Below are 55925 nucleotides of genomic sequence, written 5' to 3'. Positions count from 1 at the left end.
CGCGCAGCTCGCCCCGGACATGCGTGACTTCATCTACCAAGTCCAAAGCGCGTGTGACTACACCAAGGCCGGAGCGGCCTGGCTCTCTGGCCAGAAGCCTCCGCGGCACGAGGACACCGAGCAGACGCTGGAGGATGTTCGCAGCCGAATTCGAAAGACCGTGGCGTTCGCGGAAAGCGTGCAGCCCGCTCAATACGCAGACGCCACCTGGCAACAAGTGAGCCTCTCCTGGGCGCCGGGCAAGGTACTGGTCGGGCCGGACTACCTGCTGCAAATCGTCCTTCCGAACGTGTACTTCCACGTCTCCATGGCGTACGCAATCCTGCGCCACAAGGGAGTTAACGTCGGCAAGATGGACTTCCTCGGTCCCGTCAACTTCGTGGACAAAGCATGACCGAGCAGGCGACATCTCTTCGAGCGGCGCTGTGGCTTGGCCTCGCTGTGGCAATTGGGCACGGAGTTACGCGCTTCGGCTACGCGCTGGTGATGCCGGCCATGCAAGCAGACCTGCACTGGGGATACGAACAAGCATCATGGATAAACACCGCCAACGCACTGGGCTACATCCTTGGAACCACATCCGGCTTCGTGCTCCTGCGGTGGGCGAGTAGCGGTAGGCTCTTTCGTGTTGGGCTGCTGTTGACAGTCGCGACTCTCCCCCTGATGGCCGTCAGTAGCGACTTTGCCTGGCTGGTCATCCTGCGCCTTCTCTCAGGCATGGGAACCGCATGGTCCTTCTCGACCGGTGGCGTGCTGGTGTCGCAGATTTACGCGAACGATGCACGGCGCAAAGGCGCTGCGACCGGCCTCTTTTTCGGGGGCGCTGGCCTAGGAATGGTCATGACAGGCGCGGTCGTTCCGGCACTGCTGCAGTGGCGTGGCGCCTCTGGATGGGCACTGGCCTGGCTGGTCTTAGGGGTTCTCTGCACGGTGCTCGTCGTCCTGCCTTTGAGCATCGGGCACAGCCCGGTCAGCAGGGCTCAGAGCGCCTCCGAGGGGAGCGGCTCGCTAGGCCTGGATTCTTCTTGGCGCGTCCTTCTCGGCTACGCGGGATTCGCAGCGGCCCACACCGGGTATGTGTTCTTTGTTTTCGCGTGGACACGGGCGCAGCATCTGCCGTGGTACCACGGCGCTGGGATGTGGATGCTCATGGGAGCTGGGGTCTTCGCCTCGGCCTGGATTTGGGAGCGCCCTTTAGGGCGATGGCAGGCATCCAACTCCCTTGCGCTCTGCATCATCATTTGCGCAGCCGCGGTGGCACTACCAGTCGTCGCCGGCGCGGAGCTGCCCGTGGTCTATCTCTCGGCCGCGGCAATGGGAGCCTCGATGTTCATCGCTCCCGCGTCGATGGCGGTGTTGGCGCGGCAAACCCTTCCTGCCCCCGTCTGGGGTAAGGCCTTGATGGTCTATTCGCTGGTGTTCTCTCTCGGTCAGGCGCTCGGGTCCTGGGCCTTCGGGCGTACCGCTGATATTTGGTCTCTCCAGTGGGTGCTTGGAGCCTCCAGCGCGGGCCTTTTGGCGTCGGCAGTCATCGCCGCGACCGGACTGAGTCACCAGAACACTCGGTTCATGCGGATGGGGTGAGATGTCATTGAGCCCTTGCAGCTCTCATCGAGGCGCGCCAGTGCTCCGATGCCCAAGAGGTTCCCTTTCGGTCTCTCTGGTGGTGTCAAGTGCCTGCAGCGGGCGCCTCTGCGCCCTTGCCGGGCCGGAAGGTACGCAAGGTTACGGAATAGCGCGGCTCGTCCATGGCGGCGATGCTGTGCTGCCATTCGTCGCGCACTTCTCTGCTCAGGAGATACGCGGATCGGGGCTCAATCGGCGCGGCTCGCCTGACCCAACTGCCGTCACTCTGTCGCTGGCGCAGACGCAGGTGGCATGGAGCCAAAAACGAGATGCCCACGATGTCCTCGTACACGGGCCTGTCGCGGTGCCAGCCGATGCCCGCCCCGGGCGGGTACTGCGTCACCATGACTTGCTCGAAGGCCTCCGTAGGCTTGCCGGTGATATGAGCCGCAATCTCGGTGAGCGGCCGCAGGTAGTCCGGAATGCTCGAGTCTGCGCGCGGTTTTTGCCCAGCAAAGACGTACTTGTGGCCGAAGGTATAGATGCGACGGTTCGCCGAGTAGCCGCGGAACTCGAAGGCCTGCAATGCGAGGTCTTCGAACCGACGCACCAGAAGGCGCTCATCTGCAGTGGACAGAACGTCAGGCGCGTACCGGAACCCTTCAGGAAACTGCGGTTCACCAAACAAGTCTGGGGTAAGCATTCAGACCAATCATGTGAGGCAGCCCGCCTTCCGGCGGGCTGCACTTTGTCAGTAGGCGCTTTCCAGGAGCGCCACCGCGCCTTCGCCACCGTCAGCACAGACGCTGACGATTGCGCGGGAGCCTTTAGGCATCGCAGCGAGCTCCTTCACCGCCTGGCTCAGGTCCCTCGCCCCTGTGGCTCCAAAGGGGTGACCGATGGCCAAGGAACCCCCATTGGGGTTCACTCGGTCCCAGGGGAAGGGGCCGAAGTCGCTTGCAATCCCCGTACGGTCCTCAATCCAGTCCGGCTCTTCCAGAGCCGCCACGTTGGACAGCACCTGGGCTGCGAACGCTTCATGAATCTCCCACAGGTTGATGTTCTCGTATCGCAGCCCGTGCCTGTTCAGAAGGCGCGGAATCGCGAACGAGGGAGCCATGAGCAGCCCCTCGCGCGGGTCGAGTGCCGAGATTTCGAAGTCGACCAGCTTCACTGCAGGAATGTTGCGCTTCAGGCGTTCCAGCCCTCGCTCGGACAACACCCACACCCCGGCGGCGCCGTCGGTGATGGGCGACGAATTGCCTGCAGTGACGGTGCCTTTGCCGCTCGTGCGGTCGAAGGCCGGCGCAAGAGAAGCGAGCTTCTGGAGCGTCGTGTCTGGCCGCAGGTTTGCGTCCTTGGCGAGCTCAGGCAGTGGAAGCACCAGGTCAGAGAAGAAACCTCGCTCCCATCCAGCCGCGGCGCGCATGTGGCTTTGGTAGGCCCACTCGTCCTGCGCCTGACGCGAGATGTTCCATCCCTTGGCCGTCTCCTCCATGTGGTCACCCATGGTGCGGCCCGTGATGCGATTTGCCCAGCCCTTAGTGGGCAAGATGAAGTCCCTTGGCGTGAGCTGGGACAGTGCAGCCGCCGCTGCCTGCGGGTCCTTGGCCAGAAGCTCGCGCAGCCGCGCTGTCGTGTGCGGCTGCAGTCCGATGGAAGGCTGGCTCATTACCTCGACGCCTCCCACCATGATGGCGTCAGTCCCTCCCCCAATCATGCCGGCGGCAGCGAAGGTCGCGGCAATGCTGGTGGCGCACGCCAGCACCACCGAGAAGGAAGGCACCGTGGGGTCGAGGCCGGCGTCAAGCCAGATTTCGCGAGCGATGTTGCTCCAGCCCAGATTGGGCATCACGGTCCCCCAGAGAACCATGTCGGGCCTGCCACCGCGCAACTGCTCGGCCATCGCCTGGGCAATCGGAACCGACAAGCTGATGGAGTCGTAATTTGATAGCGCGCCGCCTCCACGACCGAACGGCGTGCGCAGCCCGGAGGCGAGATAGACGTCTTGACCGAAGCGTTTCATGGACATACCCCTAAGAGTGACTAGACGCCCTGTCATGTGCGGCAGGTTGCGCCATGCAACTATACCTGCTACAGTTGCTTCATGCAACCGATGCAGTCGGCCGCCCTGCTCCGCCGAGCTAGGGGTAGCCGGAGTCGGTGGCCAGGATTACTACCGACGGTCAACGAACATGGAACGCAAGCGTCTTAGTGGCATGAACTGCAACATCGCGCGCTCGCTCGACGAGGTGGGCGAGTGGTGGAGTTTGCTCATCGTGCGGCAGTGCATGATTGGCACCACTCGGTTCGACGAGTTTCAGCGCAACCTGGGCATCTCGCGCAATGTCTTGACAACGCGCCTGGACCGGCTGGTCAGCCTGGGCATATTGGAGCGATTCCAGCTGCAGGACCGGGCGAACACGAGTGGCTATCGGCTTACTGCAAAGGGCCGTGGGCTGGACCCCGTCCTGAATGCACTTCTCGAATGGGGCTACAGATGGGTGGCTCCTGATGGCACGCCCAAGCTAGAGAACCTGGACGAAGCCTCGCTCGAAGCGATGAATGAGGCAGCAAACCAGTTCTGGGCTGACCTCGGCCTGTCCGATGTGCTGGCAGGTCCGGTAGACAACGCCAGTCGTGCCGCCGTCATGGGCGTCGAGCAAATCCTCAAATCGGGCTGACAGGCCTTCAGCTCCTTCCGCACGTCACTCCACTCCATCTACCTGTCACTGATGGCACACATGCTGAACGAACTAGAACTCACCGGGCGCGCCCGCACGCACGTCGTCCAGTTCCACGAGCCAACAAGGTTCGCCGCCCAGCGAGAGGTCGGCGAGGCTTTCCTCGAGATGCAAGCTGCAGCCGCCAAGGACGGCATCGACATCGTTCCGGTCAGCTCTTTTCGCGACTTCCAGACCCAGCTGCGAATCTGGAACAACAAGTTCTCGGGCAAGCGCCCGCTCTATGACATCCATGGGGTGTCTCGCGACTTCAACTCATTGACACCGACGCAAGTCGTGGACTGCATCCTCAACTGGTCGGCGCTGCCTGGTGGCAGTCGACATCAGTGGGGCACAGAGATTGACGTCATCGACGGCGCGGCTCCCCCGGGCTATGTGCCCAAGCTCCTCCCCGAGGAAGTCGCCCCCGGCGGGATATTCGAGCGGCTACACCGGTGGCTGGACGCAAACATTGCCACATTCGGGTTCTTCAGGCCTTACGAGCGCTACCAAGGCGGCATGTACCCGGAGCCTTGGCATCTGAGCTACGCCCCGCTTTCGACCAAAGTCATCGAACAAGTCTCGATTGAGCTGCTGACGCAGGTGATTGAGACTTCACAGGTCCTTGGCAAGGAACTGGTCCTGCCGCGCATCCCCGAGATTTATCGCAACCACATCCTGAACATCAACCCTGCGCCCAGCGCATAAGAGCACCATGTTCTCAGTCATCTTCGAAGTGCATCCAGCGGCCGACCAGTGGGATTCGTACATCGGGGTGGCTAAGATGCTGCGGCCCGAGCTCCAGGCCGTGGAGGGGTTCGTTGACAACATCCGCTACCGCAGTTTGACGCGAGACAGGTGGATTCTCTCGCTCTCCGGATGGCGCGACGAGAAGGCACTCGTTCGATGGCGTACCAAGGCGCAGCATCACGGCGCGCAGGAGCTAGGCCGAAATGAAATCCTCCTGGACTACCACCTTCGGGTCGGTCAGGTAACCTCGGACACCCATGTGCCAGCAGGCCAGACGCTTCGTGAGCAGCGCCTGGACGAGACCGCCGCCGGCGAGGGAACCACAATCGTGCTCTTGGACGGCAAGAGAACGCCTGAATGGGTGGCGGCCAACGGCGCCGCGGGTATCGCGCAGTGGCTCGACCTCGACGTGGAAGCACCGGGACTTGTCGCCTGGGACAGCTTCGATGCCGTCTTGAGCCCTGGAGATGTCATCGCACTGTCGACGTGGAAGGACCAGCAGAGCGCGCAAGCCTTCGTCGACGACGTCATACTTGAGGATGGCGTGCGTTGCCGTACCGTGCGCGTTGTCCGCGATTACGGAATGTTCGACCGTCGCGAAGCGCCCCAGTACTATCCTGAGGCCGTTAAACGCTGAACCCCGGTTCCGGGCGTGATGCGCGGCTGCTTCGGCTGCGCACTTTAACGAGCTCGTCAAGTCCGGCTTCCGGGTACCCCACCGGGCACTGTCACCGCTTGCCACTGCGCGCAGCACATCCCGAATCGCGTTGGAATCGACGTCGATTGACGCACTGCCGGAGTGTGTAGGTCTGGCCGGCACAATGAGTCCGGCCCCACACTGAGCCCAAGGTCTCGACCACTTCATGCAAGCATAGTGTTGATTGCCGAGCAAGTTTGACCCCTTTGAGCTGAGAGGGGGTGCGGACGAAACCTTGGACTACCAGGAGGTAGTTCATGTATTCATACGAAGACAGAATTCAAGCGGTCGAGCTCTACATCAAGCTCGGCAAACGCGTCAGGCCGACTATCCGTCAGCTGGGTTACCCAACCAAGAATGCCTTGAAGGGCTGGTATCGGGAGTATGAGCAACGGCGCGATTTGCCATTGGGCTATGCGGGCCGGAGTCCTAAGTACTCGCAGACGCAAAAGGAGGTGGCACTTGAGCACTACCTCAATCACGATCGATGCATTGCTGCCACCCTGAGAGCATTGGGTTACCCCGGTCGTGGGACCTTGACCGCATGGATTCGCGAGGCACTTCCTGAGAGCAGGAAAGCCGCCGTTGGCAGTGTTGCCCGGCGAAGATACCCCGAGACATTGAAACAGGCGGGAGTCATGGAGCTTTGCACGCGGCAGGAAGGTGCGCAAGCCGTGGCAGAAAGGCTGGGAGTATGCAGGCCGACGCTGTACAACTGGAAGAATCAGCTACTCGGCCGCGAGGCGCCCGCATCCATGAAACGCCACAACCACTCACCCCCAACACCTGAGCGAGCGGAGTTGCAGCGACAGCTCGAATCCCTGCAACGCGACATCCGGCAACTGCAGCTGGAACGTGATCTCTTGAAGAAGGCCAATGAACTGCTAAAAAAAGGCCTGGGCGTCGATCTGCATCTCCTGACCAACCGGGAGAAGACATTGCTGATTGACGCCCTCAAGGAGCTCTATGCCCTTCCAGAGCTCTTGGCTAAGTTGGATCTTGCGCGAAGCTCGTACTTCTACCATCGAGCCCGCGTGATGGTGGCAGATAAGTACCTCGACGCGCGTCGTGCCATGGCCGACATCTTCGAAAACAACCACCGCTGCTACGGCTACCGCAGGCTGCAGGCTTCACTGACCAGGCAGCACGTCACCATCTCGGAGAAGGTGGTGCAACGGCTGATGAAGCAGGAAAGCCTGGTTGTTGCCAAGCCCAAGCGGCGCAGGTACGCGTCCTACCTTGGCGAGATCAGTCCAGCGCCTGAGAACATCATCAACCGCGACTTCCAAGCCGCTGCGCCCAACGAGAAGTGGCTTACGGACATCACACAGTTCCAGATCCCGGCTGGCAAGGTCTACCTGTCACCCATCATCGATTGCTTCGATGGGATGGTGGTGAGCTGGGCCATTGGAACCAGCCCAGATGCCGAGCTCGTCAACACGATGCTGGATGCTGCCATTGAGACGGTGGCAGAAACTACCGATCGGGCCTGTGGTCCACTCCGATCGTGGTGGCCACTACCGCTGGCCAGGCTGGCTATCAAGAATGAGCGACGCGAACCTCACTCGCTCGATGTCTCGCAAAGCCTGCTCACCTGACAACGCGGCCTGCGAAGGCTTCTTCGGTCGGCTGAAGACCGAACTGTTCTATCCTAGGAACTGGCAGAGCACCACCGTTGAACAATTCATTGAGGTGGTGAATTCCTACATCCGCTGGTACAACGAGAAGCGGATCAAGATCTCTCTGGGCTCTCTCAGCCCCATCGAATATCGCGAGAGCCTTGGACTTACGGCATAAAACCAGTCCAAGTTTTTATCCGCACCCCCCCGGGGTCAGGATCCAGTGGAAATCAACATGCAATGATCATGTCGAAGCGCTGGGACGCTCGATTTACTGAAGTGGCTCGCTATGGACTACGTCCTGCGCTTTGCTGGCTGCAAATTCCGGCTCGCTTTCTACTAAGCTGCGCATCGCGTGCCAAACGGAACCAAACGTACGCCCCATCCGATGAGGATTTGCTATGTGTTTGACCTGGCCAACCGCTTCGCCTGGCCTGAACCCAGAAAGGAGCAGAATTCGAGCCGCCTCTTCCTGCCAAGAGTTATCGGAGTCAGCAGCGATTGGTGTTCTGTGTGATCTCATGCGATCTGGTCGTCGTGGAACACCGGGATGTTGAGACGGTCGCGCAGCTTTCGTTCGATGTAGAAGCACTCGGGCGCCTTGATGTCTTCCAGGTTGACGCCGCCGAGCGTGGGCTCCAGCGCCGCGATAATGTCGACCAGCTTGTTGGGGTCGGTTTCCGCCAGTTCGATGTCGAACACGTCGATGCCGGCGAACTTCTTGAACAGGCACCCCTTGCCTTCCATCACCGGCTTGCCGGCGAGCGGGCCGATGTTGCCCAGGCCCAGCACGGCCGTGCCGTTGGTGACCACGCCGACCAGGTTGCCGCGCGAGGTGTAGTCCCAGGCTTTGCCGGGATCGGCCTGGATGTCGAGGCAGGGATAGGCCACGCCCGGCGAATACGTAAGCGACAGGTCGCGCTGGTTCGACAAGGGCTTTGTCGGGGAAATCGAAATCTTGCCGCGTGTCGGCGTGCGGTGGTACTCACGCCCTGCGTCTCGCAAGAGCAATTCGGCTGCAGAGAGTTGGGTTTCAACGACCATTGAGGGCAAACTCCTGAGATTATTGGATGACTGGCCGATTGAGCGCGGGCGTACTCTGCACCGTGCCAAATCGTAGGTCATTGCGGCCAAGCATGCTCAAGCCAAAGCAGTGGACCGGCAGTCAAACCGTCTGCACAACGACGAGGCCCCGCTATTCGGGGGCCCCGTTCCTAGTGACCACCCAAGTAGGCTGCCTGCAGCCGGTCGTCGGACTTCAACGTCTCGACATCGCCTTGGAAAGTGATGCTTCCCAGCTCTAGGATTGCCGCGTAGTCAGCAATCTGGAGCGCCTTCTTCGCGTTCTGCTCGACCAACAGAACGGTGAGGCCCTTCTTCGCGCTGATCTTGGCAACCATCTTGAAAATGTCCGACACGGCAATGGGCATTAAGCCAACAGAAGGCTCATCGAGAAGGAGCAGCTTTGGATTCGACAGGAGTGCACGTCCCAATGCAAGCATCTGACCTTCACCTCCCGACAAGGTGCGAGCAGCTTGTGTGAATCGCTGTCCGAGGATCGGAAAGGTGTTGCACATCTCCTTTACGTCAGCTTCAACTTGTTCGCGATCATTCCGATTGACGGCGCCGATGCGAAGGTTCTCACCGACTGTGAAGTCAGCGAACAAGCGACGATTCTCAGGAACGATGGCGATGCCGCGACGAATTCGTTCATGCGTCGGCAGGGCGCTGATGTCTTCGCCGCCGAAGCGAACCGTGCCCGTGGAGCGCACGAGACCGAGGATGCTTCGCATGAGCGTCGTTTTCCCCGCACCGTTGGCGCCGAGAACGCTGTAGATCCTCCCGGACTCCAGTTTCATTGACACAGAGCGGAGGGATTGAACGCGCCCGTAATAGGCGCTCAGGTTTTCGAGCTGGATCATCAGTCGTCGCTCCCAAGATAGGCGGAGATGACACGCTCATTGCTGCGGACGTCATGCGGTAGCCCTTCCGCGATCTTCTCTCCCCGATCAAGCACTACCAAGCGATCGCAGAGGTTCATCGTGATCTGCATGTTGTGTTCGATGAGAAGGACTGTCATTCCATCTTCGCGCAGAGTTTTTACCAGCTCGACCAGGGACAGGCACTCTGAATGGCTCAAGCCGGAAAACGATTCGTCGAGGAGGATGAGCTTTGGCTGTAGCGCCAAGGCGCGTGCGATCTCCAGCCGGCGCAACAGACCGAGCGGCAGGTTTCGCGCTGGTTCATTCTCGTACTTGAGCAGATGCGTGCGGGCGAGCAGTTCGCGCGCTTCCCCGAGATGCGCGCGACCGCGACAGATTCTCAGCGAACGCCACAGGCTGGTGCAAAAGCGCGCGCCAAGTCCAGCCAAGACATTTTCGAGGACGCTCAGTTCACCGAATGGCCGCACAATCTGGAAAGTTCGTCCAATACCAAGGTGGGCGACCTGGTGAGGACGCATGCCGCCAGTGCACTTCCCTTCGAAGGTGATCTGCCCGCTCGATAGAGGAATGGCGCCGCTCACCAGATTGAAGAACGTCGTCTTGCCGGCGCCGTTCGGACCAATCACACCCAGGATTTCCCGCGGCGCAACGTCGAACGAAACTTGCTTGACCGCGACCAGACCACCGAAGTGGCGCGAGGCCTCACGGATTTTTAACATGCATCTCTCCGTTCGCGTCGATTACCTTCGAAAAAAGGGAACGCACCTTGGCGACGCCCCGCTGGATCTGTCCCCAGGCGAAGCTGCCGTCGCCTAGCAGACCCTTCGGCTCGTAGAGCATGAGTAGGACGAGGACGATGCCGTACACCATGCTGCGGTAGTCCTGGACAAAGCGGATTAGCTCCGGCAACGCAGTCAACAGGCAAGCACCAAACACCGCACCCCGAATCGTCCCGAGACCGCCGAAGACCAGCATCACGAGGACAAAGATGGATGGCATGAAACCGAAGTCATAGGGCGTGATGAACCGCATGAAGTGCGCGTAAAACACGCCAGCCAGGCCTGCAAGTGCTCCCCCGATAGTGAACGCGTACAACTTGAACCGAACTGGATAGATCCCGATGACGGCCGTCGCGTGTTCGTCCTCGCGCACGCTCTCGAGCGCCAATCCCATCCACGTTCTCTTCACATACCAGCAAACGGCGATAGCGAGAGCCAATGCCAGAAGCAAGATGAACAAGTAGGCTCCATTTCCGAGCGCCTCGCCGCCCAGCATTGCCTTCGGGATCCTGTTGATCCCGACCGGGCCGCCAAAGTAGGGGAGGTACACCAGTAGCGACTCGAAGACAAAAACGAGTCCGATCGTCAGGACCGCCAGTGAGTCCTCGCGCACTCTGAGTGCAGGTAGTCCAGTGAGTAAGCCCATGGCGCCCGCGGCGAGCACTGCAGGGACAATCGCCTCCCAGAACGTGAAGCCGGCCATCGTCGTGAGCATGGCGGACATGTATGCGCCCGTGCCCATGTAAACGCCCATCCCGAGGTTAAGTTGTCCGGCCCAGCCGGTCATGACGTTGAGGCCGAGCGCGACGATGCTCCAGATGGCCATCATTGACATGATGGTGATGACGTAGTTATCGAGCATAGCTAGGTCCCTTTCCCAACAGGCCCTGGGGGCGAATGAGGATCACCAGGACAAGCATCAGCATAGCGATGGCTTCTCGTGAGAGCGGAACCTCGGAGTAGGTCATGAAGAACGTTTCGGCGAAGCCGAGAAGGAGGGCAGCGAGGATGGCACCCGGAATGCTCCCGAATCCGCCTATCACGATCAGCGCAAGTGCCTTGTAGCCGATCATGTCGCCCATGGTCGTATAGACGGAGTTGTAGAGAATTGCGACCATGATGGCCCCAAAGGCGGCGATCATGGAGCTCAGGAAGAACACCATCTGCACGCTGCGGTTCACATTGATGCCCATCATCTTTGCGGTCTCGGCGTCCTGCGCTACGGCGCGGATGCCAAAACCGACGCGTGTCTTTTGCATGATGAACCACAGAAGCGCGAAGATGCCCAGCGTGCCTCCGATGATCGCGAGATTCACCTTCGGAATGGTGACACCCGCGAACGCGAGCTGACCGCTCAGCGGAGGGTAGTCGAACGGAAGTTGAAACGGTCCCGCGATGATGCGGAACAGGTCAGAAAGGCAAATGAATAGGCCGATACTCGCGATGAGCGCGACGATTCGCGGTTTAGCGAGCATCGGTCGATAGACGAACTGCTCAATCAGTGCGCCAAGGATCCCAGTGATTAGCATCGAGCCGACCAGCGCAACCGCGAAACTTCCAGATACCTTGAACAGATACAGGCCGAGATATGCCCCGGCGACAAACACGCCCGCGTGGGCGATGTGCAAGATCCGCATGACGCCGTAGATCATCGCTAGTCCCACGGCGATCATTGCGTACACGGACCCCAACGCCAAGGCGTTTAGCAGCTGTTGGCCTATGACTGCGCCATTCATTGGTACATCCTTAGATTAAGTGGGTATTGGTACCGAACGAGCCGTAACGCGAACGGCACATCGTGCCGTTCGCGTTGAGAGCTCACTTGTAATGCGCGTACCAAGGGCGGGGGTCGATCAGCGCAGGATCGGTGATGAACTTGATGAGAGTGATTTCCTTCTTCGCCTTGTCCCACTTTCCAAGTGCGATTGGAAGCATCGGCTCACGAAGCTCAGTGAAAGACACGTTCACCCCAGACAGGTTGGTGAAGCTCTTCGTTTCGGCCAGGGCCTTGCGAATGCCTTCGCGAGTCGTACCGCCACGCTTGATCGCATCGATGATGAGGCGAGTAGCATCGTAGGCCAGCCCGGCCTCGTGCGTGATGATTTTCTCCTTGTATTCCTTTTCCCAGTCGATCACCAGCTTCTTCGTAATGGCATGGTCCGTAGGGACAATGAATTCGAGCGTGCCGATCGTGCCGTCACCATGCTCGCCAATCCCTCGATACCAGTCAATTTCATTGAGGTCGCATCCGACGTAGAACTGGATCTTTGGGAATAGACCCAGCTCGCTCCCCTGCCGGCCTACAGCCGTCAGTGGCGAGCCGAAGCCACTCATGAGCACAGCGTCGGGGTTAAGGTTCTTGATCTCCGTGAGCATTGATCTGAACTCTCGCTCCGACGGGGCGAACGCTTTCTTGTAGACCACCTGGCCACCCAGTTTCTTGATCGCCTGCTCCGCCCCGTTGATGATGCCGCGGCCATACTCTTCGTCTTGCATCAAGAGAGCAAAGCGTTTCTGCCCTCGTTGGTGCGCTTCGTGAACCATGACCCAGCCTTGCACGTCCGCAACACTGGCCCAGCGGAACACGTAGTCATTGCCCTTAACCACGTTGACCGCGTTCGAATAGGCGACAACCATCGGAACCTTGCCGTCGTTGATTACCGGCGCTGCCGCGATGCTGGTAAGGCTTAAAGATCCGTTCATGATGGCGACGACGTTGTCCTGTTCCATCAACTTGCGTGCGACGGCAACGGCCTCTGTCCGGTTGCCGCGGTCGTCGTATGCCACGAGCTGAATCTTGCGGCCGTTTACGCCGCCAGCTTCGTTAGCCTGCTTCACCGCAAGACCCGCCCCCTTCTTGGCATCGATGCCAAGACCAGCGAATCCCTCGGTGAGCGGCCCGAAGAAACCGACCTTGATGGTTTCTTGGGCATTCGCTTGCGAAGTTGCAAACATCGCAACGGCCATTGCCGCTGCTGCGAGAACACGGCACGGGTGCCAGGCAATATTTCGCATGGGGTTCCTTAGTGAGAGAGGGAAAGCAGCTCTTCAAAGCCAACCTTGATCGTCGGCTGTGCGAGAGCAACGCTGGAAACCAAGGCCAGAAAGAGCCCGAGCGAGAGATGAACTCCGCCAAATATGCCAGCGGCGTAGCGTCGATATTGCGACATAGCGTCTCCATTCATTTTAGAATTGGCAGCAGCACATCTGTGCCGCTGCGCTGCAACAACAGTAGCTCCGTCCTCAGCTACCCGCGCTCGCGGATTGCGACGGCTCCACGCATCCCCCCTGTTCCGGTCAACTTCGTGACAGGTCAGTGGGTTGAATAGTGAGACGATCCCTCTACGGTGTCAAGGCGGGTTTTGCATAGTGGTTATGCGTAGTGTGCATGTCCAAGCCGCGGGCGGCGCACCTGGCTGTTGATCCCCACCAATCCCTGCGTGTAGACCGATCCAAAGTTGGCGCCCATTGTCAAAGAGCTGAACTCGGAGCTGCATGGATGCCGCCGGAGCGCCCGAGTTGAGCTAGGGCGCCGTGAACCGACAAGGGCGTCCCCACGGCCGGCCTCGTCGCGCACACGCTCGTGGCGCACTTCGTGGATCACCTGCCGTACTACCGACTCGAGCAGATCAACGCGCGCTCGATGGTGCACCCGCCGCGCTCGACGCTGGCGTCGTGGTTCGGCGCAGGTGACGCGAGCATCGTGCCGCTGTACGAAGCGCTTCGCGACGGATGCCATCCTGCGCATCGCACGGATGTATCGGCTCGAGAGCCAAGCTGGGGAGATGACGGTCGAGGGAGACTTGCGCACGGTCAGCACTACGCGCGCCCGTTGTGAGACGAGCTGCAGGCCTGGATGCAGCAGGAGCGCGCCCGCGTGCCTGACGGAGGCGGCATTGCCGCTGCGCTCGACTTCAGCCTGAAGCGCTGGGTGGCACTCGGTCGTTTCCTTGACGACGGTGCCGTGTGCATCGACAACAACCACATCGAGAACCTGATCCGGCCCTGGAGTCTTGGTCGCAAGGCCTGGCTATTTACGGGCAGTGAACTCGCCTGCAAGCGCGGCAGTGGTGATGAGCCTGGTGCAATCGTCCAAGCTGCATGGACACGATCCGTGGGTCTACCTCAAGGACGTGCTGGAGCGGCTGCCGACGCATCGCAACGACCGCGTCGACGAGCTGCTGCCCCATCGCTGGACGGCGCCGCACTGACCGCGGCGAAGCCCGTTATCACGGTCATGATCGACGACAACAACGCTTCGAACATGACGGAGGCGCTGCAAGGCGCTTCGAGCATCCAGCTCTACCAGATGCGCGCCCTGATCGACGGGATGCTCGCGGAGACGAAGCGCACGATCGCCGGGCGCGCCGCACTGCACCTCGGACAGGCCGTCCGATTCATCGACCATCGCACGGGCCAAATCCCGCTGGCAAGCTCATCGCCCGCCATGACACGCGAGCGACCGTGCTCGAAGAGAGCGTGCGCAGGATCTGGAAGATCCCGTACGCGGCGATCGAGGGTGCGCTCAACGCGGCCTACGACCCGCCGCCGGAGCCTGCCAAGCCGCAGGGACTCATCGAATTCAAGGTCGGCAAGGTGACCTTCGACAATTGCAAGGGGAGCGTGCTGGTCGGGATGATCATGCGGATCAACCGGCGGACGGCGACGCTGCAAACCATGGGCGGGAAGACTTGGCGGGTGGACTTCCAACTGCTGCGACACGTCGTCGAGGTGTTGACAACATCGCGACCCCCTTGAATGCCGGCGGGAGTCAAGACGGGGTGCCCAGCCGCTTACGAATGTCGCGTCGGAGAGAAACCGTTTGCGACAGACACTTCGCAGCCTCGTCGTACAGGCTGCGCCCGTCGCGCTTTATTCGACGACCAGTCGGCGCTTGAAGTCTTCCAGGTCGTCTGCCATCACTTTGCCACGTCCACCTAGCTGGGAACATGGGCTGTCAGTTCGTCGCCGAGAGCTCAAGTGCCTCGTTCACTGACCGTCTACGTTTGTTCGTACTCGCTGACCTCAAGTCTTGCAAGCCGAGGACTTCACCTCGAAAGAGTACAGCCAACCGCATCGGACCGGTGGCACTAGTATGCATCATTGTCATATCTAGCATGCATGCGAGCGGCTGTACACCGATAGCCACACGACATATCGTCCAGGCATGCATCGAAGCATCAATACCGCGCCGAACGGACTCCGACTTGCGTGCCACGATATGAGTACCGTGCCATGGTGACACGAGTATTGCGCGTTAAGTCGGTGACTTGGGAGGCACCAAACATCCTCTCTTTCGAATTGACTCCGCTCGACGATACGGAGTTGCCGTCGTTCACCGCTGGGGCTCACATTGACCTCGTCCTCCCAGTGGGCATCACCCGGAGCTATTCGCTCGTTAACTCTCAGATTGAGCGCCACCGATATGTAATCGCGGTCCAGAAGGACCGTGCTACGCGAGGTGGGTCGCAATGGATACATGAAAACTTGAGACCTGGCGACACGGTGTCGGTAGAGGGCCCGCGCAATCACTTCGCTCTGAACGAAGCTGCACAGAAGACAATATTCATCGCAGCCGGCATAGGCATCACGCCCATTATGAGCATGATAGAGCGTATGAAGGTTCTGAAACGCGATTGGGAGCTTATCTATTGTGCGCGTACGCGCGGAGGTGCGGCGTTTCGGGGATCGCTTGAAAACGATCCTCGGGTCCGGTTCAATTTCGATGGTGAGCCGGGCGGCAAGATACTAGACATTGCCGCCTTGATAAGGGAATCTCCCGTCGACGCCCACTTTTACTGTTGCGGTCCCCTGCCGGTGCTTGAAGCTTTCGAGTCGGCAACCGAAGGGTTGCCGAGCGAGAGAGTGCACCTCGAGTACTTCGCGGCAAAGGAGCTACCTCCGATTGAAGGTGGCTTCACAGTGGTGTTGGCAAAGAGCGGCAGGAAAGTGACCGTTTCGCCTGGAAAATCCATTCTCGAGACCCTTCGCGAATCCGGGCTCGATGTTCCATATTCCTGCGGCCAGGGCGTGTGCGGTACTTGCGACACCGCCGTGCTGGAAGGAATTCCCGACCACCGCGATCTCATCCTCACAAAGAACGAACGCCTCTCCAACAAGAGAATGATGATCTGCTGCTCCGGGGCAAAGAGCGAGAGCCTGGTGCTGGACTTGTAGCCGCGTTGCTTCCTAGGGACATCTTCACGTTATGCACGCAGCCGATGTGCACATTTCGATCGGCGACATTTAGTTAAGGTCAATCAATGGCTAGATATTTAAAGAAGGGCAAGGACGCCTCAGAGAGTCCTGCAACGGACGCTCGGATGCGTGCGACGGTTGAGCAGATTTTGTCGGACATTGAGAAGCGTGGCGACGTTGCGGTACGCGAATATTCGGAAAGATTCGATAAATGGTCGCCGGAAAGTTTCCGTATGTCGGACGAGGAGATCGACAAAGCCATCTCCTTAGTACCTAAACGCGACCTCGAAGACATCCGCTTTGCGCAAGCGCAGATTCGGCGCTTCGCTGAGAAGCAGAGGGAATGCCTCACCGATCTGGAGGTCGAGACACTAGATGGAGTTGTCCTGGGACATCGGCAGGTGCCAGTAAAGGCGGTGGGTTGCTATGTTCCAGGCGGTGCGTATCCCCTTGTAGCCTCAGCCCATATGGGTGCCATCACGGCCAGGGTTGCGGGTGTAGCGCGCGTTGTGGCGGCAGCGCCGCCAACACAAGGCAAGCCGCATCCAGCGACCATTGCCGCCATGCATCTCGGTGGCGTAGACGAAATCCTAGTGCTCGGAGGCGCACAAGCAATCGGTGCGATGGCTATCGGCACCGAGTCGATCGCGCCGGTGGACATGGTGGTCGGTCCGGGAAACATATTTGTAGCAGAAGCCAAGCGGCAACTGTATGGAAGGGTGGGTATCGATCTCTTTGCCGGCCCGACTGAAACGATGTTGATCGCGGACGATAGCGTAGATGGAGAGCTATGCGCGATTGATCTTCTCGGCCAAGCGGAACATGGGCCGACCACACTAGCAGTCCTTATCACAACCTCTGAACGTCTGGCGCGCGACACTATGTCAGAGATCGAGCGACAACTCGGAATCCTACCGACAGCCCAGATTGCGCGTCAGTCTTGGGAAGATTGGGGTGAAATCATCGTTTGCGAAAGCGACGAAGAGATGCTCCAAGTTGCCGACCAGCTGGCCTACGAGCATGTCCAGGTGATGACGCGCGATCCGGAATACTTTCTTAACAACATGAAGAACTACGGCGCGCTTTTCCTAGGGCCGCGCACCAACGTGGCTTATGGGGACAAAGTTATCGGCACCAACCACACTCTGCCCACCAATCGCGCCGCTCGATACACCGGCGGCTTGTGGGTTGGTAGCTTCCTGAAGACCTTAACCTATCAGCGCGTCCTCAGCGACGAGGCTTCCGCCTCGATCGGAGCGTACTGTTCGCGGCTGTGCGCTATTGAAAACTTTGCGGGCCATGCGGAGCAAGCCAACATCCGGGTGCGTCGCTACGGAAAGTCGCATGTAGCCCCCTATGGCGTGGCTGGATGATCGGCAAGAACCTGCACAGCAGGTCGCATCCTCTATGTCCTCACCACATATTTCCAATGCGCATCGCTCATTGCTACAAACAAGCGCGATGGTTATCTTAGTTACGGCAGATGCACCTGTGGGTGATAAGTCGTCCTGACAGTCACATTCAATAACTTCGGAGAATCCTATGCTTAGCGCGGAAGAAAATGCACGACTGACCCAAGTGGGTCCCGGTACTCCAATTGGCGAGCTGCTACGGCGTTACTGGCATCCTATCGCAGCAGTGGGTCAGTTGGACGAAAAGCCAGTCATGCCCGTCAAGCTGTTGGGCGAGGAGTTGGTGCTCTATCGCGATCGTTCAGGAACGTTGGGCCTGATCGATCGATACTGTCCCCACCGCAGGGCAAACATGGTTCTTGGCATTCCCGAGGAAGAGGGGTTGCGTTGCCCGTATCACGGCTGGCGCTTTAATGAAACGGGGAAATGCGTGGAGCAGCCTGCCGAGCCCCGCCCTTTCGGTGACCGAGTAAAAATGACGTCTTATCCGGTGCGCGAGGCATGTGGCGCAGTCTGGGCTTATCTTGGGCCGGCGCCTGTCCCTGAATTGCCGATGTGGGATTTGATGACGTGGGAGAACGCCGACCACGAAATCGGCTTCATCCATATTCCCTGCAACTGGCTTCAGAGCATGGAGAACTGCGCTGACACGATGCACTTTCCCATACTCCATGGGAATTTTCACGATTACGTGCTCGAACGACTAGGGCGCCCAGACTTGAAAAAGCGCCTGTGGCGTCCCGGAGATCCCGAGGAGGATCGAATGATTGGCATCAACGAGCACGACTATGAAGTTAATGACCGCGGCATTTTGATTCGCTACACCCAGGCCAACAAGACCAAGGACGACCCCGACTGGAGGATCGGTAGGCAAGTTGCCTTTCCCACGGTCGAACGGGCGGTCAACGATCTTGAAATTCGCGTCCCCATTGACGACACTCATATGATGTATTTTTGTGTCAGGGCACACTGGTTGCCGCCTGGCGAAAAGTCCAAACAAGACAAGACCAAGATTCCTTACTTTGAAGTGCCTTACGCACTCGACAGTAACAATAATATTGACTGGAGTGTGTTGGATGGGAACGGTATGCAAGACAACGTGATCTGGGGCAGTATGGGGCCTATTGTTGACCGCTCTAAGGAGATGCTCGGCGATTCTGATAGATCAATTCTTCTCTATCGCCGTCTGTTGAAGGAGCAGGCCGAGCTCGTGGCCGAAGGCAAGGATCCCATGAATGTGTTCCGCGATCCTGAGCAGGCGAATTGCATTTATCTTGCCGCCCCAGAAGAAGAGGACTACTGGGAATTCCAGCAAACACAACAAATCTCCCGCAATCGGAGTTTTAATAAGTACAGTCCGATCGCTCGAAAAAGAGTCGTTGAACTTTTTGGCGAGGACGCTCTTAAAGGTCCTATCTATTAATTGAAAAGCCAGGGCGCGGGGTGCCGATCAGGACGATCAAACCCCGCTGCCCCGGTTTAGCTTTTTCAGGCCGTGCTTTGAGCAAGCAGACTACCAGGCGCGGTAGGTAGATCAAAGAATCGCGGTTCTTTCTCCCGAACATTTGAAGGCATTGCGTCGAGTGCGATCGCCCTCGAGCGGCGTCGCCCGAGTCAGCTGCTTCGCCGGTCGCATTCACCTCGTGCGAGTCATGCGATTGCTTCCTGCACTCTATGCCATCGGCTGCGATCCGGCATTTGCGTCCCGTGGTTTCTGTTCCGGCGTATGCACGCGTTTCATAATACTCATGCAACCTGTCCCATGTACAACGAGCAAGGGGTCGCATATCTTTACTGACACGTTATTCATCCCAACATCTGACAAAGCTTAGACCTCTCACGTGCGAATTGCATTTATTGGCTTAGGGCGCATGGGTGCTCCCATGGCGCGCAACTTGCTCGCCGCGGGGCACCAAGTGCACGTACACGATGCGCACGCCGCTTCATCTATCCGTCTCATTGAAGGCGGTGCCAGATGGGCGGAGACTCCTGGAGCTGCCGCCGTCGGAGCGGAAGTCGCTATCACATGCCTGCCCGGGCCCACCCAGGTTGACGTTGTTGCTCGTGGAGAAAATGGAATTCTTGAGGCGCTCGCTCCCGGCTCGGTCTGGATTGACTGTACGACCAGTACTCCGAGCCTGATTCGTGAATTGAGCCACGAGTTCGTCAAACGGGGAGTCGATGTCCTGGACGCGCCGGTCAGCGGAGGCCCCGCCGGTGCGGAGCAGCGAGCACTGCTCTTTTGGGTTGGCGGAAGCGCCTCGGCCTACGCTCGGTGCCTGCCCGTACTTGGCGACATGTCCGACGAGGTCATGCACGTTGGCCCACTAGGAAGCGGCCTACTAACGAAGCTTGCACACAATTCTGCAAACTTCACCGTGCAGGCGGTGATTGCTGAAGCATTTATATGGGCGGTTAAGGCGGGCATGGATCCCTTGATCTTGTTCAATGCGCTGCGACGCGGCCTAGGAACGAAGCGTGTCGTGGATCGCCTGGCGGAACAGTTCTTACCGGGCACGTACGATCCCCCAGCATTCGCTCTGGATCTCGCGAACAAGGACCTCGGAATTGCCATCCAGCTCGCGCAGGAGAATGATCTGCAGATGCCGTTCACGGAGCTGATGAAAGCGAACATGGAGGAGGCGATCGGTCGAGGATGGGGCGCGCGTGACGCTCGAATTGCGCTGTCACTCCAGGCGGAGCGCGCCGGTGTCGATGTCCACGTCGACAGGAGCCGCATCCGAGACGAATGGCGGGATTCGTCGTAGGGCCCTCGTGATCCACCACAAGCGTCAGATTCCAATACTTGGCACTCCCCATATGAAAAGCATCTTGCTCGGTTACGCTCCCATCGACGTCGTCCACGCGGAATTCGAAGAGCTCTTGCGATCGGCGAAAGAGTCTGAAGAAAGCCAACTGCTGGGCACGCTGCGGAAAGTGCATAAACACTTGGTGGAGCACTTCGCGCAAGAAGACAAGTGGATGCAGGAGACGGATTTCCCTGCCGCGGGCTGCCACATGGACGAACACTCGAGGGTACTAGCTTCCGCGGTCCAAGTCGTGGAGCAGGTGCAATTGGGGCGATTCGATATTGGCTTTGGGTTTGTCGATGCCCTAGTGAATTGGTTTCCGGGCCACGCCGATTACCTAGATTCAGCACTGGCCGTCTGGATGTGCAAGCGGCGATTCGGCGCTCGCCCAGTCGTCGTACATCCGCGCACGCCAAGCGAAACCAGACAGGACAGTAGCCTTCCGGCCCCGGTCTGCACTGGCCAAATTGCCTAGCGGCCAAAAGTTCCGGGCGCGCCGTAGGTGAGCAGCACCTGGAGATCGCCGAGGCGGTGGCAGAGAAATGCATCGTGCTTGCGGCAGGTGATGTCGTCTGGGAAGGTTCGATGGCTGCAGCAATGGACGCTGGCGTAGTGCGTGAGGCCCTTTTTGGAAAGTGTGGTGAATACGGTGCGACCGTAGCGTGTGAAGGCGCCCAGATTTGACGTTCGACGGACTCGTCTTCTGGAATTGTCAGTGGGCGTTCGTCCTTGGAGAAAGCGCGGGGATTTATGGAAATTGACTACTATGCACTTCTGAAGGTAAGGCGCGACGCCACCGCAATTGAGATATCGCGGGCATACGATGCTGCGATTTTGCGCCTACCGAAAACCCACCTTGGGCGCCTGGTTCGTTTCCTTTTCTCAAATGAAACCGAGGAAATGCTTGAACTTGCTCATACAACATTGGTGGATTCTGTGGCTCGCAGCACCTATGACAAGACATTGGCGGCCTTCCAGTCATACGGGATTCCGCCTACGTAGGCTGCCCCCTGGTATCTTTGAATGCCCAAGCACACCTGGCGCTGCTTGGGTAGCAGCGTGGCAAGGACGGCAGGCTGCACGGATTTGCCGATCGCGCTGGGTCACCACTCGGCTGTATCAACGCTCGGCTCAAACGCGGCCGCTGGCGCGTGCGGCGCTGCGCCGGGCGGTTGCGTATTCCGGCGATTCTGGACATTGAGTCCGGTGCTGTAATGAAGCAGATCGGGCCTTATGATCAATCTACCTGTGGATAACTACGCGCGGCTCCGCGATTTCATACCGCGAAACGCGTCAAAATCGGTGCAGCGGCCTCGACACCCACAGCGACCGGCACCCGTCCCAGCCGGGCAACTGACTTGATTCCACAGCGAACTGGCCCTCTCGGGAGCGGGCTGATCGATGGAAGGGAGTGACTAGTAACGGCAAACAAACGATCTCATAGCCAAGGTAGCAAGCCAACCAGGACACGTCCATCCGCCGGCAAGCCTATGAGCATCCTGGCACAAGCTCTACACACGTTTCCCTTCTTGGAGCTTTCCAAGCAGGCGGCCTGAAGTCAAGCGCCTTGCGTGCCACCCGGCGGTGGCAGGACGGGGGCACCCACGCCTCCCTCCCTCACTGGCGAAAGAGGAGGCACATTTGAGGGACCTATGGAAGGCTTTTGGGCCTCGTCATCACCATTGCCTGGCCCCTTGCCTTCGGCGAAAATGAAGTCCAGGGCTGCGACAGCTGTGTCCATGGGCTCTATTGTGCAACGATCAGAGGCTCACGTCCACAACCCGGCGTCGTGCCGGTGAGGAACGGATCCCATGTCGGAGTCTGCACTAGCGGCATCCCTTCTGTCGTCCCCCAAATGACACAGTCGGGGTAGCCCACGGCCGATGTAGACGACCGCACGGACTAGTTGGCGAGCTTGCGGTATGCGGAGTAGGAGGCAGCAGTATTGGGCGCCTAAGTACTTGCCGCGCAAAAAATTCTTGAAGTCGCCAGGCAGCAAGTACCCCCGCAGCGTACCGCTTAACTAGGCGGTGCGACAAGTTGAGAGCACCTGGCGCTGCTTGGGTAGCAGCGTGGCAAGGACGGCAGGCTGCACGGATTTGCCGATCGCGCCGGGTCACCACTCGGCTCTATCAACGCTCGACTCAAACGCGGCTGCTGGCGCGTGCGGCGCTGCGCCGGGCGGTGACCAACTTGCGATACTGGTGTTTCGCAAGAAGTGGTTTGGGCTCATTGGGAACTAGCCTTTGCGATCGTCGGCCTGTGCTTTGGCCGGCTCTATCGTCTCCGCGCGATGGCGCTGCCCTCGCATAGTCAGCTTCAGTGCAACGTACTTCGCGAACGGCGTGGCGCGAGCTAGCCACTGCTCCGAGCAGACATTGTGGAGCGCTGTCCCCTGTGTCTGGGCCCATTCATCCGGCCGCATGTCACGCCGTGCACCGCTGGAGAGAGCAAGGGCTTCGAAACCAGAGTTCTCCAGAGGCAGCGGAGCGCTGAGAAGAGCGATCCGCCGAGCCCGCGAAAGGCTTCGCCAGTCCTGCAGTGATAAACGCAGACGGCACACGTCAAGCTTGAACCTGACTGCGTAAGGAAGCCACTCGAGCTCAGCCGCCGGCCCGTCCTCAACATCCAGACAGCATGTCGGGGACAAATCTGGCCGCAGAGCTTCTCCAGGAGGGATTCCGGTTTTAGCCGGTGCAGTTCCTCGTCGCGCCGAGTCCGTCATCTTTGGCCGCACAGCGCCACTGTGGCCCACCTCGAGTGTATGCGGACGGTGCTCATGCGGGCGGCACTACACATTCCCGCGGATCGTGCAGTACGGCGCTCACGCCACGGCGACGATTGATGTACGCACGAAACTTGGCCAGGGCGACACAGGCAAAGCGCGGCATATTACCTTCCTCTCTCATTTTGCAAGCACGGCTCGAGGTCATCGTGACGTAGTCGACTTCCACTCTGGCACATCGATGATGTCACCGGGTCGGGGGCGTCCATCCCATTGCCTACGGAGCATTCCCCGTCTCGTCATCTTGGACGTACCCATGACACTATCCGCAATGAATGTGCTTGCAAAGGCGCCGCATTCATCCGGATAATGCATGGCATGCATGACAACTAGGCGCCTATCAGTATTGCTTACCGGAACGCTATGGAACTGACCGAAATCCAATTGAACCAGCTTCTTCTCGTCGATGCTTTGCTGGCCCACGCAAGCATTAGTGAGGCTGCCGAGAAGATTGGCATGAGCCAGTCAGCCGCGAGCCACGCACTTGCGAGGCTGCGTACCGAGTTGAATGATCCGCTTTTCATCCGCACTGCGAATGGCATGCAGCCGACGCCCTATGGCGCCCGACTTGCGGGATCGGTGAAAGAAGCTCTTGCACTGCTGCGTAGCGGGCTTGAGCAACAGCCGAATTTCGTGCCGGAATCCTCCACTCACACTTTTACGGTCATCATGAGCGAGGTAAGCCAGACGCTGTACCTATCCAAGCTTCTAACGAGGCTTGCAAAAGAGGCGCCTGGTACGTCGGTACGCATCGCGCCGGTACCCCAAAAGGCGCCGCATTTGGAACTGGAGTCCGGGGAAGTGGATTTGGCAGTAGGAACGTTTACGCAATTTATCGCCGGCTGCCGGCAAAAACGCGTCTATCGTGAACAGTACGCTTGCATCGCCCGCGCGGGGCACCCCATTTTCGCCGAGGGCATGACTCCCAAGGCATTCAGTGAATCCTCTCATGTGATTGTTGACCCCACTGGCTACGTGCACGAGCAGCTTGGTCCCATTCTTAAACACCAGGGGCTCGCGCGCAGCGCAAAAGTCAATGTCCCGACCTTCCATTCGGTTCCGGAAGTTGTCGCGAATACCGATCTAATAGCTGTTATGCCCGAGACCTTAGCGGATTTCTATGCCACTCTGCTGCCGCTATTGGTTATGCCCCTTCCGATCGCAATACCCTCTTATGGCGTTACGATGTTTTGGCATGAGAGGTTTCATCGAGACCCGAAGAATCGCTGGCTGCGGAACGTCTTCATCGATCTGTACGCCGCCAGTCGGATTCGCAACTCCCCTTCGCAGGATCTCTGACAACCTTAAGACCAAAAGTCATTGGAAGCTTTGCGGTAGCGCTTCAGCCGAGCAGTAACCCGTACCGTTTGAAACCGACAAGCTGCTCAACGAGGGATGGGCTTTGGCGATCAGAGCAAAGATCTCTGAAATTCGTTCCTTCATCATCTGTTTTCCTCCGCTTGTTGTTCGATGTGCAAAGCGGGCTAGGTGGCCCAGTGCATACACGCCATGATCACCATGCATGAGCGACGCTGATATCCTCGCGGGAGGAGATACCATGATCGACCTCTACACTTGGTCCACGCCGAATGGCCGCAAGGTCTCAATTGCACTGGAGGAGCTTGGCCTGCCCTATACCGTCCATGCCATCGACATCACGAAGGACCAGCAGTTCGCGCCGGACTTCCTGAAGGTCAGCCCCAACAACAAGATTCCAGCGATCGTGGATCGCGACAACGGATTGAGCTTGATGGAGTCGGGCGCAATTCTCACGTACTTGGCCGACAAGACGGGCCGGCTCCTGCCCGCTTCTGGCGAGAAGCGCTATCGCACTTTGGAGTGGCTGATGTGGCAGATCGGCGGGCCAGGACCGACGCTCGGACAGGTCCATGCCTACTGCAAGTTCAACAAAGGCAAAGCCCCTTTCGCGGAAGAGCGACTCATGAAAGAAGCCATGCGGCTCTACAAGGTGTTCGACAGTCGCCTGGCGGATCACGAGTACTTGGCCGATGACTACTCGATTGCCGATGTCGCCGCGTGGCCATGGGTGTCGAGGTTCGAATGGCACTCGGTGGACTTGAACCAATTCCCTAATGTCCTACGCTGGTATCTCGCCATTGCGGCCAGGCCGGCGACGGCCAGGGGCTATTCGGTCCCGGTGGATACGGGGTCGATCCCACTGCCCTGAATGCGTGCGCGAGGCCGCGGCGGACTTCCGCGAGGCCGCGCGCGTCACGCCCTAAGGACAGGGTTCGCTTATCAAGCTGGAACATCCTTTCGCACCCGGCATAGCAGGCCCTTCAGCGGGCTCGAGCCGAAAGTCGGGTCGCAGTGTTCGACGTCATCATCCGTCAGCATGTTGGCGCATCCCTCCTGCAGGCCGTGGAATGGTCCCGGCTGCTCCGGAAACCACCATCCGTGTGGAATCGCCACCACCTTCTCAAGAAGGCGTGTGTGCAGGTGGGCGCGCATGCGCAGTCGGCCACGTGAAGTCTCCACCCAGACCATGTCGCCCTCGGCGATGCCCAAGTCCTCCGCCGTCTTCTGGTGCATCTCCAGCAATGGTTGCTCTGCGAGTCGGCGGATGGACTCAACCTGCCGGTTTTGCGAATGCATATACACGGCCTGCTTCGCACCCGTGATCAGGATCAGCGGGTAGTCCGCGTAGCGCTCTGGCGTGCGATAGGGACTCTCCGGGGGCTCGACATGGCTCGGCAACGGGTCGTATCCCCAATCGCGCATGATCGTGGAATAGAACTCGAACTTACCGGTCGGCGTGCCGAAACCGTCCTTCTGGTACTTGCGGTACGTTACCGGAAGCTCGATGTAACCGCGCTCCTTCAGTTCCTTCCAGGTGATGTTCATCGGTGCGAGCGCGTCGTCGCAAATCTTCTCGAGCGATGGGAAGTGCGCGCCGAAGCCGAGCTTCTGACCTAGCGCGATTACGAACTCCCAATCCGACTTGCGCTCACCGACCGTCGCCAGCTTGCTCGACACGGTGTCCATGAATGCCGCGTGCGGACCCTTGATATGCAGATGCAGGCGCGGCTCGTCCCGCTCGAGATTGCCTGCCGCGGGGAGGACCACGTCGGCCAGTTCGGCCGTCGGCGTCATGAAAACGTCATGGACGACGAGCAGGTCCAGGCTCTTGAGCGCGTCGATGACCTTGGGTGTGTTCGGATACGTAGTGGCGATGTTCGAACCTACAGCCACAAGCGCTCTCACGGGGTAAGGATCGTCGGTCAGCATGGCATTCAGCGTGAGCGGCGGGTGCGCAAAGCCGTGGCGATCCAGCGCTTTGAAGCGGCTGCCGCCGATGCGCTTTGCTGCCTGCTCAGGGGCCAACGCTTCCTTCAGGTCGGGATACGCGAGCGCTGGCGCGGGGTAAAAGATGTTGCCCCCTGGCACATCGATGTTGCCGGTCAGCCCCATGAGGATGAAGAGTGCACGCACGGACTGGTACGTGTTGAGGCCGGCGTGGTCGGTGCCATTGCCGAGAACCATCTGGGCGGGCTTGGCCTTGGCATACAAGCGTGCGGCCTTTGCAATCGCCTCGGGATCACACCAGGTAATGTCGGCCACACGCTGCAGCGGATACTCCGCCGCCCGGGCGCGCAATTCCTCGAAACCGTGGCAATGCTTTTCGACGAACTCCCGGTCGTACAGGCCTTCTTCGATGATCAGGTTGATCCAACCGAGAGCCATCGCCGCGTCGGTCCCCGGGCGAATGGGTAGCCAGATGTCCGCTCGTCCTGCAGAAGCCGGCCAGCGCGGGTCAACGATGATGTGGACGGGCTTGCGTTTTAGGGCATCAGTTAGGGGCACATGTCCAATCAGGCCATGATCGTTGCTCGTGCGCTTCTGCGAGCCCCACTCAACGATGCATTCCGTCGGCGAATACAAATCGGGCACGACCGCACCGTCCCACTTGGTCCCGCTCCATTTGCCGGTGGCCGTGATCTGGCATGCCGATACGCGGACGGCATAGCAGAAATAGCTGATGGCTGCGACGTTGGGAGTGCCGAACAGATTGGCGAGGCGACTGATGATGTTCGAATTGTTCATCCCCATGCCGCGGAAAAAGCTGACTGCTTCCGCACCATGCTGGGCCTTGATGTCGAGGAGCTTGCGCGCGACGTAATCCATCGCTTCGTCCCAGCTGGCCTGCCGCCACTGCCCGGAGCCGCGTTCACCTGTGCGGATCAATGGGTGGTTGAGCCGATCTATGTGATACAGCAGGTCGATGGACGGCTGGCCCGCCTTCGCGCACAGGAGGCCCTTGTTGATTGGGTGATCCGGATCGCCCACGACGCGTGTGATGCGTCCGTTCGAGCGAGTGACGATGGTGCCACAGCCTCCGTGACACATCCGGCACACGGCCTTGAAGGTCTCGGCTTGGGCGTCGCCACCCGCGACGGGTAAAACGTCGTTCTGTTTCATGAGAAGTCTTGAAGTTCGGCCGCAACCTAGAGATCGATCACGAGCTCGGGTGTCTTGCTGCCGGAGCAGGAGATCATCATCCGGTTGTTGCCTATGTTTGTACATGGCTGGCGGCGCATTCACTCAATGAAGCGCTTGCATATGGACCTCACCGCTTTTCACCTCAACCAGTCACCCTCTCCATGCGTGGAGAGGATGCAGCCACCTCTAACCGCACTCAGCCTGCTAGCTCAGTCAGCGTGTGCGCCGGTGGCGACCCAGCGGCCGATGAGGGCCCGCTCCTCGTCGGTCATCTTCGTGAAGTTGCCGGGAGGCATGGCTCGGGTGGCAATTGTGGTCGCGTTTATCTTGGCTGCGTGTCGCACGATCTCGCCTGGTGAATCAAGGCGCACTCCGCCGGGCGCCGCAGCGATGCCAGGTTCTACGGGCCGCTGGGCGTGGCAGTTCACGCAGCGCAGTGCAACGATCCCACGAACGACGGTGAACGACACGGGACGTTCAGAGCCTGTTGCCGCATTGGGTCCTGTGCTGAGCTGCGGAGTCGTGAGCACGGAGAGCGCAATGACCGCCATTACGAGAGGCGCCGCTGCTGGAAGCCAGGCGGAACCGACCGGCAAGCGGCGGTCGAACAGGATCATCACGTGGCGCGCCGCAATTCCCGCGACGATCAGCAACGCCATGACGACCCAGTTGTACCCGTGGCTATAGGTGCTGGGCGCGTGCGCGGCGATCATCGTGAAAATCACCGGGAGCGTTAGATACGTGTTGTGCTGGGCACGGCGACGCGCCCGGAGCGCCATCGCCATGTCGCGTTCACGCCCTGCCGAAGTGGCTGCGACAGCTTGCTCCTGCGCGGGAATGATGCGTCGCCACACATTGCCGACCATGTTGGTTCCCATAACCGCGCCGATGTGGATATATGCGGCACGCCCCGAGAACAACCTGCACATGGCGTATACGACAACCAGGAGCAAGATTGCACTGACTATCGTCGCCACCGCTGGCTTTTCAGCCGCGAATTTCGATGCCCACAGAGTATCGTAAACAACCCAGCTGACGGCCAGCAGCCCAATGGCAATCGCGATAGCCATGCCTGGGCTAACCAGCGCATTGTCGGAATCTATCAGGTCGACCCCTCCGCCCCAGTAGTACACGAAGACCAGCAATAGGAAACCAGTCACCCAGGTGATGGCAGCCTCATTCCGAAACCAATAGACGGGCGAAGGCACTTCCCCAGGGGAAATCTGCCGCTTTTGCACGATGTAGAAGCCACCACCGTGGCCCATCCAGGCTTCGCCCAAGACGCCGGGAGCGTTGGCCGGCTTGCGCAGCTTGCTATCGAGCCACATGAAGTACAGCGATGCACCGACCCACCCCAAGATGGCAACGATGTGGGCCCATCGAAGCACCACAATGAACCAATCAACCAAGTTCTGTGTCAGCATGGAAGTCAATCTTGTAGGAAGTTTTGTCGCGTCCGCACCGATGGGTTCGCGGACGCGGCTCCGGGTGTTACTTGCCCTTGACCACTTCCAAGGCGGCGAGAGCGACCTGGCTGTCACCATCGGCCAAACCTGCAGCGCCCACGCCCGAAACGCCAATTCCGCCAATCACACGTCCACCGACGATGATGGGATAGCCGCCCTCGAGCGGAATCGCGGCTTCTTGGCGCAGATGCCAAAACGTGTTGAATTTGCCGGCACCAAGGTCATCATGGAAAATCCCCGTTGAACGGCGAAACGCCGTGGCGCCGTAGGCTTTGGCGATGGTGAGCTCAACGCTGCCGAACTGGCCGTTGCTCATTCGATGGAGGAGCACGAGGTGTCCACCATCGTCACAAATTGCAATTGTGGCGTTCCACCCTTGCTTGGTAGCGTATGCCTCCCCGGCGATCGCCATCTCTTTGGCAAGTTCGAGCGAAATACGCTCGCCGTACGGGTTTTGGTGGGGTACTGGCTTAGTGGTCATGGTATCTCCTATGGTGGCAATCAGGGTTTGTCGCCCGACGTTCGCTTGCTTCGACACTCAAGGGGCCTGAATGGAGCGCGACGGACAGCGCTGGCAACGATATTCCCTTGGGGATCTCTTGCATATAGTCCCAGGTTCATCAGTCGCATGCACGTTATTCATGCCGCGGCTGATCGTTCAGCCGCGCTTTTTGATCGAAAATCCATGTTCAGCCTCAACTCGTGTCCGCGATGTGCGGCTCAGTGGGCAGCAAAAAATGAAGGTCACTCGCAGCTGTGTTCACTCATAGCTGCAAGCACGATCACTCGAATGGGGCGCGGTCCAAATGAAAATTAGTAGTGAGTTCCTGCTGGGTTTCGACCCTATGGATGAAATCCACGGAGAGTTCGTCCAGGTTGTGGACGAACTGCTGCTGGCCCCGATTCCTTGATCGCATCCGCACTTGGGAAGATGGCGGATCACCTTGGGATGCACTTCGCGCTCGAAGATGGCTGGATGACTGAGACATCGTTTCCCCCTCGTCAATGCCACATAGACGAGCATGCGGCGGTCCTGAAATCGGTGGTCGATGTGCAACAGATTCTGCAGAATGACCCCCAGTTTGGATCTTTGAAAGCGCGAGAGTTGGCCCTCGCGTTGCTTGATTGGTTCCCTGGGCATGCAATGCATTTGGACTCGGCGTTGGCCCATTGGATTTGCAAGTTGCGGCATGGCGGCAAACCGGCGGTAATCCGCAGATTGGCGTCGCACTAGGCTCGGCCTGTCCGCCCCGCCACGGATTCCGAGTACCGGGGGCGAGTTCGATGTGCGGGATGACGACGCTGAGTTAGTGCATGAGCAGTGGAACTCGTCTTCAAGTTTTGCCGACAGCAAGCGCGCGTAAAGGCCACGACTGGCGCAGGTCAAAAGGCGCCATTCCACCGGAACAAAAAAAAAGAATGACGACCGGTGGAGGGCATTGGCCCTCCACCCTCGCTCTATAGCAGCCCCTTCTCTGCCATCGACAACGCCCCATCGTCACTCGTGATGACGTGGTCGAGCACCCTTACGTCAACGAGAGCCAATGCTGCCTTGAGGCTCTGAGTGAGTGCTTCGTCCGCCCGACTCGGCAGGCACATGCCACTCGGATGGTTGTGACGAAGGACCACGGACGCGGCATTCTTCACCAGGGCCAGTTTCACGATCTCTCTCGGATAAACCGATGTCTGAGTCAGGGTTCCCCGGAACACCCGTTCGTACTCGATCAGCCGGTTCTGCGAATCGAGGTAGATCACCGCGAACACCTCATGCGTCAGCCCTTGAGCGTGCAGTCGTAGGAAGTCCTTGACCGCGTCCGGCCTGCTGAACACGTCGCGCTCCTTGAACCTTCCGCGCAGGATGAGGATGGCACGCATGATGGCTTGGTCTTCGTCCTCGACGGTTTGAGGCACTTGGCTTGTGCCGCCGGCTGCCCGGCGCAAACTCACGATGGCTGCTTGCCTTGCCTGCACCATGTTGCCCACTCCTCGATCTGGTCCGCGCGAATCAGCGCCTCTTCACCGACTTGCTTGCGATGTGCCGCGGTGTACTTGGCGACGCAAGCGTCGACGTTCAGGGCCCTTAGGTTCACAATTTCGACTCCCACGTGCTGTGGCGATCCGTTTGGTAGCGCTGAACTCGATGCCGATTCGGAGCCTGTACCCAGCAAGGGCGGGCTGGCCGTGAAGGCGATCGATACGGTCATTCGATACGACGAGATTGTTGTAGTTCATAGGCTTCCCATGTATCCCCATTCGCCCCTTGATCCGAGGTTGAGCCCCGTGGCGCTGACGTTCATCTCAATGTGATCCGGCCACAAGAAGCCCTCTGTCAGAAGGGTATGTCGTCTTCCAGATCCTCGAAAGATGTCGGCGCCGCCGGCTTGGAAGGCTGTCCGGCAGCTCTGGCAGGAGCACGCTCCATTGCGGGTTGCGCAGCGGCGGCGGTGGAGGCGCCCACGCCGGCCCCGTCCAGAGCCGCCTTCAGAGCTGTCTCCACTGCGTCGATGCGCTCTTTGCAGACACCGTACGCTTCCACTGACTCCTGGACGATAATCCCGGCGGCACCTCTCGCTGGCTGATGCGCGGATAGAGTTCTACCGCCAGGCATTGTTCAACGGGACTCAATGCCGCCAAGCCGGAAATATCAGCACCACGGATCGAGCTGAACACCTCGGCATCCAGCTTGTCCACTAACCATCGAAAAACCCACTGAGAAGGTGTAGACGTGGCCTCGAGTTCGGCGTTTCCAGCATCCTGAAAGACCGCCCGCAGCTCCGCTAGGACGCCATGGCTAAATCCTAGCTTGGTCTCAAAGGGCTGATCTAGTTCATAGAAGCGCATCGTAAACGCCAGCATGAGTGCCGCGTATTGAACACGCACATCATTTCTGGTTGCACTCCACTTGCTGGGGCTGACCGAGCGGAATATCTTAAGGAAATGCCAACCCACCGTAGCACTGATGCCCACCTTAGAGATTTCCGCGACGACTATGTAGGTAAAGAAGATCGAGTTCTGAAGTGCGAGCAAATCTGCGTTGAATGCAGTGCGAAGTTCCGCTGATATCTTGTCTAGAACTTCTTCAAGAGTTCTCATTAGATCGGTTCCCACGGCAGGTACGGAGTCGCGCCCTTACTCAGTCGAAGTTTTGCGCGCGACAGCGGACGATGTCGCCCAACGCGCTGTGGACACAGCAGCCTCCTTACGTAAGTTTTGACCGAGGCGATCGCTAGCTAGGTCAGTCGACGGAATGTTTCGAACCCAGTGCCTTGAAGCCACGATCCCGCTTCATGAAGGCATCGAGCATATGCGGGATCAACACCACCGCATCCACCGCCTCACCGTGGACTTGACTGTGAAGAGTGGCATAGCGATCGAGCCTGGATTTCGCCTCAACCGACAATGTGATCGTGAGCTTCACCACGTCGGTTCGGGGCAATGGACCGAGCCCGAGCTTTTTCCTAGACAGGCTCATTGCGAGGATCCTCTCAGGAAGAATAGTGGCTGATAAGGCCGCAGCACCAAATCCTTGCTGACCATCACCCGCATCGGGAAGCCCGGCCGAATCGTCAGCGTTGGCTGAATGCTCACGTTGCGCTTGGTGATCTCTTGGCCTACCTGGTTCACAGTGTCCTGTGCGCTTTCCCGTCCAGCGGTGACAACGCGGCTGCCCTCCGTGCGGCTCTCCGGCGCCGCCAGTTCGGCCCCAATGCCTAGCAGCGTGGACAGTGCGGCACCGGCAAGAATGCGATCCCAATGCCAATCGACGCCATCCTCCAGCCCGGCGTAGCCGGCGGGATCGATACCGGGCAGACGGTCGAGTGCAATGGACGACGTGTCCGGCAGAATCAGTCGTGTCCACACCAGCAGCACGCGCCGCTGGCCGAAGGCGACCTGGCCGTCGTAGCGGCCGATCAGGCGTGAGCCCTGCGGGATCAGCAAGTACCGGCCTGTGGCAGTGTCGTAGACCGACTCCGACACTGTGGCGATCACTTGCCCGGGCAGGTCGGAGTTAATCGCCGTCATCAGCGCCGCAGAGATGACGGTACCCATGGGCTTGCCGAATCAGCTTGTCGGCATTTGCTGCTCGTCGCCCGATAAACGTTGACGCTTACCTCAGCGCCCTGCCTCCAGGAGCGGTGATGCAACGCGCCAGCCTGCTCCCGCATACCGCGAACAAAGTCCAGCTCTTCATCAAGGGAGCGCGCGACACGTCGTGGCAACTGGTTCTGTGGCGAGGGATTATTGCTCCAAGCCTTCCCTACTCCGTCACCTCTTGCAGCTCGACAACTGCGTCGACGGCGAAGACGCCCTGCCCTTTTGGCATGGCAATCACTGGATTGACATCGACGGAACGCAAGTTGACGGCATTCGCCGCGAAGTTGCCAAGGGCAACAGCTGCCTCGGCGAACGCGTCCAGGTCAAGCGCCGGCGAATCTCGATAGCCATAAAACAACGGCGCGATGCGCAGCTTTGCACAAGCTTGCTTAGCTTGCTCCACGGTGAAGGGAGCCAACAGCGAGACAGCGTCCTTGCGCAGCTCAATCAGCGTTCCGCCATCACCAACCATAACGACCGCCCCAACCCGCGGGTCCACAGTGACGCCTAGGGCCAGTTCGTGTACGCCTCGCACCATCTCGGCGACGATGACCTGAGGGTTGACCACCCCAAGTGACACGAGCTTGTCGATGCACTGAGCGGCAGCTGTGGCGACTTCGGCGGATGACGTAAGACCGAGGCGAACCAGCCCATGCTCGCTCTTATGCGGAACGCTCGCCGCGCACCCCTTAACCACAACTCTTTGGACGTTCAGTTCGTTGAAAGCTGCCTGGGCCTCTTCAGGTGTGGTGCAGATTCGCTGTCGAACAACTGGCACCCCCGCGTTTGAAAGCAGCGCCAAGCTTTCATGCTCGTCCAGCAGCCCAGCGCCAGGATACGAGAGCCGCTGACGCTTGCCTGTTGCAGGCGAAACATCGCGCATGCTCTGGTGCGCTGTGTATTGGGCTAATGCCGACACAGCATCCGCTTCGGTAACGAACGCCGGGATACCGTGCGCAGAGAACACATCTCGAACGCGCTCTTGTGGGGCGCTGAGCAAGACAGGCTTGTCGGAGCTGTTTGCCAGAGCGGCGGCCTCTTTGGCCACGCTATGCACGTCGTAGCCCGGACCGGCCACCGACATGCTCACCATCAGGCTGTCGGCTTGAGGGTCACTAGCCAAGGCATGCATCGCGCGGGCCCACATCGAGCCGTCGCTCAGAATAGCCGCAGTCGTGTCAAGCGGATTGTTGGGAGTGCCAAACTCAGGCAGGATTTTCGACAGCTCGGATTTGGTGGCCGGCGCCAGGCTGGCCAGTTCCAAGCCTTCGCGTTCGGCCAAGTCGGCAGTCATCACCGCGACAGCGCCGCTGGGACTCATGGCCACAAGCCGACCTCCTCCCACAGGGCGGTCTCCCAAGTACAGCGCTGTGGCACGAATCAACTCATTCATGTCACGCGCGCGCCAGATGCCATGGCGTGCCAAGAAGCCATCAATTGCTGCATCATTTCCGACAAGCGCGCCAGTGTGCGATGACGCAGCGGCTGCGCCTTTGGCGCTTTCCCCGCTCTTGAGCACAACCATGTACGCGCCACGTGCACGGGCCAGAGCGGCGGCCTTGGCCAAGCTGTCCGGGTCAGACAGGGATTCGAGGTAGACAAGAATCAGCTTAATCGCGGGGTCCCGCGCGACCGAAAGCGTCATGGCACACGCCCCGACGTCGGCGTCGTTGCCGGTCGCAACCACGTACCGCACTCCGAATCCCTCGCGGCGCAGCAGGTGGTATGGAATCACGCTCGCAATTCCGCTTTGACTGACGATGGCGATGGGACCATCCAGGGCCTGCGTCTCCACGAACATCGTGCTGAAGTTCAGAACAGCGCCGTTGGCAAAGTTCGCCGGCCCTTGGCAGTTTGGTCCCATCAGCCGCATGCCTCCTGCGCGCGCGACCTCGACTAGCTCGCGCTCGCGCAGGCGCCCCTCATCGCCCAGCTCGCCGAAGCCAGACGACATGATGACTCCAGCTTTGACGCCGAGCGCTGCACACTCGCGAACGTGCGCCAGGGTTTGCTCGCCACCGACTGCAATCACAACAGCATCAGGGACCACCCTGATTGCCGCGACGTTCGGGTATGCCTTGAGGCCCTGCACTTCGGCACGAGTCGGATTGATGGGGAAGATATTGCCGCGAAATCCGAACTTCTTCATGTAGTGAAGTGGTCGGCCGCCAACCTTGTTCGGGTTGTCCGAGGCACCAATCACCGCAACACTTGCGGGATTGGTAAACGCATCGATGTTCTCGGTCATTGCTTGGCCTGCTCTGCGAGCTTTTCCTCGCGCTTTTTAAGAAAAGCTTGAATCATGGATTGACGCTCGCCATCGCCCAGACACTCAATTTGGGCGAGCGTAGCAGCGATGAACGAGTCATTGAAAGCCGGGCTTGTCAGGTCCCGCATCCGCTTCTTGGTAAGCCGAACGGCCAGCCGCGGCATGGATGCCAACTGCTTGGCCCGCTCTTTGGCGATGTGGAAGACCTCATGGGACTCGCACAAAGTGCTGACGAATCCCATTTCATACGCGCGCTGCCCGGTGACAGGCTCCCCCGAGAGCGCCAGTTCCATGTTGTGCCCTTGACCAACGTAGAGACTCATCAAAAATGGGCCGGCGATGCTCGCAATGCCCACTCTGACCTCGGGTTGGCCCCACAGGCTTGAGGGCGTGGCGACACGCCAATCCGACAAGAGCGCGATGTGGAATCCAGCGCCCAGGCAAATTCCGTCGATGGCGCTGACCACCGGCTTGTCCATATCGCGCACCACTTCCAGGACTTCACGCTGGTCGTTCATCCGCGGAATCATCCTGTCCCAGGTGACTTCGTAGGCGTCATCCAGGTCCATACCTGACGTAAACGCCCTTGGCGTCGCTCCCTTGAGGATGATGGCGCGGACTGTCTCGTCCGCGTTCAGGCCACGCATGCACTCAACGAACTGTTGTCGCAGGCTGGCGTTGATGGCATTCATGCGCTGCGGGCGGTTCAGCGTGACGACGGCGAGGTCTGCCTCCCGCTCGAGCAGAAGTTCTTTTTCCATTTCGGCCGCCACCTCAAAGACGCTTGAGGTTGAGGGGCATGCTGCGCGCCTTACGGGCGTAATCTGCTGCACCCGCGTGAATGCCGGCCACTTCCTCGTCCGAGAGGGTGCGAACAACCTTGCCCACTCCGATGACGACGGACCGCGCCGGAATCTCCCGACCCTCGGGAACCAAGGCTCCAGCGCCAATCAGGCAATCTCGCCCGATTCGCGCCCCGTTCAGAACGGTTGCGCCGATGCCAATCATGGCGCCGTCTTCAACCATGCAGCCGTGCAGCATCGCCTGGTGCCCAATCGTGACGCGTGCGCCGATATGCATGGGGTGCCCACGGTCCACATGCAACACCGCAGCCTCCTGGATGTTTGTGTCTTCTCCAACGCTTATCGTGTCGTTGTCTGCTCTGAGAATCGCGCCCGCCCACACGCCGACACCGGAGGCAAGGCGTACGTCGCCAATGACCACTGCGCCTTCAAAGACCATTGCGTCCGCCGCGACTTGGGGAGTGAGCTCGTTGTATTGATAAAGAGGCATCGGGGTTCCGGTTAGTCGATGGTCGCGCCTGAGGACTTCACGAGGGCGGTCCATTTGGCGGTGTCTTCCCACAGGAGCTTGGAAAAGTCGGCCGGACTCCCGGGATAGGCTTCGGCACCAAGTGCGACCAGTTGCTTTTGGACATCCCCGTTGCCCAAGACCTTTTGCAGGCCGGCGTGGAGCCGCTCCATCGCGTTGGAGGGCGTGCCTTTGGGCGCAACCAGGCCAAACCAGCTGCTGGCCTCGAACTGAGGTAGCCCAGATTCGGCAACAGTGGGCACATCGGGCAGAGCAGGGATGCGGCGGCGCGTAGTGACTGCCAGCGCCTTGAGCTTTCCTGACGCGATGAAAGGCATGGAGCCCGGCGTCACGTCGAACATCATCGTCACCCGCTCGGTAATAAGGTCGGTAATCGCTGGTGCCGACCCCTTGTATGGGATGTGCCCGATTTTTATGCCGGCGGCGTCTTTGAACAGTTCGCCCATCAAATGGATGACGCCACCGTTACCGCTGGACGCGAAGGTCAGCTTTCCTGGCTTTGCCTTCGCCGCTGAAATGATGTCGCGCACGCCAGAGTACGGAGCTCCTTTGCTCACCACCAGGACGCTCGACGCCAAAACAGCCGTACCCACCGGGTCGAACGCCTTCAACGGGTCCAGCTTTAAGCTCGTCTTGTACAGCGCCGGGTTTATGGTCATGGTCCCGGTTGTGGCGAAGAAGACCGTATACCCATCGGCCTTGCTCGACGCCGCGGTCTGAGTGGCGATGACGCCCCCTGCCCCTCCCCGGTTGTCGACGATGACCGTTTGCCCCAGCTCTTGCGAAAGGTTGAGCGCAAGGAGGCGCGCCAGTGCATCCGTGGGACCCCCAGCGGGGAACGGCACAATCATCGTGATTGGCTTCTCGGGGTAGGCAGCGAAGGCCGTACTGGCCGCCATCAACGCGGCGGCGGCGACCCAGAATCGACGGCGATTTAGTGACATGAGGTTCCTCGCAAAAGCGTTGTGACGACTGTGTGTCAGCCGACTATCGTTTTTGCGAGTCGCCCAGACAATCCTAGTTAGCGGAAGGCAGGATTCCAGTTTATGGATGGGAGCTGTCTGATGCGCGTAGTAGCGGTGGGACTGTTGCGTGCAGCCGTGCCATGGTGAATCGCGCCGCTTTTGACAGCGCATGGTGGCGTGTGCTGGCAATCATGATTTTTCGAGGTAACGCGGGCTCTGTAATCTTGACCACCGCCAGCTTCCCTGCGCTTACCTCTCTTTGTACGGCACAGAGCGGCAGAATCGTCATCGCCTCCCCTGACATGGCGACCTCCTTCATAACCGAGAGGGATTCGGCCTCCATATGCACAACGAAAGTGACTTTTAGCTTTCGCGAAGCAGCGTCCAGCACAGTTCTCAAACCGCTTGGCGCGGACGGGACGACCAGGGGCATGCCCGCAATCTCCGCGAGGCGAATCGACTTTCGCCGGGAGAACTTATGGGCGGGGTGGAGGACCAAGTAGGTCGTGATTTGACCGACGCAGTCTTCCCCTTCGACCTCTTTTTCATAGCGGTTGGTGACCGCAAGCTCAATTCGTCCTGATGCCAGGAGCTCGTCGAGCTGGCCGCTCATCGCTTCCGTGATTGCCAGCTTCACACCCGGGGCTCGAGCCCGCAGGTCAGCGAACAACGCAGGAACAACCGAGTTCGCAAGGGAGGGAACCACCCCCACCCGCACCACGCCAGCTGGCACCCCGGATTTGCCACGGACGGCCTCATCCAGTCGTACCGCTTGCTCCAGCAGCGCTTCAATTTCGGGCAGGACCATCTCCCCGAAGGTGGACAGCGCCATTCCCCGGCCGGTGCGAGTAAACAGCCGGTCTCCCCACGCCAGTTCCAGCTGGCTGACGTTGCGGCTAACAATCGACTGAGCAAGTCCCATCGCGGTCGCAGCACGGGCCAGCGAACCGAGTCTGGCGACCTGGACGACGGTTTCTAGCTGCTTGAGGTTCATTGGACGGCCTTGTTCGCCAACATATCAGAGGTGAGGTCACCATTGTTCACCTCCAGATGACCAAGAAGCATTGGCACGTCGCCCGAGCCCTGCGCGGACGCATAGTTGCATGATAGGACTTATGCGAGTATAAACCGCAAATGCTCGGTCGGCGACGGCTAAGAGCGCTATCCAGACGGAGACTCGAACTCGATGCACAAGCTTCCCTACACAACGGCATTAATCGTCGGAGCTGGTCCTGGTGTCAGTGCTTCCGTTGCGCGAGCGTTAGCCCGTGAAGGGGTCAAGGTCGGCCTCGCGTCGCGCAGCACTGACAAGCTCGCAAGCCTTGCGGCAGAAATCGGGGCAGAAGTCTTCGCGGCAGATGCCACAGATGAAGCATCTGTAGCTGCTCTATTCGACCATATGGAGTCCAAGCTCGGCCCAATAGACGTGGTGCTCTACAACGCCGCAGCGCGGGTGCAGGGAGCGATTCCCACCCTCGACCCTGGAGCGGTCAAGGGAGTCATCGCAGCATCGACCTACGCGGCGTTCCTCGTAGTCCAGCAGGCTGCGCGCCGCATGATTCCACGCAAGACGGGCGCAATCCTGTTGACAGGAGCTTCCGCCAGCGTGAAGGGCTATGCGAATTCAGCCGCCTTCGCGATGGGAATGTTCGGCCGCCGCGGGCTGGCCCAAAGCGCCGCACGAGAGCTCGGGCCTCAAGGTATTCACGTCGCCCATTTCGTCATTGATGGAAGCCTGCGCACTTCTACGCCTGAGCCGGCTGACAAGCCTGACAGCACGCTCGACTCGGACGCTGTTGCAGAAACGTACCTGCACGTTCTTCGCCAGCACCGCAGCGCCTGGACGTGGGAAGTTGAGGTGCGCCCGTGGGTTGAAAGGTTTTAGGGCGCCCGCGCCGGAAGTCGTCTCGCCTGTGCCAAGGAATAAGCCGCCGGGTGCGCGGAGAACATGGAGAAGCTGATGCTGGAACTCAGGCCCAACTGCGAGTGCTGCAACAAGGACCTGCCGCCTGAATCGACCGAGGCAATGATTTGCTCGTTTGAATGCACCTTTTGCGAGACCTGTGCGACAGGCCCGCTTGCAGGTGCGTGCCCGAATTGCGGCGGAGAGCTGGTGCGTCGACCTCGTCGTCCGGCTTCAAAACTGCAGAAACACCCCGCATCTACCAAGCGGGTTTTCAAACCCAATTGCGGCCCTACAGGACAACCCCAATCGTCGGCGCCGCTTGCGCTATAAAGAAGGACATGCCATGAATCAGTCGGAGACTTACGTACCTCCCAAAGTTTGGGTCTGGGATAAGCCAAGTGGAGGGGCATGGCAAGGTGTCAACCGGCCGATCTCGGGTGCCACTCACGAAAAACCTCTTCCTAGAGGCAAACATCCACTTCAGCTGTACTCGACAGGCACCGGCAACGGCCGAAAGATGACCATCATGCTCGAGGAGTTGCTCGCGCTTGGGGTGGCGGGGGCGGAGTACGACGCGTGGATGATTGACATCACCGCGGGCGACCAGTTCGGCTCCGGGTTCGTGGAGCTGAACCCAAACTCCAAGATTCCCGCCCTCATCGACTACAGCGGGCCTGTGCCCATCAAGGTATTCGAGAGCGGGGCCATTCTGTTGCACCTGGCCGAAAAGTTCGGGCTACTCATCCCTCATGACCCTGTTGGGCGGGCCGAGTGCCTGTCCTGGCTGTTCTGGCAAGTAGGGAGCGCGCCGTTTCTTGCCGGAGGTCTCGGCCACTTCTTCAAGTTCGCACCGATGAAATTGGAATACCCCATCAACCGCTATGCGATGGAGGTCAAGCGGCAACTGGATGTCCTGAACAAGAGGCTCGCCACAAGGCAGTTCATCCTGGGCGACAACTATTCCATCGCCGACATTGCCATCTTCACCTGGCACGGAGGCGTCTTCCTCGATTGGGGATACGGGCTAGGAGACTTCGTCAACAGCGGCGAATATGGGCATGTCGAACGGTGGGCCAAAGAAATTGAGCGGCGCCCCACAGTGCAGCGGGGCATCCGTGTCAATCGAGTTGGTGACAATCCGCCCGGCCTCGTTCGCGAGCGACATTCGGCGTCTGATTTGGATTAGCCGCTGGGCGGCTAGCCGGCGCCTAGTCCCAGCGAGGAAGCGCCGTCGATGACACGCTGCGCGATCTGGCCGGTACCGTCTTGGGCCGCGCGGGGCAAGGCTGCCTCTCAGTCGTGAAGGTAAGCCTTCCAGTTGGCTGGCACCAGGCCCTCCGGCCCCGGCACGGGCTGGTCGACGGGATGCGACTGCGGGTCAGCTAGCTTGAGCCCGAAGAACGCCTTCTTCCGCTTGTAGTCCCAGCACCAGTCTTCGCCGGGTTCAAACGACCTCATGATGAAGTGCCCTGTTTCATGAAAGTGCTTGGTGGCATGCTGGTTGGGAGAGGTGTCGCAGCACCCAATGTGCCCGCACTTCGCGCACCGGCGCAGGTGGAGCCACCAAAGACCGGCAGCGAGGCACTCTGCGCAGCCAGTTCCGCTTGGAAGGGCCGCAGGGTCCACGGCCTCGGATACGTCCACTATTTCGTTCTCCCTAGTCGAAAAATTCAGAACAGGTCTGCTTGGCCACCCGGTTCCCGAGGCGGCCTGAACTGGCTCGTGTCACCCTGGGTTGTGAGTCTCCAGTGCGCAAGGCCTAGACTCTTGCGGGCAAGCTCAAACCGCTGTCGCAAGAGACCGGCAAGGACCCCTGTGCCCGTCATCCGAGTGCCGAACGAAGAATCGTAGTCTTTGCCGTCCCGCAGCTGGCTGACCAGGCTCATAACGTGTTTGGCGCGTTGCGGGAAGTGCTCTTGAAGCCATTCCACGAACAGGTCACGCACTTCGAGTGGGAGCCTCAGGATGACCATGCTGGCCTGGGTCGCCCCCGCGGCGGCAGCTGCCTCCAAGATGCTCTCCATCTCCATGTCGTTGATAGCGGGAATCATGGGAGAGCTGTAGACACTCACCGGAATTCCTGCCCTCGACAGTTCGCGAATGGCCTCCAGCCGCTTAGCCGGCGCGTTCGCACGCGGGTCCATTTTGCGGCCGAGTTCGTTGTCCAATGTCGCTATCGACATGTGAACACGTACCAAGCCCTTGGCCGCCATCGGAGCAAGCAGGTCTATGTCCCGCACAACAAGCGCCGATTTGGTGGTGACTGCGACTGGCGCATTGCATTCGGCCAGGACTTCCAGCACCTGCCGCGTGATACCCAGCTTTCTGTCGATGGGCTGGTACGGGTCCGTCGCGGCGCCTAGGGCGATGAGACCTGGCTGGTACTTTTTGCTGGCGAACTCCTTGCGCAGCAGTTCCGCGGCGTTGCTCTTCGCGAATATCTTCGTCTCGAAGTCAAGCCCGGGCGAGAGCCCGAGATAGGCGTGCGTGGGCCTAGCGAAGCAATAGACGCAACCATGTTCGCAGCCCTGGTACGGGTTGATTGATTGGTCAAAGCCAAGGTCAGGCGACGAATTCCTGCTAATGATGGACTTCGCCTGCCGAAGCGTGACCTCTGTGCGCACCTTGGGCTCATCTCCGTCTGCTTCGTCCTCGAGCGCCTCGACATCTTCCTTCGTCCTTGTCCAGGAGTTGAAGCGTGAAGGCACGTTCGAGCCAACACCTCGCCCTTTAACGAAGTTCAGGGGGTGGGTCTGCACTTCTTTCATCCACTACCCTCGCCTGGCGGTCCGTTTGGATGACGTCGCGTCAGTCCAGACCCCAGATGTTCCGCGACGATGGCTATCCATAAGATGCGTGTCCACGATGCCGATGGCCTCCATAAGGGCGAACATCGTTGTTGGACCGACAAAGACGAACCCCTTCTGGCGCAAGGCCTTGCTCAACGCAAGCGACTCAGGCGAGGAGGTCGGAACATCGGCCATGGTCCGCGGCTGCGGCGTACGCTTCGGCTTGAATGACCATATGAAGTCAGCAAGCCCACCTTCCCTGCGCAACTCTATGGTGGCCACCGCATTGCCGATGGTGGCCAAAATTTTGGACCGATTGCGAACGATGGCTGTGTCCGACAGAAGGCGCACGACGTCGCCTTCTGAGAACTTGGCGACCTTGTCAGGGTCGAAGTTCTTGAATGCAGCTCGAAAGGCTTCTCGCTTACGCAGGATGGTGAGCCACGACAGTCCAGACTGAAAGGCCTCCAGGCTGATTCTCTCGAACAGACCGCGCTCATCCCTGACAGGCATTCCCCATTCAGTGTCGTAGTAGGTGCGCAGCAATGGGTCTTGCGATGCCCAAAGAGGACGCAGAAGGCCATCATCGCCTTCCACCAGGCGGGCGCCATCGGACGAAGACTGCTCCGTAGCGGTCGCGGGCCGAATTGCCTTCATTGCGGGAGTTGCCCGCTTCCTCTTTGAATTCATCACCAACAAAAAGAAGGGCGCTATGGGCGCCCCGCAAAATTGGGGTATGCCAATCCCAAGACCAAACACCCTCGCACCAAAAGCCCAGCCGCTGAATCGCCCCGGTTTTTGAGGAGGCTCAAATCTCTGAGAGTATTGAGCCATGAAGAAATCGAATAAGTTCTCACCTGAGGTCCGTGAGCGTGCGGTGAGGATGGTGCAGGAGCACAAGGGGGAGTACCCGTCGCTTTGGGCGGCGGTCGAATCGATCGCACCGAAGATCGGCTGCGTGCCGCAGACGCTTCTGGAATGGGTCAAGCGAGTAGAGGTTGATACCGGGGTGCGTGAGGGCGTCACGACGTCCGAGGCGCAACGGGTCAAGGACCTGGAACGCGAGGTCAAGGAGCTGCGTCGGGCCAACGAAATCCTGAAGCTGGCCAGCGCGTTTTTCGCCCAGGCGGAGCTCGACCGCCGACTCAAGTCCTGATGGACTTCATTGATCAGCACCGGAACGTCCACGGGGTCGAGCCGATCTGCAAGGTACTGCAGGTCGCCCCATCGGGATACTGGCGACATGCAGCGCTCAGACGAGAGCCGCACAGGCGCTGCGTCAGGGCGATACGCGACGAGGCGCTGGGGCCGCAGATCGAGCGCGTGTGGAACAGCAACATGCAGGTCTACGGAGCAGACAAGGTCTGGCGACAGCTCGCGCGGGAGGGCACATCGGTGGCTCGGTGCACCGTAGAGCGCCTGATGCGCCAGCAAGGCCTGCGCGGTGTCAAGCGGGGCAAAGTGGTGCGCACGACGATCAGCGACAGCCGAGCGCCGTGCCCGCTGGATCGGGTCAACCGGCAGTTTCGTGCCGAGAGGCCGAACCAGCTGTGGGTCTCGGACTTCACCTATGTCTCGACCTGGCAGGGATGGCTTTACGTCGCCTTCGTCATCGACGTGTTTGCCAGGCGCATCGTGGGTTGGCGCGTGAGCAGCTCGATGCACACGGACTTCGTGCTCGATGCCCTTGAGCAAGCTCTCTACGACCGCCAACCCGAGAGGAATCGCAGCCTCGTTCATCATTCGGATCGTGGGTCGCAATACGTGTCCATCCGGTACAGCGAGCGCCTGGGCGAGGCAGGCATCGAGCCTTCAGTGGGCAGCAAAGGCGACAGCTATGACAACGCCCTGGCCGAGACCATCAACGGGCTGTACAGGGCCGAATTGATTCATCGCCGGGCGCCATGGAAGACCAGGGAAGCGGTGGAACTGGCCACGCTGGAATGGGTGTCCTGGTTCAACCATCACCGATTGCTTGAACCCATCGGGTACATACCACCGGCAGAAGCTGAGGCAAACTACTACCGGCTACTCGCCAGTCAGGCCACCACGGTGGAGGTCTGACTTAAACCAACGGGCCTCCATGAAAACCGGGGCGATTCATAGCGCCAGGACAATCTGATTTGGGTAGATGAGAGACGAATTCACAGCCGAATGCGGCTCCGAGAAGAACGCGAGTCCCAGTTCAGCCTGCTGCGTCAGGACCGCATCGAGCAGCTTTGGTGGCGACAAAGTCTGGAGCGCTATGCGCACACCTGGATAGCTCCTGCAGAACGACGCAATCGCCTTTGGCACCACCTCGTGGCACAGGCTGGGGGTGCCCGCCAGCCGTAAGGTGCCCTCTCGATTCTCGACAAGGTCCTCGGCCATCTCGTTGACCAGCTGTACACCTTCGTAGACCACCTGTACCTGGGTGAAAAGCTTCTGGGCATCCGGCGTCGGATGCAGGCGTCCCTTGATTCGTTCAAAGAGTTGAAGGCCAAGTCGCCTTTCGGTGTGGGCAAGCAAACGTGAGATGGCCGGCTGCGATACGTGCAACATCTTTGCGGCGCCCACGATGGAGTTGGACAGCATTACGGCCCTGAAGACCTCAATCTGCCGGAGATTCATCTGCATGATGTGCTCCTTGAGGGGTTAACCGGCTGTTATGCATCCCGGCGAAAATGGTATGCGACATTGTAGGTGCGACGTCATACAGTCATCCCGTCTTCAAGGTTTCGGCGCGGTGCAGCCGCGCCAACGCTCCTGCCGCTGGTCTTGGCTCGCAACCAAGCTCCCGCTGCAGACGGAGAGGCGTTGGGGACGAAGCTCGCCTTAGGCAAATGAAGGGCCCGGCAATGCAACAGACTGAGAGTTCCGCGATGTATACGCTGCACGACAGCCGGCTGTCGGGCAACGCCTGGAAAGTTCGCATCCTGCTGTCCCAGCTCAGGTTGAAGTACCGACGAATAACGCACGTGCTGGCGGACAACACAACCCGCACGCCGGAGTTTCTAGTCATGAATCCGGCCGGGAAGGTTCCCGTGCTGATTCTTCCAAGCGGGGAAGCAATTCCTGAGTCGAACGCCATCCTCTGGCACCTGGCGCAGGGAACTCCTCTGGTACCAGGCGGGCTTGACCAAGTCCGCGTGGTTCAGTGGATGTTCTTCGAGCAGAGTGAAGTCCTCAAGGCCTTCTCCGCCGCCCGCTTCTTCACTTCGATTGCCACGAAGGAGGAGGAGAAGAAGGTGGAGCTTGCTGCGTGGCGAACTCAGGCCTCCTACGTGCTGAAGACATTAGAGCTTCACCTTGCATCGCGGGAGTTCGTCGCACTTGCTCGCTACACCATCGCGGACCTGGCGTTGTACCCCTACATCTCGATGGCGGAGCAAGGGGCGATTGACCTGGGGCCGTTCCCACATGTCAGGTCTTGGCTCGCTCGCATCGAAGCGCAGCCCGGGTGGGTGCCTCTACTCGAGCAGTGAAGCCCGGCACCAGCATGTCCACGCGAGGACATCGTCGAGTGCCTTTCAATCCAGAGTTAGAACCCGAGGGTCCGGATTTGCGTGGCAGGGCAGCGTCGTGAAGGGGTTCCCCTTTATTCTGCATGTTCTTCTTGGAGCAAAGCTTGTCCAGTGCCCCTAGCCAACCCCTCTCCCCCACCTCCGTTGAGGCGACCCGTCACCACCAAGCATTTCCGGTCCTAACTACTGCTGAAATTGCTCGCATCCGGCGCTTTGGCTTGGGAACCGGCTTTCGCAAAGGCGAGCGCCTGTATGTCGCCGGCCAGACCAGCCCGGGCATGTTCGTCATCCTCAAAGGAGTGGTGGCGGCTGTTCAGCGTGACGGCGTGGGCGTTCACGGCGAGGTCGGTCGTCACGATGTGGGGCAGTTCACAGGCGAAGTCGGGCAAATCTCCGGCGGGCCGTCGCTTGTGGACGGAGTGGCAGTCGAGGAAGTCGAGGCGCTGCTGATTCCGCCAGAGCAACTGCGCGCACTTCTCATCGCGGAGGCAGACCTGGGGGAGCGCATTGTGCGGGCTCTTATCCTCCGGCGCGTCGCCCTACTCCAGCGTGCTAGCAGCGGCGTGGTCCTCGTTGGTAACCCGCGCTCGCCTTACCTTTTGCGCCTTGAGTCCTTTCTGGAGCGCAACGGATTTCCTCATCACCTTCTGGACATCGGCCGTGATTCTCAGGCTGCGGAGTTGCACCTTGAGGCCGGGGGTGCGCCTGATGATGCAATAGCGGTGTGCTCTGATGGCACCATGCTCAGGAATCCGACCGAGGACGAGCTTGCTCGGTGCATCGGAATGGTTGACTCCAATCCGCGGGACGAATTGTTTGACATTGTGATTGTCGGCTCGGGGCCAGCTGGCTTGGCGACGGCGGTGTACGCGGCGTCCGAGGGCTTGAGCGTGGCCATCGTCGATTCGCGCGCATTTGGGGGGCAGGCCGGGGCCAGCGCACGGATTGAGAACTACCTCGGTTTTCCCACGGGAATCTCCGGCCAAGCGCTTACTGCCCGTGCGTACATTCAGGCGCAAAAGTTTGGCGCTCAGTTCCTGATTCCGGCCCGCGCTGAGTCATTGGACTGCAGCGCGCAGGAATCCACTGGCGAGCTGCGCGTGCAGCTGCGCGACGGCCGTCAGTTGCGAGGCAAGACGGTCGTCGTGGCCTCCGGTGCTCGTTACCGCCGCCCGGATGTCTCTCGTCTGGACGAATTTGAAGGGCGCGGAGTCTGGTATTGGGCGTCTGCGCTTGAGGCCCAGATGTGCGCTGGCGCAGATGTCGCGCTAGTAGGAGGCGGCAACTCCGCCGGGCAGGCAGCTGTGCTCCTGTCGGGGCACGCCAGCCACGTCCACATGCTTGTTCGCGGCCCAGGACTTGCATCGAGCATGTCACGCTATCTCATCGACCGCATCTCCTCCATACCGAATATCTCCGTTCGCACGCACACGGAGTTAACGCACCTTAATGGCGACCCGCTTGATGGACTCTCTGGAGTGCGTTGGCGCCAACACGGCACAGTGGAGCAAGAAGTCGCGCTGAGCAGCGTATTCCTCTTCGTTGGCGCCCAGCCCGCAACGGAGTGGCTTCGGGGTTGCGTGGAGACGGATGTCAACGGTTTCGTACGAACCGGGGACGCCGCTGGAGCGGCAAAGAACGGAAGGCCCCGTGCGGCCCTGGAGGCCAGCGTGCCGGGCGTCTTTGCCGTCGGCGACGTTCGAAGTGGTTCGGTCAAACGCGTAGGGGGTGCAATCGGCGAAGGGGCGGCCGCCGTCGCCATGATTCACCACTTCCTGGCGATGTCGGAGTACCGTAAGCAGCGGCGCGTCGCGGTGTAGCGACGTCACTCGTCCTGCGGCTATCCACGGTCGGATTTACTCGGTGTCGGGTCGAGGTTTCGCACTTCAGCCCCAGCCGAACGCCGCGGTTCTGGCGATGCGCCGCTCCCCAGTGCATCTGACGCAGTCGCCCTGCCAGCGCCTCGCTTAGGTCATCACTTCACTCCGTTGCATTCCGTTACGTCGCTTCAGTTGCATCAAACAACTGAAGCAGATATAGTTTTATCATGCAACTGAATATCGAGCCGAAAGCGGTCGCACTCCCGAGGGTCGGATTGATGAACAAGACATTGGGAGACATCAGAAGGAATCCTGTATTCAGACGTTGCCTTACCGTTCAACTGCAGGTCCTCGCGGGGCGCATTTTTTGTCACAGCTTTGACCTCCGTAGATAGAGATAACACGAGGAAAGAATGTCCAGTTCACACAGCGAAGAGTCACGCCGCCGACGAGCGTTCAGGGAGCTTCATCGCGCAGGATGTTTCGTGATGCCCAGTCCCTGGGACCGGGGAAGCGCCAAGTACCTCGAGGGGCTGGGGTTCAAAGCACTTGGCACCAGCAGTGGCGGCGCGGCATGGTCAAGCGGGCAAGCCGAAGGCTCACTTCCGATGGACCGCGTACTTTCTCACGCTCAGGAAATCATTGAAGCGACTTCGTTACCGGTCAACGTGAGTTTCGAAGCGGGCTTCGCACGGTCAGCAGAGGACCTGGCTCGCAACGTCTTCGCCGCAGCCAACACAGGGGCGGCCGGCATCGGAATTGAAGACGGCACGGGTGACAACGCGAATCCGGTATGGGACATCGAAACGGCGTCTGCCAGGCTGGGTGTTACCAGAGCAACCCTAGACGCACTTGGTCCAGATGCTCCTCTTCTGGTCGGGCGCGCCGAGAACTTCTGGGCTGGGCGCGCGGACTTGGCCGACACCATCAAGAGACTACAGGCCTATGCAGCTGCCGGCGCGGATGTCCTCTACGCGCCAGGAGTGACGTCGAGAGACGGCATTTCTGCCATCGTCAACGATGTGCATCCGAAGCCAGTAAACGTGCTGGTCAGCTCGGACATTGGACTCACGCTCAAGGACCTCGCGGCTCTCGGTGTAAGGCGCATTAGCGTGGGAGGAGCACTGGCCCGCAGCGCGTGGGGTGGCTTCATGCGCGCAGCACGGTCTATCGCCGAGGATGGTCGCTTCGATTTCGACCACCCCGCGATCGGTAAGGAACTGGACTCATTGTTCACGTACAGCACGAGGACTCCTTCGGCAGTGAACGCCACTGTCGCAGGCCGAGTCGAGTTCCGATTGGGAGAGGGTCCCCTCGTCATCATCCCGGCCGGGCCGGTCGAGATCATTCTTTCCGCCGCCGATGTTGTGTTCGGCTGGACCGAAGGCTCTTCACGGCAGGAAGCAGCTATTCCGTTCGTGAATTTCTGCCGATATGTCGCCACGGGCGACCTCATTCTTCAGACCTGATTTCGCCCAACCTCGCCTCTCACCTCACCCAATAAGTCGAAACATGACCACCATCCTCTACATCAAGGCCTCGCCGCGTCCGGAAGCAAAAAGCACTGCCCTGGCCGACGCATACATCGCTGCGGTGCGCCAGCAGAGGCCGAACTTCAAAGTCGACGTGCTCAACCTGGCAATCGAAAAGCTTCCTGAATTCGACGGAAACAAGGTGGCCGCGAAGATGGCTGCCATCGCCGGCCAAGACCAAAGTGCCACGCAAAAGACTGCTTGGGATCAAATCGTGTCCATCGCCCAGCGGTTCATCGAGGCAGACCAATATGTGCTTGCGGTCCCGATGTGGAATGGTGGCATCCCGTACCGCCTGAAGCAGTACATCGACGTCATTCATCAGCCTGGTCTGCTCTGGACCTTGGATGCGACCACCGGCTACCACGGTCTCTTGAAGAACAAGAGTGCGGTATTGGCATTGACCAGCGGAGCCTGGGGGCCCTCGATGCCGTCCCCGGCCTTCGGCATCGACCACCACTCGACCTACCTGAAAGCTTGGCTCAATCAAGCCGGCGTCGACAACATCCATGAGATTCGATTTCAGCCGACCATTATCAATAGCGACCTCGAAGGAAGTTTCAACGCAGCGGTGAGTCAGGCGCAGAGCCTGGCTAAGAGCATAGGCGTGAGCTGAAACGTCAGCGATGCACGTTGTGAAGGCGCCGGGCGCGCATAACCTGTTTTGCAGTAGCTCTCTTCGCTCTAAGGAAGGTCTGAACAAGTTGCGAGTCCGATCCGGAAATCGGCAATGCATGTTTATCTGACTAGCAGATGGTTTTCCCCAGCCAGATGTCGAACCAGCCAACTACTCACCAGCAGAATGACATGTCAGCGATCCTCGAATCTCTCCTCGACGATGAGCGCCGCGCCGAGTGTCGCGCCAACGATGGCGCCATGGCCATGGGCCGGCCCATCATCGCGAGCCGACCCACCATCCACCCCGTGCAAAGCACCAGCAGGCGGCATCCTGCACGGAGCGAACGTTCCAACGCGGCGCAGGTCGCCATGGACGAACTCAGGTAGCCCAAGGAGTGCAACTTGCACGACGACGAAAACGACCAGCGCCAGCAGGGCTTGCGCATCCTGGTGGTCGACGACAACCACGACGCGGCGAGGAGCATGTCGATGCTGCTCGAGTTAGAGGGTCATCGGACTGGCACGGTCTATAACGGCCTGGAGGCCGTCCAGGAGGCAACCCGAGTGCGCTACGACGCAGTCTTGCTCGACTTAGGCATGCCTATCATGGATGGGTTTCAGGCGGCTGCCGTGCTAAGGCAACTCCGCCCTTCCCCGGCGCTGATCGCCTATTCGGCCTGGGACGATGCCGAGACCCGCAGACGCACCGCAGATCTGGGCTTTTCCATGCACCTGCGCAAGCCCGTTTGCTTCCAGGTGCTGAAGGCCGCGCTGCGAGAACTCCCCCGGCTACGGCTTTCCACGGTGGACCGTGACACGCAGCGGGTAGGCGGACTTGTTCAGACTTTCTCTAACAGAACAGAATCATGCAATAACTGAATGGCTTCTATGCACGAGGTGGTAGTGTTCTCTTCGATGTGTTTTGAGAGGATTGGACGCAGGTGGTCTCGGAGACTTCTTCGAGGTCGTTTTCGTGTCAAGACTCGCAGAATCGCCATGAGGCCTTCAAACCGGCATGCGCCTTCGGGAATCTCAGACCAAGACCCCGCAGTCGTCAGAATTGACCCCGCTGACCTGGCTCCCTTGATGGGTGCGTTGGAAGTAAAGAGTGCTCGCTTGGAGGAGTACAACCTTCGCTGTGGGAGCTGGCACTTCCCAGAGACAACCGTCTCAGTCGTCCTGTGCTACGTTGCTTCGGGGCAAGGAGTGTTCACAACAGATGATGGCGAACCGGTTCGCATCGAATGTGGAACCCTTGTTTTAGTCCCAGCTGGAAGCAGAGGTAAAGTCCTGGCCATAAACGCTCGAGACGATTGCGCGGAGGGCTTGCGCCTAATCCTCTGCGAATTCGAAGCGACGTTCGGCGAGGCAATTGAGTTGTTCGCTGGCGTGCGAACGGTCATAGTGGAGCGCTTTGACCAGGGCCAAGCGTTAGGCCATCAGCTCGACCTTGCTCTTGATGAGACCAGGCACGACTACCCGGGGCAGGCAGTGATGATTTCGCTGCTTATCAAACAGGTTCTCTTGCTGCTCCTTCGCCGAGGACTGACGTCGGCCGGCAGTTGGGTTGAGCTACTGGCGACACTCCGAGACCCGCGAATCTCACGGGCGTTCGTCGCAATGTCAACGCGCCCGGGAGCCGTCCACACGGTCGAAAGCTTGGCAGGCACCGCGTGTCTGAGCCGCTCGGGCTTCATGGCTCGATTCTGTGAGGTGTTTGGACGTTCACCGATGAGCGTATTGCGTGACTTGCGTATGCGCCAGGCGGCATTGCAATTGCGCACTACCACCACGCCCATCGGTCTCATCGGCAAGGCTGCCGGCTACTCAAACAACGGTGGCTTCATCCGAGCGTTCCGACGCGCATATGACGTGGAACCGCGGGAATACAGAGAACAGTCCACGACTACCCGACGTGAGCCTTCCGCTCACGGCGCCCGCAAATCCTATACAAGCGCCGGCTCTCAGCCGGAGTTCACCGTCCTAGAAGACATTGGAGTCCAGTGATGCCTGATGCTTCCCGTCCCAGCACGCCCGCACAAGGTGACGACGAACTGCTCGAAATCTTTCACGCGCTCAAGCGTGGCGTGGGCAGAGAACTTGTGACCGACAGCAACGTCGATGGCCTCATTGGCCTGGCACACGCCTACGGCCAGCAACAGCTGGAGTACTTGCTGCGTGAATGGCGCTCAACGTGTGGCGAGGACGCCGAGAACATGAACTTCGAGCTTTTCTCCAAGCAGCCGCCCACCGCATAGCGCGAGCGATGGGGCGACCTGACCACACCAAGGGAGTGAACATGAGCGACAAGTCCATCCTCAAGAACATCACCGAACTCGTTGACGAAGAGCGCGTCCTGCGGGATGACGGAACGGCATCCGAGGACAAGAGCACGCGCTTGCGTCACGTGTCCGAAGAGCTAGACCAATGCTGGGACCTCCTGCGCCAGCGGCGGGCGCTTCGGGAGTTTGGGAGAAACCCGGACGACGCGAAGCCACGCGATGCGAGCGTGGTGGAAGGCTATCTCAACTGATTCCCGGGCAACCGTTGTGTGTGCTCGGGCATCTCTCGGTCTAGTGGCACGTGATAGTGTTGAGCGGCGGCGAGATTCGTTGAGTCCCGCGCTGCTTCACGGAGGTCGTCGATGCTGTCAAACCTGAGGGCTCAGAATTCCATGCCGTCGCGCCGCTCCGCTTCCTTCGTCGAGCCCGGCATGTTCGAGCTGCACTGCCAGTCGTCACCGCCGACGGCTTACCCCGAGGAGACGCATGACTCTATTCAGGTTTGCATTCCCTTGCAGGGGGCCCAATATCAGGTAACCCGCCAATCCGAGACGGGCCGCAAGATTGTCCAAAAATTCGGCGATAAGGACATCCTCCTTGTCTCCCGCGAGCAGCAGCACGCCGTCCACTGGCTAAAGTCGGCAGACATCGTGTCGCTTCAACTGTCAAACGACTTCATCACCCAGGCCTTAGGCGGCAAGGAGCTGAGGTTCGAGGACACTCTGTCGATTCGAAACCCCTTCATCACGTCTTCCGCAGCGCTGCTGAAGGCGTCGCTCGCTTCCGGTGAAGACCTGCCGTGTCCGGTCGCCGCCGCCTTCGCGACACTTCTGGCCTATGGTGTCTCGCAGAGCGCGCTGACGCCAGCGAAAGAGCTTCGGTCAAAGCATGTGACCCCCCTTTCGGGCGCCGAACTGCGCAAGCTGGACCGCCACATCGACGAGCACATTGACCAGGCAATCAGCTTGGCCGACTTGGCCAACTGTGTTGGCATGAGCCTGTGGCACTTCACGCGCAGGTTCGAAGCTGCTCAAGGAATCACGCCTCACGCGTACGTGACGAATCGGCGCCTCGTGCGCGCCAAATCCCTCCTTTCTACGACGCACCGCCCTGTCATCGACGTTGCCCTGGAAGTCGGGATGAACCACAGCCACTTTACGCGGACATTCGGCAAAGCCTTTGGCGTCACGCCTCGTGAATTTCGCCACCGCGTCAAGGGAAGCTGACTCTCGCTGGCTGGCGCAGCATCCAGCGCAAGATTTGCACAATCACGAGGAATACGACAAGACGAAGGAACCGTTGTTCGCATATCTTGACCGCTTTGATTCATTTCCCGCATAGGATAAGGCGCGCGGCTGCATCTCGGCGCGGCCTGACAAGGACCTCCACCGCCAGCTGGTGTGGCATGGCGCGAGTCCGCCGACGGCGCAGCCTGGTAGTCGTTCAAGATGACGGACCGTTTCGAGGCCATCAGGCTGTTCATCCGAGTCGCGCGAACGCGCAGCTTTTCTGAGGCTGCCCGGGAAACGGGCGTCTCCCAGCCGACGGTTTCCAGAGCAATCGCGAGCCTTGAAAAGGAAGTTGGGGTTGCCCTTCTGGCGCGAACCTCCCGTACCGTGACTCTTACAGACGCGGGGGCGGAGTATTTCTCGCGTGCGGAGAATGCGCTCAACGCGCTTGAAGAGGCAGCCGAGGTTGTGCGCGGCACGAGCGTGCTAACCGGAACTCTCCGAATTGGGACATCAACGAGCTTTGGCAGGCGCCACCTCATTCCCAAGCTCCCCGAGTTCTTCGCATTCCACCCGCAGCTTCGGGTAAACGTGACCCTCACTGATGAACGCCAGGACCTTGTTACCGAAGGCATCGACGTAGCCCTGCGCTTTGGCGCGCTGGAGGACTCTTCCGCCGTCGCCCGGAAGATTCACTCGTGGCCCAAAATTGCCGCGGCGTCGCCGGCGTACATGGCGAGTGCGGGCTTGCTCCAGTCGCCCGCAGACCTCGCGAACTTCAATGTTTTCGCAGGCCCGGGAGCTAACGGGGCAGGAGTGACGCTGCGGCGTGAAGGGAAAGTGTCATCTGTACGGGTTGACAGCCGGTACAGCTTCTCAACCAATGAGAGCCGCATCGCCGCGGCAGTGGCCGGCATGGGCATCGTCATCGCAAGCCAGTGCAGCTGCGCTCAGGAGATTGCACAAGGCAAACTCGTGCGCATTCTCCAAGACTGGGACTTCGGGCAGGCGGAGCTGCACGCTGTCTACGCGTTGGGACGGCAGGCGAAGCCGGCAGCGAGAGCGCTTACGGAGTTCCTGGCGCGAGACTTGAAATCTGAGAAGGCTTCCGGCTAGGCGCCGGAAAATTTGGCCGAAAAGCGACATAAACCGGACGCCAGGTACTGGCAGCATCGACATGATGCGGACGACGCCATCAGCTCCGAAGCACCCCTCCCACCAGGACTGAAGACTGGGATGTCGATGCACTCTTCATGCCGCTGCAACAGAAGCTCGATGCACTGCGTGAGCACTTTCAGGTGCGCACGCGAACAGATGCGCTAGTTGCGATGCTTAGGGTTGTTGGAGACGCGGTGTCGACGGAGCGAGCGGCAACCGCATTAGGAGCGTCAAGCCACGCGCCAGAATTCACACTGCGCGACGAGCGGCACAACTCCGTCACTCTATCAAGCCAAGTCAGCTCGGGCCCGGTAGTCTTGGTTTTCTATCGGGGCGAGTGGTGCCCTTGCTGCATCCGCGAGTTGCGGGCAGTTCAGGCGGCGCTCGGCCAGATTCGAATCCTAGGTGGTTCTGTACTCGCCATCACCCCACAAGCAGAGACGTACAACCGCAGGTGCGTACGGGCCTTGGACCTTGACTTTCCAGTCCTGCATGACCCGGCGGGTCACTACAGCGGACCAGTACAGGGTGAACTGGCGTGTTCCGCAGACGCTCCGAGAAGTGTACTTGGGACTTGAGCTTGACTTGCCGGCCTTCAACGGCAGCGCAGACTGGTCGGCGCCACTGACGTCGTTCTTCGTCTTGGACACATCCCAGGCAGTCGCATACACGGAGATTCGGTGCGGCGCGCCGCAGTTAGTCGACCTCACCGGAGTTCTGGCCGCCTTGGAGTCAATGCAACGCCTCGAGAGGCGCCACTGATGGCGGTCACGCAAGCTGTTCGTTTGCATAGCAAGTATGCGTCTTCCGTATGGAACCAGGCCGTATCCTGTAACGTGCCTGCAGGCCGACTAGACGGGCTGCAGCCACAGCAGTTCGCGGGACTTCGGCAGATTGAAGTCGATACCTACGGACCGGCTGTAAGCACGCGGTGATCCCGTCTTGACGACGGCCGCGGTATCAGATTGCCGCCGAAGCCGGCTGCCATCTGTGCGGCAGCAGTTCGTCGATGCGGCTGGCCGGTTGGGTGGGCAACCGTTCAAGGACGTCGCGCAGGTAGGCGTAGGGGTCGTGTCCATTGAGCCGCGCCGAGTGCACCAGGCTCATGATCGCCGCGGCGCGCTGGCCCGCGCGAAGCGATCCGGCGAACAGCCAGTTCTTCCTGCCTGTGGCGATGGGCCGGATCTGGTTCTCCACCCAGTTGTTGTCGGCGGGCAG

The 55925-nt window shown here is 59.8% G+C and carries 59 protein-coding genes, 3 pseudogenes and 1 other annotated feature (1 of these 63 running past the window's edge); of the genes and pseudogenes, 33 read left to right on the top strand and 29 right to left on the bottom strand.

Annotation, left to right across the window (positions count from 1 at the left end):
• Positions 1–394, top strand: partial view of a DUF1993 domain-containing protein gene (locus HNE04_RS23090; protein ID WP_172224645.1) — the 3' portion only. Its footprint begins 116 nt before the window's first position; 394 of the gene's 510 nt are visible here — the last part of the coding sequence; its start codon lies off the left edge, out of view; it ends in the stop codon at positions 392–394.
• Positions 391–1584 (top strand): YbfB/YjiJ family MFS transporter, encoded by a 1194-nt coding sequence (locus HNE04_RS23085; RefSeq protein WP_172224642.1) that lies wholly within the window; start codon positions 391–393, stop codon positions 1582–1584. The genes HNE04_RS23090 and HNE04_RS23085 overlap by 4 nt, the downstream gene beginning before the upstream one ends.
• 85 nt (positions 1585–1669) lie before the next feature.
• On the opposite strand, the gene HNE04_RS23080 is transcribed toward HNE04_RS23085, so the two are convergent.
• Positions 1670–2269, bottom strand: coding sequence for an alpha-ketoglutarate-dependent dioxygenase AlkB (locus HNE04_RS23080; protein WP_172224639.1), 600 nt, complete (start codon positions 2267–2269; stop codon positions 1670–1672).
• A gap of 48 nt (positions 2270–2317) precedes the next feature.
• Positions 2318–3592, bottom strand: coding sequence for a thiolase family protein (locus tag HNE04_RS23075; RefSeq protein WP_172224636.1), 1275 nt, complete (start codon positions 3590–3592; stop codon positions 2318–2320).
• Positions 3593–3761: 169 nt separating this feature from the next.
• Here HNE04_RS23075 and HNE04_RS23070 point away from each other — a divergent pair, with 169 nt between their 5' ends.
• The 4 genes from HNE04_RS23070 to HNE04_RS23055 all read left to right on the top strand — a co-directional run bounded on the left by HNE04_RS23070 (position 3762) and on the right by HNE04_RS23055 (position 7533).
• Positions 3762–4250, top strand: coding sequence for a winged helix-turn-helix transcriptional regulator (locus tag HNE04_RS23070; RefSeq protein ID WP_172224633.1), 489 nt, complete (start codon positions 3762–3764; stop codon positions 4248–4250).
• 60 nt (positions 4251–4310) lie between these two features.
• Positions 4311–4997, top strand: coding sequence for a M15 family metallopeptidase (locus tag HNE04_RS23065; RefSeq protein WP_235965333.1), 687 nt, complete (start codon positions 4311–4313; stop codon positions 4995–4997).
• 7 nt (positions 4998–5004) lie between these two features.
• Positions 5005–5676: an antibiotic biosynthesis monooxygenase family protein gene (locus HNE04_RS23060; protein WP_172224627.1), complete on the top strand. Its 672-nt coding sequence runs from the start codon at positions 5005–5007 to the stop codon at positions 5674–5676.
• Between the two features lie 317 nt (positions 5677–5993).
• Positions 5994–7533 (top strand): IS3 family transposase gene (locus HNE04_RS23055; RefSeq protein WP_172224624.1). Its coding sequence is split into 2 segments (ribosomal slippage): positions 5994–7223 and positions 7225–7533, totalling 1539 coding nucleotides; the frame shifts between segments, so codons are not numbered across the junction.
• Positions 7534–7883: 350 nt separating this feature from the next.
• Here the strand turns inward: HNE04_RS23055 and HNE04_RS23050 are convergent.
• From HNE04_RS23050 to HNE04_RS23020, 7 genes and pseudogenes are all read right to left on the bottom strand, one after another.
• Positions 7884–8399, bottom strand: a pseudogene (locus HNE04_RS23050) (NADP-dependent malic enzyme); the annotation flags it as partial.
• 170 nt (positions 8400–8569) lie between these two features.
• A complete protein-coding gene (locus HNE04_RS23045) occupies positions 8570–9277 on the bottom strand; it encodes an ABC transporter ATP-binding protein (RefSeq protein WP_172224621.1) in 708 nt (235 codons plus the stop codon).
• Complete coding sequence (locus HNE04_RS23040) at positions 9277–10017, bottom strand: ABC transporter ATP-binding protein (RefSeq protein ID WP_172224618.1); 741 nt, start codon at positions 10015–10017, stop codon at positions 9277–9279. The genes HNE04_RS23045 and HNE04_RS23040 overlap by 1 nt, the downstream gene beginning before the upstream one ends.
• On the bottom strand, positions 10001–10939 hold the full coding sequence (locus HNE04_RS23035; RefSeq protein WP_172224615.1) for a branched-chain amino acid ABC transporter permease: 939 nt from the start codon (positions 10937–10939) through the stop codon (positions 10001–10003). Before HNE04_RS23035 ends, HNE04_RS23040 begins: the two co-directional genes overlap by 17 nt.
• The gene (locus HNE04_RS23030; RefSeq protein WP_172224612.1) at positions 10929–11813 is read right to left on the bottom strand and encodes a branched-chain amino acid ABC transporter permease; all 885 of its coding nucleotides are present in this window, start codon (positions 11811–11813) and stop codon (positions 10929–10931) included. Before HNE04_RS23030 ends, HNE04_RS23035 begins: the two co-directional genes overlap by 11 nt.
• Positions 11814–11895: 82 nt before the next feature.
• Positions 11896–13092, bottom strand: a complete 1197-nt coding sequence (locus HNE04_RS23025) for an ABC transporter substrate-binding protein (protein WP_172224609.1) — start codon at positions 13090–13092, stop codon at positions 11896–11898.
• 8 nt (positions 13093–13100) lie between these two features.
• Positions 13101–13247, bottom strand: a complete 147-nt coding sequence (locus tag HNE04_RS23020) for a hypothetical protein (RefSeq protein ID WP_172224606.1) — start codon at positions 13245–13247, stop codon at positions 13101–13103.
• Positions 13248–13660: 413 nt separating this feature from the next.
• Between HNE04_RS23020 and HNE04_RS23015 the strand changes: the two genes are divergently transcribed.
• The 9 genes and pseudogenes from HNE04_RS23015 to HNE04_RS22970 all read left to right on the top strand — a co-directional run bounded on the left by HNE04_RS23015 (position 13661) and on the right by HNE04_RS22970 (position 21499).
• Complete coding sequence (locus HNE04_RS23015) at positions 13661–13915, top strand: IS66 family transposase (RefSeq protein WP_172224603.1); 255 nt, start codon at positions 13661–13663, stop codon at positions 13913–13915.
• Positions 13916–14288: pseudogene (locus HNE04_RS28605) on the top strand (IS66 family transposase); the annotation flags it as partial.
• Between the two features lie 253 nt (positions 14289–14541).
• Positions 14542–14835, top strand: coding sequence for a hypothetical protein (locus HNE04_RS23000; RefSeq protein WP_172224598.1), 294 nt, complete (start codon positions 14542–14544; stop codon positions 14833–14835).
• A gap of 477 nt (positions 14836–15312) precedes the next feature.
• A complete protein-coding gene (locus HNE04_RS22995; RefSeq protein ID WP_172224594.1) occupies positions 15313–16254 on the top strand; it encodes a PDR/VanB family oxidoreductase in 942 nt (313 codons plus the stop codon).
• A gap of 86 nt (positions 16255–16340) precedes the next feature.
• Positions 16341–17648, top strand: coding sequence for a histidinol dehydrogenase (gene hisD, locus HNE04_RS22990; RefSeq protein ID WP_172224592.1), 1308 nt, complete (start codon positions 16341–16343; stop codon positions 17646–17648).
• A 169-nt stretch (positions 17649–17817) separates the two neighbouring features.
• On the top strand, positions 17818–19110 hold the full coding sequence (locus tag HNE04_RS22985) for a Rieske 2Fe-2S domain-containing protein (RefSeq protein ID WP_172224589.1): 1293 nt from the start codon (positions 17818–17820) through the stop codon (positions 19108–19110).
• A gap of 418 nt (positions 19111–19528) precedes the next feature.
• Positions 19529–20455 (top strand): NAD(P)-dependent oxidoreductase, encoded by a 927-nt coding sequence (locus HNE04_RS28460; protein ID WP_328700395.1) that lies wholly within the window; start codon positions 19529–19531, stop codon positions 20453–20455.
• 52 nt (positions 20456–20507) lie between these two features.
• The gene (locus HNE04_RS22975) at positions 20508–20972 is read left to right on the top strand and encodes a bacteriohemerythrin (RefSeq protein WP_207717697.1); all 465 of its coding nucleotides are present in this window, start codon (positions 20508–20510) and stop codon (positions 20970–20972) included.
• Positions 20973–21247: 275 nt separating this feature from the next.
• Positions 21248–21499 carry a hypothetical protein gene (locus tag HNE04_RS22970; RefSeq protein WP_172224583.1) on the top strand — a complete coding sequence of 84 codons (252 nt, stop codon included), beginning with the start codon at positions 21248–21250 and terminating at the stop codon, positions 21497–21499.
• A gap of 1237 nt (positions 21500–22736) precedes the next feature.
• Here HNE04_RS22970 and HNE04_RS28600 read toward each other — a convergent pair.
• Entirely contained in the window at positions 22737–23222 is a 486-nt protein-coding gene (locus HNE04_RS28600; protein WP_407926620.1) for a nitrate reductase associated protein, read from the bottom strand.
• Between the two features lie 423 nt (positions 23223–23645).
• Between HNE04_RS28600 and HNE04_RS22960 the strand changes: the two genes are divergently transcribed.
• Both HNE04_RS22960 and HNE04_RS22955 read left to right on the top strand, forming a co-directional pair.
• The gene (locus HNE04_RS22960) at positions 23646–24581 is read left to right on the top strand and encodes a LysR family transcriptional regulator (RefSeq protein WP_172224578.1); all 936 of its coding nucleotides are present in this window, start codon (positions 23646–23648) and stop codon (positions 24579–24581) included.
• Positions 24582–24840: 259 nt separating this feature from the next.
• The gene (locus HNE04_RS22955; protein ID WP_172224575.1) at positions 24841–25470 is read left to right on the top strand and encodes a glutathione S-transferase family protein; all 630 of its coding nucleotides are present in this window, start codon (positions 24841–24843) and stop codon (positions 25468–25470) included.
• A gap of 71 nt (positions 25471–25541) precedes the next feature.
• On the opposite strand, the gene HNE04_RS22950 is transcribed toward HNE04_RS22955, so the two are convergent.
• From HNE04_RS22950 to HNE04_RS22885, 14 genes and pseudogenes are all read right to left on the bottom strand, one after another.
• Positions 25542–27722, bottom strand: a complete 2181-nt coding sequence (locus HNE04_RS22950) for a molybdopterin-containing oxidoreductase family protein (protein ID WP_172224572.1) — start codon at positions 27720–27722, stop codon at positions 25542–25544.
• Between the two features lie 230 nt (positions 27723–27952).
• A complete protein-coding gene (locus HNE04_RS22945) occupies positions 27953–29167 on the bottom strand; it encodes a urate hydroxylase PuuD (protein WP_172224569.1) in 1215 nt (404 codons plus the stop codon).
• A 67-nt stretch (positions 29168–29234) separates the two neighbouring features.
• A complete protein-coding gene (locus tag HNE04_RS22940; protein ID WP_172224566.1) occupies positions 29235–29690 on the bottom strand; it encodes a GlcG/HbpS family heme-binding protein in 456 nt (151 codons plus the stop codon).
• A gap of 977 nt (positions 29691–30667) precedes the next feature.
• Positions 30668–31183, bottom strand: coding sequence for a RadC family protein (radC, locus tag HNE04_RS22930; RefSeq protein ID WP_172224563.1), 516 nt, complete (start codon positions 31181–31183; stop codon positions 30668–30670).
• Complete coding sequence (locus HNE04_RS22925) at positions 31153–31413, bottom strand: hypothetical protein (RefSeq protein ID WP_172224560.1); 261 nt, start codon at positions 31411–31413, stop codon at positions 31153–31155. Before HNE04_RS22925 ends, radC begins: the two co-directional genes overlap by 31 nt.
• A 125-nt stretch (positions 31414–31538) precedes the next feature.
• A complete protein-coding gene (locus HNE04_RS28595; protein ID WP_407926618.1) occupies positions 31539–31745 on the bottom strand; it encodes a hypothetical protein in 207 nt (68 codons plus the stop codon).
• Positions 31691–32302: a hypothetical protein gene (locus HNE04_RS22920; RefSeq protein WP_172224557.1), complete on the bottom strand. Its 612-nt coding sequence runs from the start codon at positions 32300–32302 to the stop codon at positions 31691–31693. The genes HNE04_RS28595 and HNE04_RS22920 overlap by 55 nt, the downstream gene beginning before the upstream one ends.
• Before the next feature lie 142 nt (positions 32303–32444).
• On the bottom strand, positions 32445–32681 hold the full coding sequence (locus HNE04_RS22915) for a DUF2274 domain-containing protein (RefSeq protein ID WP_172224554.1): 237 nt from the start codon (positions 32679–32681) through the stop codon (positions 32445–32447).
• A pseudogene (locus tag HNE04_RS22910) lies at positions 32678–33256 on the bottom strand (TrbI/VirB10 family protein); the annotation flags it as partial. The pseudogene HNE04_RS22910 and the gene HNE04_RS22915, both read right to left, overlap by 4 nt.
• A gap of 211 nt (positions 33257–33467) precedes the next feature.
• Positions 33468–35552 (bottom strand): acetate--CoA ligase family protein, encoded by a 2085-nt coding sequence (locus tag HNE04_RS22905; RefSeq protein ID WP_172224551.1) that lies wholly within the window; start codon positions 35550–35552, stop codon positions 33468–33470.
• Positions 35549–36334: an enoyl-CoA hydratase/isomerase family protein gene (locus tag HNE04_RS22900; protein ID WP_172224548.1), complete on the bottom strand. Its 786-nt coding sequence runs from the start codon at positions 36332–36334 to the stop codon at positions 35549–35551. The genes HNE04_RS22905 and HNE04_RS22900 overlap by 4 nt, the downstream gene beginning before the upstream one ends.
• Positions 36335–36347: 13 nt before the next feature.
• Positions 36348–36866, bottom strand: a complete 519-nt coding sequence (locus tag HNE04_RS22895; RefSeq protein ID WP_172224545.1) for a gamma carbonic anhydrase family protein — start codon at positions 36864–36866, stop codon at positions 36348–36350.
• A gap of 11 nt (positions 36867–36877) precedes the next feature.
• Positions 36878–37849 carry a Bug family tripartite tricarboxylate transporter substrate binding protein gene (locus HNE04_RS22890; protein ID WP_172224542.1) on the bottom strand — a complete coding sequence of 324 codons (972 nt, stop codon included), beginning with the start codon at positions 37847–37849 and terminating at the stop codon, positions 36878–36880.
• A 100-nt stretch (positions 37850–37949) separates the two neighbouring features.
• A complete protein-coding gene (locus tag HNE04_RS22885; protein ID WP_172224540.1) occupies positions 37950–38864 on the bottom strand; it encodes a LysR family transcriptional regulator in 915 nt (304 codons plus the stop codon).
• 192 nt (positions 38865–39056) lie between these two features.
• Here HNE04_RS22885 and HNE04_RS22880 point away from each other — a divergent pair, with 192 nt between their 5' ends.
• The 3 genes from HNE04_RS22880 (at position 39057) to yghU (ending at position 40962) form a co-directional block, all read left to right on the top strand.
• The gene (locus HNE04_RS22880) at positions 39057–39755 is read left to right on the top strand and encodes an SDR family NAD(P)-dependent oxidoreductase (protein WP_172224537.1); all 699 of its coding nucleotides are present in this window, start codon (positions 39057–39059) and stop codon (positions 39753–39755) included.
• A gap of 75 nt (positions 39756–39830) precedes the next feature.
• Entirely contained in the window at positions 39831–40106 is a 276-nt protein-coding gene (locus HNE04_RS22875) for a DUF1272 domain-containing protein (RefSeq protein ID WP_172224791.1), read from the top strand.
• 13 nt (positions 40107–40119) lie between these two features.
• Positions 40120–40962 carry a glutathione-dependent disulfide-bond oxidoreductase gene (gene yghU / locus HNE04_RS22870; protein ID WP_172224534.1) on the top strand — a complete coding sequence of 281 codons (843 nt, stop codon included), beginning with the start codon at positions 40120–40122 and terminating at the stop codon, positions 40960–40962.
• A gap of 107 nt (positions 40963–41069) precedes the next feature.
• Here yghU and HNE04_RS28455 read toward each other — a convergent pair whose 3' ends face one another.
• Genes HNE04_RS28455 through HNE04_RS22855 form a run of 3 tightly spaced genes read right to left on the bottom strand, consistent with a single transcriptional unit; the run spans position 41070 to position 43222 of the window.
• Entirely contained in the window at positions 41070–41402 is a 333-nt protein-coding gene (locus HNE04_RS28455; protein WP_328700402.1) for a UBP-type zinc finger domain-containing protein, read from the bottom strand.
• A gap of 44 nt (positions 41403–41446) precedes the next feature.
• Positions 41447–42544 (bottom strand): PA0069 family radical SAM protein, encoded by a 1098-nt coding sequence (locus HNE04_RS22860; RefSeq protein WP_172224529.1) that lies wholly within the window; start codon positions 42542–42544, stop codon positions 41447–41449.
• A gap of 3 nt (positions 42545–42547) precedes the next feature.
• Positions 42548–43222: a DNA-3-methyladenine glycosylase I gene (locus HNE04_RS22855; protein ID WP_172224526.1), complete on the bottom strand. Its 675-nt coding sequence runs from the start codon at positions 43220–43222 to the stop codon at positions 42548–42550.
• 175 nt (positions 43223–43397) lie between these two features.
• Between HNE04_RS22855 and HNE04_RS22850 the strand changes: the two genes are divergently transcribed.
• Positions 43398–44629, top strand: a protein-coding gene (locus tag HNE04_RS22850) for an IS3 family transposase (protein WP_172224523.1) whose coding sequence is annotated in 2 segments (ribosomal slippage) — positions 43398–43686 and positions 43686–44629 — 1233 coding nt in all. Because the reading frame shifts where the segments join, the coding sequence is not laid out codon by codon here.
• Positions 43676–43792: a sequence feature (AL1L pseudoknot), on the top strand. Its footprint overlaps the gene before it by 117 nt.
• Before the next feature lie 36 nt (positions 44630–44665).
• Here HNE04_RS22850 and HNE04_RS22845 read toward each other — a convergent pair.
• Positions 44666–45181 carry a LysR family transcriptional regulator gene (locus HNE04_RS22845; protein ID WP_172224520.1) on the bottom strand — a complete coding sequence of 172 codons (516 nt, stop codon included), beginning with the start codon at positions 45179–45181 and terminating at the stop codon, positions 44666–44668.
• Between the two features lie 245 nt (positions 45182–45426).
• On the opposite strand from HNE04_RS22845, the gene HNE04_RS22840 reads away from it, so the two are divergent.
• The 12 genes from HNE04_RS22840 to HNE04_RS28590 all read left to right on the top strand — a co-directional run bounded on the left by HNE04_RS22840 (position 45427) and on the right by HNE04_RS28590 (position 55285).
• Positions 45427–46029, top strand: coding sequence for a glutathione S-transferase family protein (locus HNE04_RS22840; RefSeq protein WP_172224517.1), 603 nt, complete (start codon positions 45427–45429; stop codon positions 46027–46029).
• A gap of 122 nt (positions 46030–46151) precedes the next feature.
• Positions 46152–47888 (top strand): FAD-dependent oxidoreductase, encoded by a 1737-nt coding sequence (locus tag HNE04_RS22835; RefSeq protein ID WP_172224514.1) that lies wholly within the window; start codon positions 46152–46154, stop codon positions 47886–47888.
• Between the two features lie 413 nt (positions 47889–48301).
• Positions 48302–49357 carry an isocitrate lyase/PEP mutase family protein gene (locus HNE04_RS22830; protein ID WP_172224511.1) on the top strand — a complete coding sequence of 352 codons (1056 nt, stop codon included), beginning with the start codon at positions 48302–48304 and terminating at the stop codon, positions 49355–49357.
• A 43-nt stretch (positions 49358–49400) separates the two neighbouring features.
• Positions 49401–50036, top strand: a complete 636-nt coding sequence (locus HNE04_RS22825) for an FMN-dependent NADH-azoreductase (protein WP_172224508.1) — start codon at positions 49401–49403, stop codon at positions 50034–50036.
• A 191-nt stretch (positions 50037–50227) separates the two neighbouring features.
• Positions 50228–50425 (top strand): hypothetical protein, encoded by a 198-nt coding sequence (locus HNE04_RS22820; RefSeq protein WP_172224505.1) that lies wholly within the window; start codon positions 50228–50230, stop codon positions 50423–50425.
• Between the two features lie 15 nt (positions 50426–50440).
• A complete protein-coding gene (locus tag HNE04_RS22815) occupies positions 50441–50917 on the top strand; it encodes a response regulator (RefSeq protein ID WP_235965329.1) in 477 nt (158 codons plus the stop codon).
• The gene (locus tag HNE04_RS22810; protein WP_328700394.1) at positions 50918–52045 is read left to right on the top strand and encodes an AraC family transcriptional regulator; all 1128 of its coding nucleotides are present in this window, start codon (positions 50918–50920) and stop codon (positions 52043–52045) included. It begins immediately after the preceding gene.
• Complete coding sequence (locus HNE04_RS22805; protein ID WP_172224499.1) at positions 52045–52296, top strand: hypothetical protein; 252 nt, start codon at positions 52045–52047, stop codon at positions 52294–52296. The genes HNE04_RS22810 and HNE04_RS22805 overlap by 1 nt, the downstream gene beginning before the upstream one ends.
• 41 nt (positions 52297–52337) lie before the next feature.
• Entirely contained in the window at positions 52338–52571 is a 234-nt protein-coding gene (locus HNE04_RS22800) for a DUF2630 family protein (RefSeq protein WP_172224496.1), read from the top strand.
• Positions 52572–52682: 111 nt separating this feature from the next.
• A complete protein-coding gene (locus tag HNE04_RS22795; RefSeq protein WP_172224493.1) occupies positions 52683–53546 on the top strand; it encodes a helix-turn-helix transcriptional regulator in 864 nt (287 codons plus the stop codon).
• Positions 53547–53768: 222 nt separating this feature from the next.
• The gene (locus HNE04_RS22790; RefSeq protein ID WP_172224490.1) at positions 53769–54665 is read left to right on the top strand and encodes a LysR family transcriptional regulator; all 897 of its coding nucleotides are present in this window, start codon (positions 53769–53771) and stop codon (positions 54663–54665) included.
• A 137-nt stretch (positions 54666–54802) separates the two neighbouring features.
• Entirely contained in the window at positions 54803–55285 is a 483-nt protein-coding gene (locus HNE04_RS28590; RefSeq protein WP_172224487.1) for a redoxin domain-containing protein, read from the top strand.
• Between the two features lie 382 nt (positions 55286–55667).
• On the opposite strand, the gene HNE04_RS22780 is transcribed toward HNE04_RS28590, so the two are convergent.
• Positions 55668–55925, bottom strand: a 258-nt coding sequence (locus HNE04_RS22780; protein ID WP_172218507.1) for a transposase domain-containing protein, incomplete at its 5' end; no start/stop codon positions are given.

This window comes from Caenimonas soli (genome assembly GCF_013155545.1).
Taxonomy (GTDB): Bacteria; Pseudomonadota; Gammaproteobacteria; order Burkholderiales; family Burkholderiaceae_C; genus Ramlibacter; species Ramlibacter soli.
This window is presented reverse-complemented; position numbering and strand designations above follow the sequence as displayed.

Bases quoted from the DNA above. Each gene is read 5' to 3' on its own strand.
- HNE04_RS22835 (WP_172224514.1), top strand. From the start codon at position 46,152: ATGTTCTTCTTGGAGCAAAGCTTGTCCAGTGCCCCTAGCCAACCCCTC.
- HNE04_RS22810 (WP_328700394.1), top strand. From the start codon at position 50,918: ATGGCTTCTATGCACGAGGTGGTAGTGTTCTCTTCGATGTGTTTTGAG.
- HNE04_RS22800 (WP_172224496.1), top strand. From the start codon at position 52,338: ATGAGCGACAAGTCCATCCTCAAGAACATCACCGAACTCGTTGACGAA.
- HNE04_RS22940 (WP_172224566.1), bottom strand. From the start codon at position 29,690: ATGACCACTAAGCCAGTACCCCACCAAAACCCGTACGGCGAGCGTATT.
- HNE04_RS22845 (WP_172224520.1), bottom strand. From the start codon at position 45,181: ATGCAGATGAATCTCCGGCAGATTGAGGTCTTCAGGGCCGTAATGCTG.
- HNE04_RS23020 (WP_172224606.1), bottom strand. From the start codon at position 13,247: ATGTCGCAATATCGACGCTACGCCGCTGGCATATTTGGCGGAGTTCAT.
- HNE04_RS23025 (WP_172224609.1), bottom strand. From the start codon at position 13,092: ATGCGAAATATTGCCTGGCACCCGTGCCGTGTTCTCGCAGCAGCGGCA.
- HNE04_RS23075 (WP_172224636.1), bottom strand. From the start codon at position 3,592: ATGAAACGCTTCGGTCAAGACGTCTATCTCGCCTCCGGGCTGCGCACG.
- radC (WP_172224563.1), bottom strand. From the start codon at position 31,183: ATGGTGCAGGCAAGGCAAGCAGCCATCGTGAGTTTGCGCCGGGCAGCC.
- HNE04_RS23065 (WP_235965333.1), top strand. From the start codon at position 4,311: ATGCTGAACGAACTAGAACTCACCGGGCGCGCCCGCACGCACGTCGTC.
- HNE04_RS22855 (WP_172224526.1), bottom strand. From the start codon at position 43,222: ATGAAGGCAATTCGGCCCGCGACCGCTACGGAGCAGTCTTCGTCCGAT.
- hisD (WP_172224592.1), top strand. From the start codon at position 16,341: ATGGCTAGATATTTAAAGAAGGGCAAGGACGCCTCAGAGAGTCCTGCA.
- HNE04_RS23035 (WP_172224615.1), bottom strand. From the start codon at position 10,939: ATGCTCGATAACTACGTCATCACCATCATGTCAATGATGGCCATCTGG.
- HNE04_RS22955 (WP_172224575.1), top strand. From the start codon at position 24,841: ATGATCGACCTCTACACTTGGTCCACGCCGAATGGCCGCAAGGTCTCA.
- HNE04_RS23060 (WP_172224627.1), top strand. From the start codon at position 5,005: ATGTTCTCAGTCATCTTCGAAGTGCATCCAGCGGCCGACCAGTGGGAT.
- HNE04_RS22840 (WP_172224517.1), top strand. From the start codon at position 45,427: ATGTATACGCTGCACGACAGCCGGCTGTCGGGCAACGCCTGGAAAGTT.
- HNE04_RS22795 (WP_172224493.1), top strand. From the start codon at position 52,683: ATGCTGTCAAACCTGAGGGCTCAGAATTCCATGCCGTCGCGCCGCTCC.
- HNE04_RS22895 (WP_172224545.1), bottom strand. From the start codon at position 36,866: ATGCCTCTTTATCAATACAACGAGCTCACTCCCCAAGTCGCGGCGGAC.
- HNE04_RS23080 (WP_172224639.1), bottom strand. From the start codon at position 2,269: ATGCTTACCCCAGACTTGTTTGGTGAACCGCAGTTTCCTGAAGGGTTC.
- HNE04_RS22830 (WP_172224511.1), top strand. From the start codon at position 48,302: ATGTCCAGTTCACACAGCGAAGAGTCACGCCGCCGACGAGCGTTCAGG.
- HNE04_RS22900 (WP_172224548.1), bottom strand. From the start codon at position 36,334: ATGGAAAAAGAACTTCTGCTCGAGCGGGAGGCAGACCTCGCCGTCGTC.
- HNE04_RS23085 (WP_172224642.1), top strand. From the start codon at position 391: ATGACCGAGCAGGCGACATCTCTTCGAGCGGCGCTGTGGCTTGGCCTC.
- HNE04_RS23040 (WP_172224618.1), bottom strand. From the start codon at position 10,017: ATGTTAAAAATCCGTGAGGCCTCGCGCCACTTCGGTGGTCTGGTCGCG.
- HNE04_RS22905 (WP_172224551.1), bottom strand. From the start codon at position 35,552: ATGACCGAGAACATCGATGCGTTTACCAATCCCGCAAGTGTTGCGGTG.
- HNE04_RS22960 (WP_172224578.1), top strand. From the start codon at position 23,646: ATGGAACTGACCGAAATCCAATTGAACCAGCTTCTTCTCGTCGATGCT.
- HNE04_RS22970 (WP_172224583.1), top strand. From the start codon at position 21,248: ATGGAAATTGACTACTATGCACTTCTGAAGGTAAGGCGCGACGCCACC.
- HNE04_RS28600 (WP_407926620.1), bottom strand. From the start codon at position 23,222: ATGACGGACTCGGCGCGACGAGGAACTGCACCGGCTAAAACCGGAATC.
- HNE04_RS22890 (WP_172224542.1), bottom strand. From the start codon at position 37,849: ATGTCACTAAATCGCCGTCGATTCTGGGTCGCCGCCGCCGCGTTGATG.
- HNE04_RS22925 (WP_172224560.1), bottom strand. From the start codon at position 31,413: ATGACCGTATCGATCGCCTTCACGGCCAGCCCGCCCTTGCTGGGTACA.
- HNE04_RS28590 (WP_172224487.1), top strand. From the start codon at position 54,803: ATGCCGCTGCAACAGAAGCTCGATGCACTGCGTGAGCACTTTCAGGTG.
- yghU (WP_172224534.1), top strand. From the start codon at position 40,120: ATGAATCAGTCGGAGACTTACGTACCTCCCAAAGTTTGGGTCTGGGAT.
- HNE04_RS23045 (WP_172224621.1), bottom strand. From the start codon at position 9,277: ATGATCCAGCTCGAAAACCTGAGCGCCTATTACGGGCGCGTTCAATCC.
- HNE04_RS23070 (WP_172224633.1), top strand. From the start codon at position 3,762: ATGGAACGCAAGCGTCTTAGTGGCATGAACTGCAACATCGCGCGCTCG.
- HNE04_RS22805 (WP_172224499.1), top strand. From the start codon at position 52,045: ATGCCTGATGCTTCCCGTCCCAGCACGCCCGCACAAGGTGACGACGAA.
- HNE04_RS22885 (WP_172224540.1), bottom strand. From the start codon at position 38,864: ATGAACCTCAAGCAGCTAGAAACCGTCGTCCAGGTCGCCAGACTCGGT.
- HNE04_RS22860 (WP_172224529.1), bottom strand. From the start codon at position 42,544: ATGAAAGAAGTGCAGACCCACCCCCTGAACTTCGTTAAAGGGCGAGGT.
- HNE04_RS22825 (WP_172224508.1), top strand. From the start codon at position 49,401: ATGACCACCATCCTCTACATCAAGGCCTCGCCGCGTCCGGAAGCAAAA.
- HNE04_RS22790 (WP_172224490.1), top strand. From the start codon at position 53,769: ATGACGGACCGTTTCGAGGCCATCAGGCTGTTCATCCGAGTCGCGCGA.
- HNE04_RS22945 (WP_172224569.1), bottom strand. From the start codon at position 29,167: ATGCTGACACAGAACTTGGTTGATTGGTTCATTGTGGTGCTTCGATGG.
- HNE04_RS22875 (WP_172224791.1), top strand. From the start codon at position 39,831: ATGCTGGAACTCAGGCCCAACTGCGAGTGCTGCAACAAGGACCTGCCG.
- HNE04_RS23030 (WP_172224612.1), bottom strand. From the start codon at position 11,813: ATGAATGGCGCAGTCATAGGCCAACAGCTGCTAAACGCCTTGGCGTTG.
- HNE04_RS22995 (WP_172224594.1), top strand. From the start codon at position 15,313: ATGGTGACACGAGTATTGCGCGTTAAGTCGGTGACTTGGGAGGCACCA.
- HNE04_RS22975 (WP_207717697.1), top strand. From the start codon at position 20,508: ATGAAAAGCATCTTGCTCGGTTACGCTCCCATCGACGTCGTCCACGCG.
- HNE04_RS22950 (WP_172224572.1), bottom strand. From the start codon at position 27,722: ATGAAACAGAACGACGTTTTACCCGTCGCGGGTGGCGACGCCCAAGCC.
- HNE04_RS22820 (WP_172224505.1), top strand. From the start codon at position 50,228: ATGTCAGCGATCCTCGAATCTCTCCTCGACGATGAGCGCCGCGCCGAG.
- HNE04_RS22985 (WP_172224589.1), top strand. From the start codon at position 17,818: ATGCTTAGCGCGGAAGAAAATGCACGACTGACCCAAGTGGGTCCCGGT.
- HNE04_RS22880 (WP_172224537.1), top strand. From the start codon at position 39,057: ATGCACAAGCTTCCCTACACAACGGCATTAATCGTCGGAGCTGGTCCT.
- HNE04_RS22920 (WP_172224557.1), bottom strand. From the start codon at position 32,302: ATGAGAACTCTTGAAGAAGTTCTAGACAAGATATCAGCGGAACTTCGC.
- HNE04_RS22915 (WP_172224554.1), bottom strand. From the start codon at position 32,681: ATGAGCCTGTCTAGGAAAAAGCTCGGGCTCGGTCCATTGCCCCGAACC.